Below are 44,068 nucleotides of genomic sequence, written 5' to 3' on the forward strand. Positions count from 1 at the left end.
AGGTCTCATCGTCATCGCGCTGGGCGCCGTCACCGAGCTCGGGGGCACGGAAGGGGGCGGCTACCGCCGCGCGCTCGCCTGCATCGTGGTCGCCGCGGTCCTCCAGATCGGCCTCGCGCTCGCGCGTGCCGGCAAGCTCGGCGACTTCTTCCCCTCGTCGGTGGTGCACGGGATGCTCGCGGCCATCGGCATCATCATCTTCTCCAAGCAGATCCACGTGCTCCTCGGCGTCTCGCCTGCCGCGAAGGAGCCCCTCCACCTGCTCGCCGAGATCCCCCACAGCGTCGCCGCGATGAATCCCGAGATCGCGCTCATCGGCGCGCTCTCCCTGGCGCTGCTCTTCGGGTGGCCCTTCGTCGCCAAACGGTTCGCGTGGGCGAAGCGCGTCCCGGCGCCGCTCCTCGTGCTCGCGGGCGCGATGCCGCTCGCGTACTTCTTCGACCTGGAGCACGAGCACACCTACTCGTTCGCCATCACCCACCACGACTACACGATCGGGCCCAAGTTCCTGGTGAACCTCCCGGGCAACCTGCTCAAGGCGGTGGCGTTCCCGGACTTCTCCCAGATCACCTCGTCGGTCTCCATCAAGTACGTGGTCATGTTCACGCTGGTCGGGAGCATCGAGTCGCTCCTGTCGGCCAAGGCCGTCGACACCCTGGATCCCGAGAAGCGCCGCTCCGACCTCGACCGTGACCTGCTCGCCACGGGCGTCGGCAACCTCGTCGCGGGGTTCATCGGCGGCCTGCCAATGATCTCGGAGATCGTCCGCAGCTCGGCCAACATCGGCTACGGCGCGAGGACGCGGCTCGCGAACTTCTTCCACGGCCTGTTCCTCCTGCTCTTCGTGGCCTTCGCTCCCGGCCTCATCCACCGCATTCCCCTCGCCGCGCTGGCGGCGATGCTCACCTTCACCGGCATCCGCCTCGCCTCGCCGAAGGAGTTCGTGCATACCTTCCGCATCGGCAAGGAGCAGCTCCTCATTCTCTCGACCACCACGCTCGTCACCATTGCCACCGACCTGCTGGTCGGCGTCGCGGCGGGCATCGCGATGAAGATGGTGATTCACCTCTTCAATGGCACGCCCGTCGGCAGCCTCTTCCGCCCGGAGATCGACGAGCAGGTGGTGGGCGACCGGGTGACGCTGCAGGTCAAGCACGCCGCGGTGTTCAGCAATTACCTCACCATCAAGCGCCGCATCGAACAGCACGCGAGCGCGAAGGCCATCGAGGTCGACCTCTCGAACGCGCGGCTCGTCGATCACACCGTGATGACCAACCTGCAAGACCTGAAGTCCCTCTTGGAGAGCCAGGGGCGCTCGCTCACCGTGAGCGGGCTCGACGCCCACAGCCAGCTCTCGGCGCACCCCCTCTCGGCGCGCAAGAAGATGGCCCTCGCCCCCGTCGCCTCCCGCTGAAGCCTCCTTCCCCCCGAGCAGCCATGAGTCACGATCACGGTCCAGAACGTCACGCCGAGGCCACCCCGGAAGCGCGTCTCCGCGCGCTCCTCGACCACGCCGCGCACCTCTTGCCGGCGCAGGGGCCCATCGGCGTGTTCATCCACCACAACACCCTGCACGCCTTCCAGCACCTGCCGTTCCACGAGGCCGTCGCGGCGGCGAGCGCCACCTTCGGCGCGGAGGGCTACCTCGCCGAGGCGGAGTACCGCGCCTTCCTCGGCACGGGGCGCATCACCGAGGAGGACCTCGCGGCGGCGCTCGATGACCACCACCGCCGCGAGAGCCCGGAGCGCCTTGCCGAGAGCCGGGGGCCCTTCACCCGCGCCTCCATCGAGCGCGTTGCGCTCCGTCACTCGCTCCGCACGGTGAGCGAGGCGGCCCTCGTCTGGCGCATGGCCGAGCAGGGGAAGCGGGGCTTTTCCGACGAGGCGCGCGCGCTCTGGGACGCCTGCCGTGCCCTGCCCCTGCCGCCTGCGCCTCCGACCGAGCTGTCGCTCGTCGATCGCGTGGGCCTCGACCGCACCCACCGCGATCTTCTCCTCGCGGTCACGGGCGAGGACGCGGCGGAGATGATCGGATCCTTCCTCGTGCGGCTCCTTTCCGCCTACCTCGATGAAGGCGTCGCGCACTGGGCCATGCCCGACCGCGACAAGGGCCTGTTCCAGGCCTTCGCGGCGATGACCCGCGAGGCGCCCCCGGCTGCCGCATTCCTGCGCGAGCTCCCCGCCGAGTTCGGACGCATCGCCCGCGCCAAGCTCACGCCCGCGAGCATCGTCCTCAGCGCCCTGGAGACGCTCGGCGTCTCGGAGGCGCACCGGGAGGCGTACCTGACGCAGATCCTCCTGGAGATGCCGGGCTGGGCCGGGATGATCCACCGGCTGGAGCACACCCCGGGGGACAGGGCGCCCACGGCGCCTCCCGCCTCGCTCACGGAGTACCTCGCGGTGCGCCTCACCCTCTGGCAGCTCGCGCTGCGCGACATCGCGCGCCAGCGGCTCGGCTACGAGGGGCCGCTCGCGGGCCTCGTCGATCACGTGCGGCGCAGCCAGCGGCCCTCGTCGCCGCCAGCCCAGGCGATGGACCGCTCCGCGGATCACGAGCGTCCCTACCTGCTCTTCCAGCTCGCCCAGGCGGCGGGCGTGGAGGCGGCGCAGGTGAAGCTCCTCTCCGAGAGCGATCGCCTCTGGGTGCTCGGTGTGCTCGAGGCGTTCGACGAGACCACCCGCCGCCGGGTGTGGCACGAGGCGTACGAGCGTCACCACCGCCATGAGGTCATGCACGCCCTCGCGGTCAACCTGCGCAGGCCGGTCGCGGCGCGGCGCGTCGCCGAGCCCGCCCTGCAGGTCATCTGCTGCATGGACGACCGGAGCTGCGGCCTCCGCCGTCACCTGGAGGAGCTGTCGCCCCGCAACGAGACCTTCGGCATCGCCGGCTTCTTCGGCGTGCCCATCCGTTACCGTGGCCTCGACGATCCCGGTTTCGCGGCCCTCTGCCCGCTCGGCGCCGAGCCCGCCTACGAGGTGGTGGAGCGCCCCGTCGAGGAGGCCCACGGCACCCAGCGGCGCGGCCGGAGGCGGCGGTGGGCGCGGCTGCTCCATGCGCTGCGCCACGGCACGAACACCATGACCCGGGGGATGCTGCTCACGCCCACCCTCGGGGTGTTCTCGCTGTTCCCGCTCGTGGGGCGCGTGCTCATGCCGCGCACCGCGGGCAAGCTCCGGGCGGCGGTCGGCCGGCGCCTCCTGCCGCTGCCGGCGACGCACCTGCACAGCCCGGGCGAGGGCGACCTCGGCGCGGGCCTGCGCGTGCTCACCGCGGCCGAGAAGGCGGGTCGGGTCGGGGCGGCGCTGGAGAACATGGGCCTCGTGAAGAGCTTCGCGCCGCTGGTGGTCGTGCTGGGGCATGGCTCGCGCAGCACGAACAACCCCCACCAGTCGGCTTACGACTGCGGCGCTTGCGGCGGCCGCCTCGGCGAGCCGAACGCGCGGCTCTTCGCGGAGATGGCGAACGACCCGGAGACCCGCGCCTTGCTCCGCCAGCGCGGCATCGACATCCCCGAGACTACCTGGTTCGTGGGCGGGCTCCACAACACGACGACCGACGGCATCACCCTGAGCGACACGCACCGGGCCCCGCCCTCCCACGCGAAGGTGCTGGCTGCGGCGCGGGCGACGCTCGACGAGGCGCGCAAGCTGCACGCCCACGAGCGCTGCCGCCGGTTCGCCTCGGCGCCGAAGTCGCTCACCCCCGAGGCGGCCCTGGCGCACGTCGAGACGCGCGCCGAGGACCTCAGCCAGGCCCGGCCCGAGCTCGGGCACGTCACCAATGCCGTCTGCGTGATCGGCCGCCGCGAGATGACCCGCGGGCTCTTCCTCGACCGGCGGGCCTTCCTGATCTCGTACGATCCGACCCTCGACGTGGAGGGCCGCATTCTCGAGCGCATCGTCGCGGCGGCGGGCCCCGTCGGCGCCGGCATCAACCTCGAGTACTACTTCTCCCGCGTCGACAACGCCCACTACGGCTGCGGCACCAAGCTCCCCCACAACCTGGTCTCGTTGCTCGGGGTGATGGAGGGCGGGGCAGGGGACCTGCGCACGGGCCTACCGAAGCAGATGATCGAGATCCACGAGCCGGTCCGCCTCCTGCTGGTGCTGGAGACCACGCCCGAGGTGGCGGTGGGCATCTGCGAGCGGCAGCCCGTGGTGCGCGAGCTGGTGGTGAACGGCTGGGTGCAGGTCGTGTGCGTCGACCCGGACACCGGCCGGATGATGCACTTCAAGGATGGTGGCTTCACGTCGCTCGTCCCCCCGGGGGGACCGCTGCCGGAGGTCGCGCGCTCCGTCGACTGGTACGCCGGGAAGTCCGATTTCGTCGCTCCTGCGCTCATCCGCGCTGCGTCCGCGGAGATCGTGCGCTTGGATGACCCGCCGCGCCCGCCGCGCCCGCCGCGTACGGCGCAGGAGGAGGTGGCCCATGTCGCTGCCTGAGATCCTCGCGAGGCTCGCCGCCCTGGCCGTCGTCGCTCCGGCCGTGGCGTTCGCTGCGCTCGGTGCCTTCACCCTGCTTCTGCGCGCCCCGAGCGAGCGTGTGGTGTCGCGGGTCGTCCTCGCCGCGCTCACCCTGTCGGCGCTCTCGTCGCTCGTGGTGTGGGGCTGCGCGGTCATCGCGCCCGACGCCTTTCTCGCGGTGGACGTGGGCCACTGGTTCAAGACGCGGGAGTACGAGTTCGACCTCGTGCTGCTCATCGATCGGCTCTCGTCGACGATGATGCTCCTGGTCTCGCTCATCGCCCTCGTGGTGGGCCGCTTCTCCATCGCCTACCTGCACCGGGAGGCGGGCTTCACCCGGTTCTTCCTGCTCCTCTCGCTCTTCGCGACGGGCATGCTGGCGCTGGTCTCGGCCGGCACGGTCGATGTCTTCTTTGCGGGCTGGGAGCTCGTCGGCGTGACCAGCGTGCTGCTCGTGGCGTTCTTCCACGAGCGCGCGGCGCCGGCGCGGGCGGCGGCGCGGGTCTACGTGACCTACCGCCTCTGCGACATCGGCCTGCTCGTGGGGGTGGTGCTGATGCACGAGCTGGCGCACTCCTCGCATTTCGAGGCGGTCCTCGGCGGCGAGGCGTGGCCGGGCACCGGCGCGGCGCTCGGGCAGGGTGGGGCGACGGCGCTCGCGCTGTGCTTCCTCGTGGCGGCCATGGGCAAGAGCGCCCAGTTCCCGGTGGGGAGCTGGCTGCCGCGCGCCATGGAGGGACCCACGCCGTCGAGCGCGCTGTTCTACGGGGCGATCTCCGTGCACGCCGGGGTCTACCTCCTGCTGCGCCTGGCGCCGCTCCTCCAGAGCGCGCCCGCGGCGAGCGCGGTGGTCGCGGTGGTCGGTGCCCTCACGGCCGTCTATGCGACCCTGGTCGGCCGCGCCCAGTCCGACGTGAAGAGCGCCCTCGCGCACGCGACCATGTCCCAGGTGGGGATCATGTTCATCGAGATCGGCCTGGGCTTCTACCAGCTCGCGCTGGTGCACCTCTTCGCCCACGCCTGCCTGCGCTGCCTGCAGCTCCTCCGCGCCCCCTCGGCGCTGCGCGATGCGCAGGACATCCGCTCGGCCCACGAGGGCGCGCCGCTGCCGCAGCTCGGGCTCGCGGCCAGGCTCCTGCCCGCACGGCTCGTGCGGCGCGTGTACTGGCTGGCTCTCGAGCGCTTCCACCTGGAGGCGCTCCAGGAGCGGTTCGTCGCGGCGCCCGTGATGCGGCTCGGGCAGCGGCTCGACCGGGTCGAGCGCCGTCTGGTGGCGACGCTGGCGGGCGTCGGGGATCGCTCGGGTGAGGGTGGCGGCGGAGGTGTCGCCCGCGGCGCGCTTCCGGCTGGAGAGGGCGGAGAGGGCGTCGCGCGGCCCAGCTCGGGGGGCGCCATGGCCCTCTCTTCCCGTTCCGTGCTGAGCGATTCCCGCGACGCGGGGGAGGTCCGATCATGAGCGCACTCGTCCTGCTCTCGGCGTTGATCCTGGTCCCCTGGGTCACTGCTCTCCTGGTCCGACGCGCGCCGAGCGACGAGCGGGGCAGCGAGATCGCGATTGCCGGCGCTGCGGTGACGCTCCTCCTCGCCGTGGCCCCGCTCGCGCTGATGCACGGCGGGAGCTTCGATGGGGTGGGCCCGACCTTGCCCCTGGTGGGCGCCCGGCTGCACCTGGGGCTCGACGGCTACAGCGTGGTCATGCCGCTGCTCGTGGCCGGCATGCAGCTCTGCCTTCTCATCGCCGGGCGGCGGGCGGTGCTCGACCGCCCGAACCTCGCGGCGGTGCTCTCCACCGCGAGCGCCACGATCGCCATCCTGTGCGCCCGTGACCTCGCCCTGTTCGGGGTGGCGTGGGTCGCCACGCTCATCCCTGGCGAACGGCTCATTGCCCGCAAGGAAGTGAACGATCCCCTCCTCCGGCGCACCTACCGGCTCTTCCTGCTCGGCGGGACGCTGCCCATCGTGGCCGGCATCGCGGGCATCGCCTGGCTCGCCGCCCAGCGGGGCGCGGTGGCGCCCTTCGACATCGACGAGATCCACCGCGTCGGCCTGCCTGCCGCCTCCCAGCCGGTGCTCTTCGCCCTGCTCGGGCTCGCGGTGCTGATCCGGAGGGCGGCGGTGCCCTTCCACGGCTGGCTGCCCGTCCTGCTCGAGCGGGGGCCCTTCGGGGTGGCGCTCCTGCTCGGGCAGGCGCAGGTGGGCATCCACCTCTTGCTGACGGTGGTGGTGCCTCTCCTGCCCGAGGGCAGCGCGGCGGGGATGCCCATCATCGCCGGCGTCGGGCTGCTGAGCACCGTGCACGGCGCGGTGCTGGCGCTGGTGCAGACCGACCTGCGCCGGATGATCGGCTACCTGATGTCCAGCCAGAAGGGCGTGATGCTCCTCGGCATCGCTTCCATGAACATCCAGAGCGTGAGCGGCGCGCTGCTCCAGGGCGTGGCGTCGACCATCTCGCTCACCGGCCTCGCCATCGTGATCTGGGCCATCGAGGCGCGCACCGGCGCGGCCGACACCCGCAAGCTCGGCGGCCTCGTCGCGAGCATGCCCCGCGCGGCGGCGTTCTTCTTCCTGCTGGCCTGCGCGAGCATCGGCTTCCCGGGCGCGCTGACCTTCGTGAGCGAGGACCTGCTCATCCACGGCGTGCTGCACGTCCACCCGGTGCTCGCGGTGATCATGCTGGTGGCAACCGCGATCAACGGCATCACCGTCTTCCGCGCGTTCCAGCGCACCTTCCTCGGCCCCGCGCCGCGCGCACGCTACGCGGCCGTGGAGTCCATGCTCCTCAGGGAGCGGGTGGTGCTCCTGTCGCTCGTGGCGCTCACCGTGGTCCTCGGTGTGGCTCCTACGAGGCTCCTCGTGCTCCGCGAGGGGGTGGTCGATCGGGTGGTCGAGCAGATCCACCCGTGACGTGCGGCATGGGTCCTGCTCCAATCGCGGCGCATGGCCCAGACCACCCCCCCTCCGTCCACGCCCGCGCGCGCGTCCACGCGCCCGCCTCCGCGCCTGCTCGACGGCCCCTACGACATCGCGCCCCTCGACGAGCGCGGCCTGCCCCTCGTCATCGCGGCCCGGGCCCAGCGGGCGCTGCCACCCCTCATCGCGTGGCTCGAGGCCCACCAGGAGGAGCTCGCGGCGCGCCTCCGCGTCCACGGCGCGCTCCTCTTGCGCGGCTTCGACGTCCAGGAGCCGCACGACTTCGAGCGGGTGGCGCGCGCCGTCGATCCGGAGCTGTCGCGGGAGTACATGGGGACCTCGCCGCGCAAGGCGCTGACCGACTACGTGTTCTCCGCGAGCGAGCTGCCCGGCTACTACCCGATCCCGCAGCACTGCGAGATGAGCTTCACGGCGCGCCCTCCGCGCCGGCTCTTCTTCTGCTGCCTGACCGCGCCCGCCTCCGGGGGTGAGACGCCGCTCTGCGACTTCCGCAAGGTCTATGCGGGCCTCCGGCCCGAGGTGCGCGACCGCTTCGCGGAGCGGGGGATCCGGATCGTGCGCAACTACGGAGCACCGGACGGGTCGTCCGCACGCGGCGCCAACGGCGCGGGCGATGCGGGCGGTGAGGAGGGCGCGGGCGGCGCGGGCGATGCCCTGGCCAGGGTGAAGGCGTTCGGGCGCAAGTTCGATCCCTGGCAGCTCAAGCGCTGGGACGAGATCTTCGGCACCACGGATCGGGCCGAGGTCGAGGCCAAGTGCGCGGTCGAGGGCTTCAAGCCGACCTGGCTTCCGGACGGCGGTTTGCGGCTCACGAGCGAGCAGGAGGCGGCGCGGGCGCACCCGGAGACCGGCGACATGGCGTGGTTCAACCACGTGCAGGTCTTCCACCTCTCGACCGCCACCTCGGAGTACCGGCGGCTCTTCGCGCGGCGCCCGGAGCCGTGGCTCTTCGGGATGCTCCAGGCGAGCCGCGTCCTCACCGCGGCCCAGCGCAGGCTGCGCAGGTCGGACGAGCTGACCTTGCACTGCACGTACCGGGACGGCCGGGAGATCCCGGAGGCGGACCTGGAGCACGTGCGCGACGTGATCTGGCAGAACCTGGTGGTGTTTCCGTGGCGGCGCGGGGACGTGGTCGCGATCGACAACGCGATCGTGGCGCATGGGCGCATGCCCTACCAGGGCCCGCGCGAGGTGGTCGTCGCCTGGGCGTGAGGCGGCCAGTCCCTCGCGCGCTCCTCTACGCGGGGGGGCCGCCGCGAGGAGGCCGCCACCTCGCGCTCATTTGCGCGAAGGGGCCTGCATGGAGGTCTGGAACACCCGCAGGAGCAGGAGCAGCGAGGGGAGGATCAGCGCTGCGCCCGCGGCCAGGGCCCAGAGCAACGCCCGCTGGGTGGCGCTGCCCGCCGCCGCGCTTTGCACGGTGACGTCGGGGACCACGAGGTAGGGGTACTGCGACACGGCCCAGCCCACCACGATGAAGGCCACCTGCGCGGCCGCCGCGATCCGGGCCGGCCAGTAGCGCCGCGCGACGAGGAGGGCGAGCGCCGTGATGGACGTGGCAGCCGTCACTCCATGGAGTACGAGTGCGAAGGGGGAGCTCGTCAGCCCCGACCACACCCTCGGCGCGCCGCTCCGCGCGAGGAGCAGCACGCCGAAGGCTGCCCCGAAGACCGCGACACCCGACCCGAGCGCGCGACGGCGGAAGTCCTCCTGGAGCGCGCGCTCCCGGGTCTCCGCGGTCAGGTAGACCGCCGCCAGGAAGGCAAACAGGCAAAGCGCCAGCGCGCCCACCGACAGCGCGAAGGGGGAGAGCCAGGGCGCGAAGAACCCGCTCACCACCACCCGCCCCTCGACCCGGATGGCGCCGCTCACCACCGCCCCCACGCAGGCGCCGAGGAGGGCCGGCGACAGCACGCTCGCCACGCTGAACACGCGCCCCCAGCGCCGCTGCACGGCGTCGCCGCGCGCGTCGTAGGTGCGGAAGGTGAACGCCGTGCCCCGGAAGATGACGCCGAGGAGGAACAGCGACAGCGGCACGTGCAGCGCCACCGACAGCGCAGCGAACGCGGGCGGGAAAGCGCCGAAGAGGATGACGACGCCGATGATCAGCCAGACGTGGTTGACCTCCCACACCGGTCCGAGCGCCTTGGCGATGAGCGCCCGCTGCGCGTCGCGCCGGGGGCCGCGGGCGAAGAGGTCCCACACGCCGCCGCCGAAGTCGGCCCCCCCGAAGAGGGCGTAGAGCACGAAGGCGCCGAGGAGCGCGCCGCCGAGCCACAGCTCAGTGGGCATGGGAGGGCTCCGGATCGTCGTGCGCGTCGTGTCCCCCGGCGCCCTCGTGACCCGGCAAGGTCCCGGCCACCTGCCGCACGAGGAGGAAGACCACCATCACGCCGAGGAAAGCGTAGACCAGGGTGAAGGTCCAGAAGGGCGCGGCGAGGTGCGGCACCGGGGTCACGGCGTCGGCGGTGCGCATCACCCCGTGGATGATCCAGGGCTGCCGTCCCCACTCGGTGGTCAGCCACCCGGCCTCCATGGCCACGACGCCGAGCGGCCCGCAGAGGAGCCAGGCCCAGAGCATGCGGCGGCCGTCGGGCCAGGCCTTGCGTCGGAAGCGCAGGAACAGGGTGAGCGCCGCGAGCAGGGCCATGGTCGTCCCGGTCCCGACCATGAGCTGGAAGGCGAAGTGCACCTTCGCGATGGGGGGCCACTCGTCGCGCGGGAACTCCTTCAGGCCCTTCACCTCGGCGTCGGGGTCGTTGAAGGCCAGGATGGAGAGGGCCTTCGGGATCTCCAGCGCATAGCGGGTCGTGGCGGTCTCCACGTCGGGCAGCCCGCCCAGGCTGATGGGCGCCCCGCGCGCAGTCTCGAAGTGAGCCTCCAGCGCCGCGAACTTCACGGGCTGCGCGGTGGCGACGTGCTTCGCCGAGAGGTCCCCGATGAGGGGCTGGAGGAGCGCCGTCGCGCACGCGAGCGGCAGGGCGATGGAGAGCGCCTTGCGGTGGAAGGTCGAGCCAGGGTGCCGGAGCAGGACGAGCGCGTGGATGCCCGCCATCGCGAAGGCGCTCGCCTGGTAGCAGGCGACGAGGGTGTGCGAGGTCTGGTGCAGCCAGCTCGGGCCGAACATCGCCGCCACAGGATCGACGTCCACCGGCCCGTGCGGGGTGGGGGTGAAGCCCGCCGGGTGGTTCATGAAGGCGTTCACGAGGGTGACGAAGAACGCGCTCGCCGCGCCGCTGAGCGCGACCATCACTCCGGAGAAGAGGTGGAGCGACGGGGAGATCCGGTCGCGGCCGTAGAGGTAGATGCCGAGGAAGACGGCCTCCGTGAAGAAGGCGGTGCCTTCGAGCGCGAAGGGCAGCCCGATCACCTCGCCGTAGGTGCCCATCAGCTCGGGCCAGAGCAGGCCGAGCTCGAAGGAGAGGACGGTGCCGCTCACCGCGCCCACAGCGAAGAGGATGGCCGTGCCCTTCGCCAGCTTGCGGCTGAGGGTCACGTAGTGGGCGTCGCCCGTCCTCCGCGCCTTGAGGTCGCTCAGGACCATCAGGAGGGGCAGCGCGATGCCTGCCGCCGCGAACACGATGTGGAAGGCGAGGGAGAGCCCCATCTGGGCGCGCGCGTAGAGGAGGTCCATGGCGGGATGAATGTCCTTTAGGGGCGGCTCCCAGGCAATCAACAGGTGAGGGCCGTACATGTGAAATGTGTCCGGGGCTGCGCAGGCCGACAGCGCCACTTGGGCATGGCGGTCCTCTGCCTTCCTGGTGAAGGATGGCGCATTCAGGAGAAGCGCGTTGATCGTCAGCAAAACCCTCTCGGGTCGTATCGTCCTTCGCTACACCGGCCTGCCGGTGCTCTTTCACGTGCTGTTCGCCGTGGGCGTGGTCGCTGCCTACACGACGCTCGACTTCGGGTGGCTATCGGTGCCATCGCTGCCGCTCACGGTGATCGCCACGGCGCTCGGCGTGCTGCTCGCCTTCCGGAACAACAACGCCTACGAGCGCTGGTGGGAGGCGCGCACGCTCTGGGGGTCGCTGGTGAACATGTCACGCTCGTTCGCGCGCCAGGTGCTCACCTTCCTTCCCACGACTCCGGACGGCACCCCCGACACCCAGCGCGAGTCGGTGCCTGCCTCGCGCCTCCTGCAGACCGCGGTGTTCGTGGACAAGGACGGCAAGCTCGACGTGGACGAGCTGCTCGCGCAGTCGAGCGACGGGGCGGTGCGGGATCCGCTCGGCCATGCCCGCGACCTCCACACGCCCGGCAGCCGCAAGGAGGTCCGGACCTCCCTGGAGGTGGCGCAAGCGACGAACAACGAGCAGGCCGCGGGATCCATGGAGAAGGTGGTCGAGAACGGCAGGGAGCTGGTCTACGCGCAGATCGGGTTCGTGCACGCGCTGCGCTGCCACCTGCGGCGACAGGACTCGTTGTCGGAGATCGATGGCTTCTTCAGGCCGGTGGTGCTGAACGCGCTGCGCAGTGAGCAGAACGTCCCTGCCGCGATCCTGGTGTGGATGGGAGCGCGTCTCCGCCGTATCTACGGGCGGGAGGCGGGCCCCCAGGACATCTTCCGGCTGGTGGCCATGGACCGCTCGCTGACCGACCTGGCCAACATCCTGGGCGCGTGCGAGCGCATCAAGAACACGCCCATCCCCAGGCAGTACGACATCCTGCCGCGGGTGATGGTGCACGTGTACCTGGGGCTGATGCCGCTCGGGGTGGTGAACGAGCTCGGGTGGCTCACGCCGATCGTGAACGCCATCGTCTCCTTCCTGTTCATCGCCATGGACGCGATCGGGCGCGATGTGGAGACGCCCTTCGAGGACGACGTGAGCGACGTGCCGATGACGTCGCTGAGCCGGACCATCGAGATCAACCTGCGGCAGATGCTGGGTGAGACAGACCTGCCGGCGCCGCTGCAGCCGGACAACGGGATGCTGTACTGAGCCATGCAGGGTGGTTCGTCTCCTGACCAGCTCGGTCCGCCTACCGGCAGGAGCGGTAAGCGGTATGATTCGCCTCGATGTCCGGAAAGCCCCTGTACGTAGGCATCGATCTCGGCACCACCAACTCCACTGCCGCGGTCTTCGACGGTGATCAGGTGTCGCTGGTGCGCAATGCGCAGGGGTCGTCACTGACCCCGAGTGTGGTGCGGATCGACGGCAAGGGTACGGTCTCGGTGGGGGGGAGGGCGCGTCGGTTCCTGGAGACCGATCCCCAGAATACGCGCAGCGAGTTCAAGCGGCTGATGGGTACGGCGCAGGAGATCCCGTTCGCGGCGGCGAAGCTGACCCGCAAGCCCGAGGCGCTGGCCGCCGAGGTGCTGAAGTCCCTGCGCGCCGACGTGGCCGAGCAGTTCGGGGTCGCGCCGAGCCGGGCCGTGATCTCGGTGCCCGCGCTGTTCGAGGTGCCGCAGAGCGCGGCGACGTCGGAGGCGGCGCGGCTCGCGGGGTTCGAGCGGGTGGAGCTGATCCAGGAGCCGGTGGCGTCGGCGCTCGCGACGGGGTGGTCCGCCGAGGAGCAGGTGGGGAGCTGGCTCGTGTACGATCTCGGAGGCGGGACGTTCGACGCGTCGCTCCTGGAGACGCGCGACGGGCTGCTCCGGGTGGTGGGGCACGACGGGGACAACTTCCTCGGCGGGCGCGACTTCGACTGGGCCGTGGTGGACTGGGCGCTCGCCGAGGTGGGCCGCGCGCACGGGGTGTCGCTGAGCCGCGCGGAGGCGGCGCACGCGGCCGGGGTGCGCAAGCTCAAGCTGGCGGTGGAGGAGGCGAAGATCGAGCTGACGCGGGGGCGGGAGGCGCTTCTCTCTCTCGCCGGCGTGTTCGAGGTGGGGGGGCGGTCCATCGACGTGGACCTGTCGCTCGACCGGGTGACGCTGGAGGCGCTGTGCGCGCCCATCGTGGATCGCTCGATCGAGGTGTGCCGGCGTCTGCTCACGGCGCACGGGCTCTCGCCGGCGCAGCTCGCGCGGGTGGTGCTGGTGGGGGGGCCGACGGTGATGCCGGTGGTGCGGGCGCGCGTGAAGGAGGCGCTCGGGGCGCCCTTCGGCGAGGGGCTGGATCCGATGACGCTGGTCGCGCAGGGCGCGGCACTCTACGCGGCGACGGCAGGGCTCGACGCGCGCGCGCAGGCCGAGAGCGGAGGCGCCGGGGGTGCCGGGAGCGGGGCGGTCCAGAAGCTCTGGTTGCAGTACCCGGCGATGACCTCGGATCTCCTCCCGCACGTGATCGGGCGCAGGGTGGACGATGGCGCAAAGGGCGGCAGGGCCGGGGGCAAGGACGCGCTCGCGGCCGTGAAGCTCGTGCGCGGCGATGGGCAGTGGGAGAGCGTGGAGGGACCCCTCGACGAGGAGGGAGCATTCGTGGTGTCGGCAGAGCTGTTGCCGCGGCGGCCCAACGTGTTCCGGCTGGAGGGGCGGAGCGCGGAGGGGACGAAGGTCGAGGTGCAGCCGGCGGCGATCACCATCGTGCAGGGGCTGACCATCAGCGATCCGCCGCTGTCGCGGACCATTGGCGTCGCGCTCGCCGACAACGCGGTCCGGGTGTACTTCGAGCGCGGGGCGCCCTTGCCGGCGAAGCGGACGTTCGTGCACCAGACGGTGGAGAGCGTGGCGCGGGGGAGCGGGGGGCACCTGCTCAAGATCCCGGTGGTGCAGGGGGAGATGGAGCAGGCGCACCTCTGCCGGGTGGTGGGCACCCTGGAGATCAAGGGCGACGGGCTCAAGGCGAGCTTGCCGGCGGGGTCGTCGGTGGAGCTCACCCTGGAGCTCGACAGGGGAGGCCACCTGTCGGCGCGGGCGTTGATCCCTGCGCAGGGGCTGGTGTTCGAGCAGGTGGCCCACCTGCTCGTGCCCGACGCGGCCGTGGAGGTGCTCACGGCGTCGCTCGGGGCGATGCGGACGCGGCTCGCGGCGCTCAAGATCGATGCGGTGAAGCGAGACGATCCCCATGCGGTCGGCAAGCTGACGTACGTGGAGTGCACGCTGCCCGAGGTGGAGCGTGACATCGCCGCGGCGAAGGGGGGAGACGCGGACGCGGGGCAGAAGGCGCGGCGGTCGCTGCTCGACCTGGACGCGATGCTGGAGCAGGCCGAGGGCGACAAGCGCTGGCCGGAGCTGTCGAAGGAGGCGCAGGTCGCGGTGGCGGCGGCGTCGCGCTGGGTGGGAGAGCTGGGCTCGAAGACGGAGAAGCAGCTCCTCGGCGAGGCGGCCGAGGCGGTGGCGCGGGCGCGGGCGGAGCGCAATCTCCTCGAGCTGCAGCGGCAGCTCCGGCTGGTGCACAGCCTGAGCAACGCCGCGTTCTACCGGCACCCGGACGCCTGGACGTGGATGTTCGATGAGGCGGCGTCGGAGGTCGATCAGTCGTCGGACCTGGTGAAGGCGCAGCGGCTCGTGCGCGAGGGGCGACAGGCCCAGGAGAAGGGCGACAAGGCGGCGCTGCGCGCGGTGACGGAGCAGCTCTGGAAGCTGATGCCCGTCGACGTGCAGAAGCGGCGGCTCGGCCACGACTCGGGGGTGCGCTGAGATGGGCCGCGGAGACGAGGCGCTCGGGCGCATCCGCGACAACCCCTTCTACGTGCTCGGCCTCCGGCCCGCGGCGACCCGGATGGAGGTGGAGCGCGAGGGGCAAAAGCTCCTCGGGATGCTGGAGCTGAAGCTCAAGAGCGCGGGGACCTACGCGACACCCGTGGGCCCCGGAGAGCGGACGCCGGACAAGGTGCGCCGGGCCATGGCGGAGCTGCGCGATCCGGAGAAGCGGCTCGGGCACGAGCTGTGGGCGCGGCTCACGCCGGATTCAGGAGAGGAACCGGAGCGATCCGGGACAAGGCGGGTGACCGCTCTGGAGGCCGCGGAGCTGGCCGAGGAGGCGGAGCTGGAGGCGATGGCCGCGGAGGCCGCCGCAGAGGCGCGCGCGCGCGAGGGAGAGAATCCGCTCGCGCCGTGGCCGGAGGCGCTGCAGGCGCTCGGGTGGGCTGCAGGGCGGAGCGCCCGGTGATGCTGCTCCTCGTGGTGCTCGCGGTACTCCTGGTGGTGTTCGCGCCGTGGCTGATCACGCGCTGGGTGTTGATCCCGCTGGGGTTGCCGCGGTTCGCGTACTACATGGCCACGCTCGCCGACTGGACGTTCCTCGCCGACCGGCGTGGCGGGGCGGTGCTTGCCGGCGCGTGGGCCCTCTGCCGGAGGCCTGCGGGGGACGAGGCGCTCGCGGGGTGGCTGGAGCGGAAGCTCCTCGGGGTCGAGAAGCCGGGTCCGGAGGGCGAGGCGCTGCAGGTGGCATGGCTCGTGGCGAGGGCCTTGATGGCCCTCCGCCGAGGTGACCTCAGGCGGCTACGGATGCTGTTCGAGGTCCAGGAGCTGAGCACGGGGTTCGAGACGCTGCGGGGAGCCGGGATCGGAGCCATGGGCTTGCTCGCGGCTTACCGCGGGGACCTCGCAGGGGCGCGGGCGCTGCTCGAGAGCCTGGAGCACGTCGACGCACGCGCCTGCCCGCGCCTCGCCGGCGAGGTCGCCCTGCGCTGGCTTGCGGCCGATGCTGCTGCGCGTGGGGCCTGGAGCGAGGTGTCGGCGCTCTGCGCCGTCGGATGGCGAGGGGGGCGCGACGTGGCGCTGCTCGGCGCGGTGGCGGCGCGGCTGCTCGACGCGGAGGGCGCGCCAGGTGACGTCGGCCTGTGGGCGCGCTGGCTCCTCGCGCCCCGGCGGAGAGCAACGCTTGCGCTGGTGCAGCGGGCGCTCCGGCCCCGGCTGGAGCGGGGGCCGCAGGTGGAGGCGCCGAAGGTCAGGGGGGTGGTACGCGAAGGAGATCGGTGGGGGCACGCGGTGGCGCTGCATGCAGCGCTGCTCCTCCGGGGAGAGGGCGGGGTGAACGGCGAAGACCTGCGCCGGCTCGGCGGGGCCTGGGACGCGGTGTTCGAGGACGAGGCGGCGCGCGCGGAGGTCGAGGAGCGCGCCCGGGCCATCGGGGCATCGGGCGCACAGGCGGCGATCGAGGGATTGCGGTCCTCGGCCGTGGAGGACCTGGTGGCACTCGTGCAGGCGGCACGGATTCCCCATGAGCAGTGGGACGATCTCGGCGAAATGCTGCGTCGCGCAAACCGGCAGCTCCGGAGCGACCTGCTGGCAGAGCTGGAGTTGACCGTGGAGAGGCTGCGTCGGCGCGTGGACGAGGCCCGGGCGCTGCCGGCCATCGACGAGTGGCGGGAGTGGATCGCGCTCAAGGGCCGCTACGAGCAGGCCGCGGCGCTGGTGGGGATGGAGCTGCGGCGCCTGTCGTTCCCCAGGATGAACGTCGAGGTGTGTCACCTCGCCGTGTGGCTGTTCAACGTGCGCGGGCAGCGGGCCCTGGCGAACGCGATGTTCCGCTGGCTCCTCGCCGAGGCGGAGGCGGTGGGGGACGAGAGGGCCGCCGCGCGGGCGCGGGACAACCTCGCCTGCGGGGTCTGAGGGGCTTCAGGCGACGGTGGCGGCGGTGTTAAGCTCGCCTCCGCCATGGCGCTCCTCCCGTCCCGCCGCTCGTTCCTCTCGTTTGCCCTGATGGCTCCTGCACTCGCCGTGACGGGGTGCGAGCCGATCATGGAAGTGTACATGTCGACCGACGGGAGCATCGGGGTGAGCAGTTTCACCCGCTTCGACGAGATCCACTGCATCATCTACCTGAGGGGCGGTGACACCAACTCGCGCCTGAACTTCAAGCTGAGCGGTGGCGCCGCGCCGCCGGGCGAGAACGAGGTGAAGCTCATCATCCTGGAGCGGAACATCTTCCCGCGCCCGAGCACCGCGCAGCTCGGCGACACCGTGACGGTCGACGTGCAGCTCCTGGGTCCGGCGCTCGATCCTACGAAGCCAAGTGTGCCGAGCACGGGTGGTCCCTGGGTGCCGGACAACTACTCCATCACGGTGATCCTGGACGATGCCAGCACCGGTCAGGTGATCCAGGAAGAGACCGTGGATTTCTCGATCAGGTGAGCGCCCCGCGGAGAGAGGGCGAGCCACGCCGCCTGGTGAGGAGTCCCGTGGAGGCAGGGTGAGCCACCCCGCTGCCCCGGAGGCCGCGGTCCTCAGGCAATGCTGGAAGGGTCGTCGAGCTCGGCGCCAGGTGGTGGGAGATAACAGGAACGGCCCGCGCGGCAGCCGTGCGGGTGCGCGTACGAGTCGTCAGGGCCAGCGGTCTCCATGGTGGAGAGGCACCAGTACACGGCGGTGCTGGAGTGGCCATGACGCCAGTCGAGAAGGCCGGGATGCGGCGAGCCGAAGGCCTGCTTGGTGCGGAGCTTGCGGCACACCACCGGCGGCGCTCCAACGGTTGCCTCCCGGACACGGACCTGCGCCTCGGGCTGCGTGATGTCGGCTGCGAGCGCGACCGCGCCCTCTGCAGGGACGAGGGGCAAGTGATGAGGACGAGCGCCCTGGGAGGCCTTGCTGTCGTCGTGGCTCATGCGGTGTTCCCTCGTGCGGCAAGGATCGTCCGCCGGACGATGGCCTCGAAGATGGTCACCTTGTAGGCGTTCTGTTCGAGCGGGGTCGCCCCCTGCACGGCTGCCTTCGCCGCGGCACGCGCCGTGGCGTCGTCGATCACCTTGTCCGCGAGGGCAGCCTCCGCGGTCCTGGCCCGGACCGGCACGGGCCCCGCCGCGCCGAGCACGATGATGGCGCGCTTGCAGCGGTTTCCGTCGCGTTCGAGGAGCACCGCCACCTCGGCGAGGGGCCAGTCGAAGGACTCCTTCTCGCCCTGTTTGAGGTACGCCGAGCCGGCCTCGGAGGGGGGGTACGGGATCACGATCTCGGTGATGATCTCCCCCGCCCCCAGCGCGTTCTCGCGCATGACGTCCACCTCGGGGGCGACGAAGAAGGTCTCGAGCGGCACCTCGCGGGCGTCGGTCGGACCTGCGATCCTGAGCTTCGCGCCGAGGGCGAGGAGCGCCGTTGCGGTGGCCGAGGGGTGCACCGCCGCGCACGTCTTGTTGTTCATGATGGCGTGGTAGGCGTTCTCGCCGCCGTGCGCGTAGCACCGGCCGCCGCCCTTCTTCTTGCAGACGAAGGCTTCGCTCCGGAAGTACCAGCAGCGGGGCCGCTGGAGGAGGTTGCCGCCCACGGTGGCGACGTTGCGGATCTGAGGCGTCGCTGCATGGCCGGCTGCGTCGGCGAGCGCGCGGTAGCGTCCCTGCACGATCGGGTTGGCGGCGAGGCGCGCCAGGGTCACCAGCGGCCCGACGTGGAGCCCCTCGTCCTTCTCCTCGATCCGGTCGAGCCCCTCGACAGCGCGCAGGTTCACGAGGCGCTGGGGGGCGATGAGACCCTCCTTGAGGAGGTCCATCAGATCGATCCCTCCGGCCTTGACCAGAGCGCCCGGCTCGAGCGCACCCACAGCTTCCTCGATGGTGCTGGGGGTCACCCAGGCGAAGCGGTTCATTGCGCACCTTTCCTTGCCGCGGCCAGTGCCGTGAGCACGCGAGCGGGGGTCATCGGCAGCTCCGTCATCCTCACGCCGGTCGCGTTGTACACGGCGTTCGCCAGGGCAGCCGCCGTGGGTACGGTCGCTGGCTCGCCGATGCCGCCGGCGTCGGTGGAGCTGCGGCCCTGGTACTCCTCGAGGAGCAGGACCTCGATGGCCGGCACCTCGCGGGCGCCGAGCACCTTGTATTGCTCGAAGTTCGGGTTGAGCTGCACGCCGGCCCGTCGATCGAGCACGCGGTTCTCGTAGAGCGCGTACGAGATGCCCTGGAGGATGCCGCCGTTGATCTGGCTCTCCAGCGCGAGCGGGTTGATGGGGCGTCCACAGTCGTGCACGGCCACCACGCGCTCGACCTTGATGATGCCGGTCTCCGTGTCGACGGTGACCTCGGCGAACTGCACGCCGCCGAAGCCGCCGATACCCATGTTCATGCCGGGCCGCCCGGGGGCGAAGCCGCCGTAGTCGTGGGCGCGGCTCCTGGAGGCGGTGATCTGCTCGGTCTTGAGCTTGGCCGCGGCGCTCCTGAAGGGAATCCCCCGGCCGCCGTCGTCCCCGAGGAGCACCTTGCCGCCTTTCAGGCTGAGCGCCTCGGGCCTCGCGCCCATGGAGGCCGCCACGTCGGCGAGGAAGCGGCGGCGCACCTCGTGGGCTGCGTTGCGCGCCGCCGGTGTGATCGACCCGGTGGTCCTGCTGCCGCCCGAGGGGACGCCTGCGGGGAAGGCGGTGTCGCCGACGCGCACGGTGATGTCCTTCGGCTGGAGCCCGAGCTCCTCGGCGACCACCTGGGCCAGCGCCGTGCGGATGCCGGTGCCGATGTCCTGCACGGCGCTGAGCACCTCGACCGTGCCGTCCCGCAGCAGGCGCACCTCGCAGCTCGCGTCGAGGTCGATGAAGCGGTACCAGATGGACTGCGCGACGCCGAGGCCGCGCTTCACCGGGCCCCTGTCCGACCCAGCCGGCTTGCGCCGCGCCCAGTCGAACTTCTGGCTGCCGATCTTCCGCTCCATGCGCCGCGCCGCGCTGTCCACGTTGCGTCCGCCGAGGTCCTCGTCGATGTCGATCTTGTCGCGCAGGGCGAGGGGATCCATGCCGAGCTTCTCGGCGAGTTCGTCGATCACCTGCTCCAGCGCGAAGGCACCCTGAGGGTGCCCCGGCGCGCGGAAGGCCGCCGCCGGCCCCGCGTTGGTGAAGACATCGCTCTCCTCGATGAGGATGTTGGGGCAGGCATACATGTTCTTGGCGACGTTGCCTGCACCCGCGCCGGTGGCGGTGCCCCCCGTGCCCCAGGAGGTGAGGTGGATGGCGGTGAGAGAGCCGTCCTTCTTCGCGCCGACGCGCAGCCGCTGCACGGAGCTCGGGCGGTTGCCGCCGTTCACGTGCTCCTCTTTGCGATCGAGCATCAGGCGCACCGGCGCGCTTGCCTTCTTCGACAGGTGCACGGCGAGGACGCCGAAGTTGCCGATCCCGAACTTGGAGCCGAAGCCGCCGCCCATGAACTCGGTGACGACCCGGATCTTCCCCTTGGGCAGGCCGAAAACCTCGGCGAGTTCGTCGCGCACCGTGCTCGTGCCCTGCGTCGAGGCGTAGACGGTGAGCACCTCGGGCTTCCAGTCCGCGACGACGCCGTGAGTCTCCAGGGCCGAGTGGGTCTGTACGGCCGTCCTGAAGGTGTTCTCCACGGTGATCTCGGCCTCTTCGAAGCCCTTCTCCACATCCCCGCGCGGTGGCCCGAGCGGGCCGGTCTTCGTGGGACCGCGGACGTTGCCCTGCTGCGGCACGTTGGGGACGGCGCCTCCTCCGCCGGCGGTGGCGGGCTGCTCCGTGGCACCGGGGAACACCCGAGGTGCGTCGGGCTTGCGTGCTTCCTCCAGGTCCACCACGAAGGGCAGCACCTCGTAGTCGACCTTGACGAGGCGCATCACCTCCTCGGCGTCCGCGGGGGTCGCGGCGGCGATCGCCGCGATGGGCTGGCCGACGTACCGGACGATGGGGAACTTCGAGGGGGTTTCCTGCTTGGGGTCGCGGAGCTTGGCGCCTCCGCGCATGTGCTCGAGCACGTGCACCGCCCGCGCGGCCGGGTGGCGCTCGGCCGCCGTCACGTCGATGTTCTTGACCCGCGCGTGCGGGTGCGGCGAGCGAATCACGCGTGCGTGGAGCATGCCCGGGAGGCGCACGTCGGCAGTGTAGGTGGCGGCGCCGGTCACCTTGAGGGGGCCGTCGAGACGCGGGAACGGCTTGCCGACCACCGAGAGTTCGGCATTGAGCGGCCAGGGCGGCGGTTCGTCGGACGGCACCGCACGCTCCACCTCGCTGAGCGAGGATCCCCCGGGGAACACCAGGCCCGTCTGGACGGCGACCTTGCCATTCTCGTCGGCCATGCTCAGCTCCCCTTCGCTCCGCTCGACCCGCCCGACCCGCGCCGCGCGGCAGCGAGGGTGGCCTCGAAGACCTTGGGGTAGGTGCCGCAGCGGCAGAGATTGCCGCTCGTCGCCGTGCGCACGTCGTCGAGCGTCGGCCTCGGGTTGCGCTGGAGAAGCGCGGCGCAGCTCATCACCATCCCCGGGGTGCAGAAGCCGCACTGCGCTGCGTCGTGCTCGACGAAGGCCTGCTGGACAGGGTGGAGCGCGCCGCCGCTGGAGAGGCCCTCGACGGTGGTGATGGCCCGGCCCACCGCGTCCATTGCGAAGGTCATGCAGGAGCACACGGGGGTGCCGTCGAGCCACACCGTACAGGCAGAGCAGGCGCCGCGGTCGCACACCACCTTGGTACCGGTCATGCCGAGGTCGGTGCGGAGCACCTCGGCGAGGGTGGCGCGGGGCTCCAGAGAGACGGTGCGCTCCTTGCCGTTCACCTGCAGCGTGACCGGGACCTGCCCCGGGCCCGCGACCTCTGCGCCCTTGCCTCCTGCTCCGCCCACCGCGGCGGGCTTGCAAGCTTCAAGCACGGCCGTCGTGGCCGCAGTCAGGCCCGTGCCCGCCAGGAACCGGCGTCGGCTGAGCCGGAGTGAGGCGCCGGGTAGCGCGACGTCACTCCCATCCTCATCATCGTCTTTCTCGCGGAGAGAGCGCCGATCTGCGTGGTTCTGGCCGTCGTTCGACACGGCTGGAGGGTATGCTGGACTGCCCCACCCGTCCACGAATCGCGCGCCGTTCAGGGCTCTCCCGGAGGCGCATCCTGCGCGCGGTGGACGGTCTGCAGGTCAGCTCCCGATCATGTTGGCCCTCGTCGCAGCCTCACCAGGCCCTCGGGCCGCGTGGCCTCGGGCTGCACCGTGCAGTGACTGAGCCCGTGCACCTCGCGCATGCGCCGGTTCACCGCCGCCGCCACCTCGGTGCCGTGGTGATCGGGGGCGATGACCACGTGCACGGTGAGCACGTCGTAGCCTTCGGAGATCGACCACACGTGCAGATCGTGGAGATCCTTCACCCCTTGCACGGAGCGGATCGTCTCCTCCACGGCCGCGAGATCCATGGCCGCGGGGCTGCCCTCCATGAGCACGTGCGAGGTGTCGCGCACGAGGCGCCAGCCTCCCCAGAGGATCAGCCCGCCGATGGCCATGCTGATGGTGGGGTCGGCGCGGTACCAGCCAAACAACAGGATCAGCAGCGCGGAGACAAGCGCACCCACCGAGCCGAGCGCGTCGGAGAGCACGTGCGCGAGCGCCGCACGGGTGTTGACGTTGTGGCCCGCCTGGCCGGCCGAGAGGATGGCCGCCGAGATCAGGTTCACCAGCAGCCCCGTGCCCGCGGTGATCGCCACCGCCTCGCCCTGGATCTCGGGCGGGGAAGACCAGCGCGACACGGCCTCGACGAAGATCCAGATCGCCGTCAGGCCGAGGGCGATGCCGTTGGCGAAGGCGGCGAGCACCTCGGCCCGGCGGTGGCCGAAGGTACGGTCGCGCGTCCGCTCCCGCGCCGCGATGCGCTGGGCGATCATGGCCAGCCCGAGCGCCGCGGTGTCGGCCAGCATGTGCCCGGCATCCGCGACGAGCGCCAGGCTCCCCGACCAGAAGCCCACGCCGGCCTCGACCACCATGAAGGTCGCGGTGAGCGCGAACGCCCACCCCAGCCGGCTCAGGGGCGTAGCACCGTGGTGGTGATGGTGGTGGTCGTGCCCACCTGGGCCGTGATCGTGCCCATCATGGCCGTGAGCTTCGGGGCCGTGGTCATGAGGGTCAGGCCCATGGTCGTGAGGGTCAGGCCCATGGTCGCGAGCGCTGGCTTCGTGATCATGGAGCAGACCGTGGTCATGGGCGCCAGAGCCGTGGTGATGAGGGCTAGGCTCATGGTCGTGGTCACGGCTACCATCGTGGTCGTGACCACCGAGGGGGAACCGCCGGTCGCCCTGGGCGTCTCGCATGGACGTCCACCATCCTCATGCCATCACGCATCCGCTGCAACCCCCCCGGCCCGATCCGGACTATGCTCCGTACGATGCCCGACCGTTCGCAGCGCATGGTGTGGGTCGATCTGGAGATGACGGGGCTCGACGAAGACAGATGCTCCATCGTTGAGATCGCCACGATCGTCACGGAGAGCGACCTCTCTATCGTCGCGGAGGGCCCCTGCCTGGTCATCCACCAGCCCGAGGAGGCCCTCGCGACCATGACTGAGTTCGTCCGCGATCTGCACACCCGGTCGGGGCTCCTGGACCGCATCCGCGCTTCTACCGTGAGCCTCTCCTCGGCGCGTGACGAGACGCTCGCCTTCCTTGCGAAGCACTGCGAACCGGGCAAATCTCCCCTCTGCGGCAACTCGGTCTGGAAGGATCGGGCCTTCCTCCAGAAGGGAATGCCGGAGATCCTCTCGTTTCTGCACTACCGGATCATCGACGTGTCCACCATCAAGGAGCTGGTCCGCAGGTGGTGCCCGGCCAAGGAGGCTCCCAAGAAGCGCGAGGTGCACCGCGCCCTCGAGGACATTCGCGAGTCCATTGCCGAGCTGCGCTGGTACCGCGACCGCATCTTCCCCATGCCCGACATGTCGGCCATGGCCACACCGATCCCCGGGACCACCCGATGAACCGCACTCTCGACGTTGCGACATCCTTTGCCGGCACGCTCGTCAGCCTGGGGGGCGGGCTGGGCATCGGTAGCCTCTCCGTCGGCCCCCTCGGAGCGCGTCCCGAGAAGCCGCTCGAACTCTACGAATTCGAGGCCTGCCCCTTCTGCCGCAAGGTCCGCGAGGCGCTCACGGCCCTCGACCTCGACGCGGTGATCTACCCCTGCCCCAAGGACGGCCCCCGCTACCGCGAGGAGATCAGGCGCCGCGGTGGCAAGGCCCAGTTCCCCTATCTCGTGGATCCCAATACCGGCAAGGAGATGTACGAGTCCGACGCCATCGTCCGCTACCTCGCGGAGCAGTACGGCACGGGGCGGGTCCCGTTCGGGCTCTCTCTCGGTCCCATCACCAACCTGGTCTCGACCTCGACCTCGCTGTGGCGCCTGTCCCATGGGCGCCTCTACCGGGCGGCGCGGGCACCGGAGAAGCCGCTGGAGCTCTACAGCTTCGAGCTCTCCCCTTACTGCCGCATCGTCCGCGAGGCGCTCTGCGAGCTGGAGATTCCCTACCTGCTGCACAACGTGGGCAAGGGGAGTCCGAGGCGTGATGCCTTCGTCGCGCGCGCGGGCAAGATGCAGGTGCCCTGGCTTCATGACCCCAATACCGACCGTAGCTTGTACGAGTCGGCAGACATCGTCGCGTACCTCAACGCGACTTACGCGGCCTGAACGAGGGCGAGGGAGCGGCACCGAATGCAGGCGGGGCAGCAACTGACGCAGGCCATCCGGCTTGTGCGACCCCTCTCGGGAGGAGCGATGGGATCCTCCGTCTGGGTCGCGGACCATACCGGGCTCCGCTCCCAGGTGGCGGTGAAGTTCCTCGACGGGTCCCAGGCCAAGGATCCGGATCTGCTCATGCGCTTCCGGCAGGAGGCGCGCGCGGCAGCGCAGCTCAAGAACCCGCACGTGGCGCAGGTTCTCGGCCACGGGGTCACCGACGACAACGAAGCCTACCTGGTGCTCGAGCTGCTCGAAGGCGAGACGCTCCAGAGCCGGCTGCAGCGCCTCGGCCCGCGGCCCCTGAACGAGGTGGCCCGCATCGTGTCCCAGGCCGCCAAGGCGCTCGGCCAGGCCCACAGGTTCGGTGTGTTCCACCGCGACATCCGGCCCGAAACCATCCTCCTCGTCGACGGCGAGGGAGAGCCCTTCGTCAAGGTGATCGATTTCGGCTTCGTCAGGAGCGCAGGCGCCGACAGCACGCGCGTGCCCCCTTCGGGACAGCCAGCGACGCCGTACATGAGCCCCGAGCAGCTCGACGGCGTCAAGCAGGTGGACCACCACGCCGACCTCTGGTCGCTCGCGGTGGTGGCCTACGAGGCGCTCACGGGCCGTCCGCCTTTCCGCGCAGACTCGCTGAGCGGGCTCGTGATCGCGGTGGAGACGGGGGCGTTCGCGCGCCCGAGCACACTGCGGCGCGGGCTGCCGGAAGCGGTGGACGCATGGGTGGCCCGCGCGCTCCAGCGCGACCCGGAGGCGCGCTTCGGCTCGGCGCGCGACCTCGCGGAGGCCTTCGAGAGCGCGACGGGCGCGCCGACGCGGGCCTCGTCCTCCGACGTGGACAGCGGCCCCGTCCCTTCCGTCTCGTCCGTCTCCTCCTCCTCCCGCCCCACGGCCCGCCCCATTCCCCCGACGCCGGATTCCCGCCCGGGCCTCGGACCCCCCTCGAGCTGGTCGGGCTCGGGGCTCGTGGGCAGCGCCGGCCTGTCCAGCGCCATGGAACGGGGGCCGGAGTCCCGCCGGATCCCCGTCGCGGTCGCCGTCACCAGCGCCGAGGAGACCTCGCGCGCGAGGCTCGGCACCGTCCCGCGCGAGGCACAGGAGCTCCAGGTCAAGGAAGGTCGCGTCTCGCTGGTGCGTGGCCACATCGTCAAGCTCGGCACCGAGGCCATCGTCTGCCCGGCGGACGAGAAACTCACCCCCGGCTTCGACGGCGTGAGCCAGGCGATTCACCGCGCGGCAGGCCCCGAGCTTGCCGAGATGGCGACGCGCATCGGCCGCTGTGCTCAGGGCAACGCCGAGATCACTGGCGCCGGACGTCTACCGTCGCCCATCCGGAACGTCATCCACGCCGCGGGCCCCCTGTTCCAGGCCTCCCGCGAGCCGGAATGCGCAGCCCTCCTCAAGCGCGTGGTGGAGGTCAGCCTCCAGCGCGCCGAGCAGTACAACATCCGCAGCGTCGCATTCCCCGCGATGAGCACGAGCTACGGCTACCCCATCGAGAAGGCTGCCCCCATCCTCCTGGAGGCGGCGGTCGAGCACCTGCAGCGGGCGACTTCCGTTCGCCTCATCGTGTTCGCCCTGCTCACTGACGTGAGCTTCACGGTCTTCAGCCAGTCTCTCGGCGCCCTCTCCCGCAAGAAGTCGTGATCCGGCGCTGCGCCTTCCGGGCCCTGTAAGGTCCCCCGGGCGTCATCGTTCTTTCGCGCGTCCCCACGACGACGAAGGAACCGCCGCCATGAACGCCTCCCGCTCGCGCCTCGCCAAAGCCCTCGCCCTCATCACCGCCGCGACCTCGCTCCTCACCGGCTGCGGCGCTGCCGGCCCGATGCAGGCCCCCGGGGGCATGGTGGCGGCCGCGCCCGCTCCGGCTCCGGTGATGACCCACTCCCTGTACGCCAAGGATGCCTCTGGGTCCCTCTCCGAGGGCGATCTGCAGCGCGTGCTCGAGTCTCCGATCGATCTGCAGTTTCCCGCGCGGGTCGGGGTGGTCCCCCTGGCGAGCGCGTTCGAGCCGGGAGGCGACGTCTCGCTCTCGGTCCGCAGCGTCGCCTCGCGCGACCTCGCGCGCGCGCTCACGGGCCACCCCCACTTCTCGCACGTGAGCGACATCTCGACCGAGCTGCCCCACGGCGGCGGCCTCGAAGGGCTGCGGGTCATCGCCGCGCGCTACCGGCTTCGCTACCTCCTCCTCTACTCGGAGCGCTTCGAGGACGCGACCCACCTCAATGGCTGGGCCTTTCTCTACCCCACCATCCTCGGCATGTTCGTCGCCCCTGGCGTCACCGTGAAGAGCCGCGGCCTCGCCCAGGTCGACCTGCTCGACGTGCGCACGGGGACCATCCTCTTCTCCGTCGTCGAGCCGATGCAGGTGGAGGGGCACTCCCTGATGATCGGGGCCGAGCGCTCCCACCGTGATCTCGAGCGCGAGGCGGCTGCAGGAGCGGCGAGAGCCCTCGCCAAGAGGGTCGCGGCCCAGACCAACGAGCTCGTGGCCTTCGCCGACACCTCTGCCCTCGGCGGGACTGCGGTGCGGACCCGCATCCTCCCCGCGCCCATCCAGGTCGGCGCTTCCAGCAGCGCGATCGGCCCCTCCGCAGCGCTCCGCTGAGCGAGACCGGCGGGGGACCGTCCCGACGAGGCATTCGCACGGGTGCCAACCCGTCCCGCGAATGCATCACGGGCCTGCACCCTGGAATGCATTCACCAGATTCCCGCTGCCTGCATGCATTCGACGAAGGCGCACGCCCGCGGTGGAGTGCCTCCACGCTGGCTCACCTCGCGTGATTCTCTCGTCATTCGCCGACGACGCCGAAGGCGCAGGGTGGAGCCCAGAGGATTCAGGAGACGCGGAGGGCCGGCAGGGGCCTTCCACCTGCACATCATAATAGCGAAAAAACAGCCAAATTCAAGGCTTGAGCGCGCTCGCCCCAAGCGTAGGTTTCAGCTCACCAGCGACCGCTTCCGGATCGCGGGGCAGGAGGGGTGTATGCTCGCGCCGAGAGGCCGGCCCGTCACGGCCGGGGAGTCCGCGCTCATTGCAGAACAGGAGCGCCTGGCGGTCGCGGCGCGCGATGCCGCCCGGGCCGCGCAGCGACGCCTGGAAGGCGCCGGATGTGGAAAGAGCGTCCGGGCCGCGCTCGCCTCGCTGCGGGACGACTACGAAGCCGCTGGCGAGGAGGACAGGCCGGGAGTGCTGGCGCAGATGCACGAGGTTGCCGCGCGCGAGGACATCCGCCGTGAGGCGCCGCCGGGAGACCTCGACGCTCCCTACTTTGCCCACATGCGCGTGCGCACCGGCGGACGGGTGCGCGACGTGCTCCTCGGGACGCGCCCGCTCCTCGATGCGGGCCGCGGCGTCACCGTCGTCGATCACCGCCGCGCGCCCATCGCCGAGGTCTTCTTCACCTGCGCGCCGGGGGACGAGTACGAGATCGAGGTTGACGGCCGCAGCGTGGAGGGCGTGCTGGAGCGGCGACACATCGTCACGTTCGCGCGGGGCGCGCTCGCGGCGGTGAGCGTGCCCGGAGGCGCGCTCGAACGGTCCGACGATGGCTGGCGCTTCGAGCCAGGTGCGCTGGTCCCGACGCTCACCCGCGCGTCCGGTCAACCCCTCGCGGCCGAGCTGCCGAGCCGCGGCGAGGGGGGACCCCGGCTCGCGTCCCTGCTCGACGCCGCCCAGACCGCCCTCCTCCGCCGCGCGCCCGACGAGCCGCTGCTCGTCCTCGGTGCGGCCGGGTGCGGCAAGACCACGGTCGCTCTTCACCGCGTCGCCGCCATCTGCCGCGCCGCTCCCGACCGTTTCGATCCGGCCCGCGTGCTCGTCGTGGTTCCCGAGCCCGGCCTGCTCCACCTCGCCCGGAGAATGCTCGCCGACCTCTCCATGGAGCAGGTCCTCGTGCAGACCTTCGACGACTGGATCCGGGGGGAGGCACGGAGGCTCTTCCCCTGGTTGCCCCCGCGCGAGGCCGAGGAGGCTCCCTTCGGCATCCGCCGCGTCAAGCGCCACCCCGCGCTCACCGTCGCCATCGACGCGCTCATCGAGGAGAGCACCCGCGAGATCGCCTCGCGCCTCGACCGCCTGCTCGCGGGTCATGGCCGGATCCGCGCGGCCATCGAGGCGCGCACGGAGACCATCCTCGACGAGCGCCTCCGCCTCGCGGGCGAGGTCCTCCTCGCGGAGGCTGCACCGAAGCGCAAGCGCCTTCTCGAAGGCGCCCTCCGCGAGGAGCGCAGGAAGCTCGAACGGGTGCGCGGCGATCTACGCCGCCTCGTCGGCGACCGCGCCCTGCTCGATCAGGCGGCGCGCGTCGCGGGCGGCGACCTGCCTCCGCTCGTCCTCCAGCAGCTCACCGATCACACCCGCAGGCAGCTCGACGATCCCAGCGAGGTCCGCTACGCGCACGTGGACGCCGATCGCCTGATCACGCTCGACGGACGCAGCCTGGACGACGGCACCCCCGACGCCACCGCCGGCACCGTGGACGTCGAGGATTACGCGATCCTCCTCGAACTGCTCTACCGCAAGACGGGCCGCACCTCGACCCGCGCGGGCGCGCTCTCGCGCTATGCCCACCTCGTCCTCGACGAGGCCCAGGAGTTCGCCCCCATCGAGCTGCGTGCCCTCGGCCGCGCCCTCGCCGGCGGGAGCGCGACCGTCGCCGGCGACGCCGCTCAGCGTATCGACCGGACCAGCCACTTCGCCTCCTGGGACGCGGTGGTCGGCGAGCTGGGCGTGGAGGTCGCCCCTGCCCATCTCGAGACCTCGTACCGCTGCCCGCGCCCCCTCGTGGAGATGGCCCACCTCGTCCTCGGTCCCGACGCCCCGCCCAGCATGCCCCGCGCTGCCCGCGAAGGTCCCCCGGTGCTCCTCTCGATGCTGCCGGACGAAGGGCATGCCGCGGTGGTCATCACCGAGGCACTCCGTGACCTCGCCGCGCGAGAGCCGCGCGCCTCCGTCGCCGTGATCGCCCACGACGCTGCTACCGCGCGCGCCGTCCACGAGGTCATCATCCGCGCCCTCCCGGCGCGCCTCGTGCTCGATGGCAGCTTCACCTTCGCGCCGGGTGTCGAGGTCACCGAGATCACCCAGGTGAAGGGCCTGGAGTTCGATCTGGTCATCGTCCCCGACGCCGACGCCGCGAGCTACCCGGACACCCCGGCGCACCGGCGCATGCTCCACGTCGCCCTGACCCGCGCCTCACACCAGGCGTGGATCGTGGCACCCGGTGCGCCTTCCCCGCTCGTCCCCTGGGCTCCGCCAGGTACCAGCCCCACGCCGCCGCAGCGCATGAAAGCTGCGCCCGCGGAGCCATGAGCCGCCTGAGCCCGTGAGCGCCGACGAGCCCCCACCGCCCTCGGACGCGTCACCTGCTGCTCGCGCCGGAGCTGGTTCCGCGCCTCTCCTGCGTGCTGTGGCCTCGGTGAGGCCGCACCCAGCCGTGCGCCGATCGCTCGAACGCCTGACGCGCGTTCGTCTCGAACTTCCTCGTCTCCGGATCCCATACCCGCTGCTCGACCTCCGCGCGTTGCCGCGAGATGCGCACCACGTTGAACGAGTTCATCTCGCCTCGCCCCCGGGTGGAGGTCGCCGTGCCTGCCTGCACGATGAGCGTCGAATGCCCTCCCACGTTGAGGCGCTCCGCCGAGTGCCCCGTGTGGGTCACGTGCAGGTGCCCGGAGAGGATCATGTCGATGCCGCACCCGTCGAGGGCCACCAGTGCCTCGCGCGCTCGCCCCACGAGCTTCTTGTGGTGCGAGCCCTCCGGCAGGTCGAAGGGATGGTGGGTCACGAGGACCTTGATCACCTCGTCTCCGAGCCCGCACATGCGCGCCTTGATCCCTTCGATCTGACTCCAGCTCACCCGCCCATCCTTGATGGTGAGCGCCCGCGCGGTGTTGACCCCGAGCACGGCGATCCCGTCGCCCGTCCAGAAGGGCGCGAGGTCTGCGGTGATGTACTTCCGGTAGCGCCCGAGCCCCCGGAAGAAGCGCGCGAGGACGTCGTAGAGCGGCACATCGTGGTTGCCGGGGACCACGATCTGCGGAAAGGGCAGCGAGTCCAGGAAGGCGCGCGCCGCCACGAACTCGTGGCATTTCGCCCGCTGCGTCAGGTCACCCGAGACCACCACCAGGTCGGGAGCGATCTCCTGCGCGGTGTCGCGGAGCGGGTCCAGCAGGTCCGCGTCGACGCGGCCGAAGTGCAAGTCGGACAGGTGGAGGAGCGTGCGCATGGCGGCGCCTACCCGCCCACCATGACCAGGGGCTCTCGCGTCGGTGTCGGTCGCATGGGCGTCGCCCGGGCCCCCACGGTCGGCGGCGTGATCACCCGCAGCGCTCCAGGCAGCGCGCGGTAGTGGAGCGGCGTCGAGAACTCCCGGACCTCACCGTCGAGCGCGATGAGGATCCGATCGGCTTCGATCTCGGCCACCATCTCGGGCGTGCGCGCGTGCTCGATGTCACGCGCCAGGTGGAGCTGCCGCATGGCCGCCGCCCCGAGCAGCCGCACCATGGCCAGCCGATCCTCGGTCGTGACCACACTCACCCCGAGCTCCCCGTGACCTGGTGCAGGCCGACCCCCGAGGTCGAGGTCTCCCAGCAAGTAGTCGTTGTTCCCCACGAACACGAAGGGCGTCCGCAGCCACCGCTCGCCGCTCGCGGTGATCATCCTCACCGCGGTGAGCGCGTGGTTCGGTACGAGCGCTGCGGTGGCCATGGCGTAGGCCACCCACTTGTTCATTCCCCGCGTCGCCCGGAGCTCGTCCCGGTACCGGATGATGCTCGGGTGGATGCCGAAGGTGGAGTTGTTGACGAAGAGCCGCCCGTTCACCTCTCCCGCGTCGACCTGCACCGTGTGCCCCGTGGCGAGGGCCTTCACCGCGTCCTCGAGCTTCCAGGGGATGCCCACGGATTTCGCGAAGTGGTTGATGGTCCCGAAAGGCAGCACCCCGAGGGTGACCCCCGTCCCGACTACCGCCCCCGCCACCGAGCTGATGGTGCCATCTCCCCCCGCCGCGACGAGGACCGGATACCCCGCATCGACGGCGCGCCGCGCGGCCGCATCGACGTCGTCCCCTGGCTCCACGCAGACCAGATCCGCGTCGAGCCCCACGGCGTGGAGTTGCTCGGACAGCCTGAGCTTGAGCCCAGCAGCGCTCTGATCTCGCGCGGCGGTGTTGAGCACGATGGCCAGCGGTCGCGGCATACAGAGGATCTCTCCGAGGGAGGATCTTTGGCCGCGCCCGCCCTCTGTCCATCGGGCGCACCCTGATCCAGCCGCGTCAGGCACGGGCGTACATGACGTCGGACCGCAGCACGTACTTGGTCCCCGCGAGCACGGGCGCCCCGCGGTGAGAGAGCTGGTGCATGAACAGGAGTGCACCCCCGCGCTGGGGCGGCACGCAGAGATCACCGTCGCCATCCATGAAGTCGGTGGTGCCGCCCGCGAACCCGTCGTTCAGGTAGAAGAGCACGGTGAGCATGCTCTGCTCGTCGCGCGACCGCATGAAGGAGCCATCGCGGTGCCAGTCGAAGAACTGCCCGGCCTGGTAGCGGTAGTAACGGAGCCGCTCGTTCAGTCCCACGGCGTAGAAATCTCCGAACGAGGCGGGGACGAAGGGCTCGATGCGCGCCCAGAGCCAGGCCGCGTCCTCCGGAGCGTCGACCATGACCCGCAGGTTGTTGCGGATGTCGGGCGCCATGCGGAACTTGTTCACCCCCACGGTGACGGGCGCGTCGGCGAAGCCCACCCCCTCGGCGCGCTGGATGAGGTGCTCGCACTCCTCGGCGGAGAGGACGGACGAGAGGGTGAAGAGGCGGTCGCCGTGGAGAGCTGTCTTCTCGATGAGGTTCATGCCTGGAAGATGGGGGACGAGGGGCCGGATCCTCCAGGACAGGGACCGGGCAACACCGGGCACTACCGGACAACACCACGCACAACCACGGGCGCCGCCATGGTAGGCCGGGCCCATGCCGCTGCCCGATCGTCCCCGAGTCGTGATCACCGGCGCCGCTTCCGGCCTCGGACATGCCTTCGCCCTGGAGCTGGCCCGCAGCAAGAGCGCGCGGGTCCTCGTTGCCGACGTGAACCTGGAGGGCGCCGAGGAGACGGCGCGCCTCGTGCGCGAAGCCGGCGGCGAGGCGTCCACCGTGAAGTGCGACGTGAGCCGGCGCGAGGAGGTGCTCGCCCTGCCCGACGAGGCAGACCGCGCCCTCGGCGGCACGGACTTCCTGATCAACAACGCTGGCGTCGCCGTGGGTGGGATGATGGGCGACGTCCCGCTCGAAGACTGGGACTGGGTGATGGGCATCAACCTCTGGGGCGTCATCTACGGGTGCCACGCCTTCGCGCCCCGGCTCCGCGCCCAGCGGCACGGCGCCATCCTCAACGTGGCCTCTGCGGCGGGGCTGCTCTGCGCGCCGCCGCTCATGCCCTACAACGTGACCAAGGCCGGCGTCGTGGCCCTGTCCGAGACCCTGCGGGCCGAGCTTGGGCCGTCCGGGGTCACCGTGACCGTCCTCTGCCCGACCTTCTTCAAGACAGGCATCGCTGCGAGCGGCCGCACCCACGTGCCGGGCGCTGGCCCCGAGGCCGTTGAGCGCATGATGGCCCGGTCCAAGGTGCAGGCCGACGGCGTGGCTCAGTTCGCGATCAAGGCGGTGGACCGGGGCGACCTGTACGCGCTGCCGCACGCGGACGGCCGTGTCGCCTGGCACCTGAAGCGGAGCGCGCCGCAGGCGTTCTACGACTGGATCGTGCCGCGGGTCATGCGCCGGATGAAGTGAAGGGCAGCCGTGACGCGGGCAGCGGCTTCACGGCCCTCGGTTCACGTCCAGGCTGGAGGCATTCCCTCGTGGGGATGCCTGCGCGAATGCTCACGCCATGGGTGGGGCAGGGCGGATAAGCTCCCACCATGGGGGCTCTACGTGAACGCAACTCTGCCGCAGAGATCTCGACCATCGCTCTCGGAATAGGGGTGCTCTTCCTGGTGACGCCGGTGCGCCTCGTGTGGGCCCGCGCCGAGGTGGGATGGGGGGTGGCGTTCGGCGTGTGGCTCGGCCTCGTCGGCCTCGCGGTGTGGTGCGCCCGCGCGACGAGGCGCGAGATGCGTGAGAGGCCGGAGCGGTGACCTCCGACGCCCCCCTGCTCGCGGCAGCGCTCGGTTACATGGCGACGCTCTTCCTCCTCGCCCACGCGGCGGAGCGGGGACGCTTGCCCACGGCGCTCTCGCGGCACCCGGTGACGTACGTGTTCTCGCTCGGCATCTATGCCAGCTCCTGGACGTACTTCGGGAGCGTGGGTGTCGCCGAGCAGTACGGCCTCACGTTCATCGCCGTGGCGCTCGGACCGACGCTCGCGTGCCTCGCCATCCCCGTGGTCTGGCTGCCCCTCCTGCGCCTCGTGCGCCAGTACCAGCTCGGCACCCTCGCCGACCTGTTCGCGTTCCGTTACCCGGGACGCCTCACTGGCGCTGCGGTCGCGGTGTTCGCGCTGGTGGCCTCGGTCCCTTACCTCGCCCAGCAGATCCGGGGCGTCGTCAGCTCGGCGCGCACGCTCGCGTCGGAGCAATCGATCCCCACCCTCGCCCTGCAGGTGACGGGGCTGCTCGCGCTGTTCGCCGTGCTGTTCGGCGCCCGCCATGTCTCGCCCCGCGAGCGGCACGCAGGGCTCGCCGTGGCGATGGCGTTCGCCTCGCTGGTGAAGGTCGTGGCCCTGCTCGCGGTGGGGGCCTTCGCGCTGTGGGGCGTGTTCGGGGGCGTGTCCGGGCTCGTGCAGTGGCAGGAGGCGCACCCCGAGGCGATGCGCGCGGTGTTCACGCCCCTGGAGGAGGGGACGAGCTGGGGCTCTCTCATCCTGCTCTCCTTCGGGGCCGCGTTCCTCTTGCCGCGGCAGTACCACGTGGCCTTCGCCGAGGGGCCGCCGGACCGGTGGCTTCTGTCCGCGGGGTGGGGATTCCCGCTGTACCTCCTGCTGATCAACCTGCCGATCCTTCCCATCCTGTGGGCCGGTCAGCAGGTCGCGCCGGGGGTCTCTGCCGACGTGCTGGTCCTCGCGCTCCCGCACGCCATGGGCGCCGCGTGGCTGTCGCTGCTCGGCTTCGTGGGCGGCATCGCCGCGGCGAGCGCGATGGTGATCGTGACGACCATCGCCCTCGCGTCGATGACCCTCAACTCCCTCGTGCTGCCCGCGCGGATCGAGGTGCTCCGGCACGACGCCTACGCGCGGCTCCTCTGGCTGCGGCGGGCGCTCATCGCAGCGATCGTGGTCGCCGGCTACGGCCTCTACCTCCTGGAGGCGCAGACCGGCCCGCTCGTGCAGCCAGGGCTCGTGTCGTTCGTGGCCTTCGGCCAGTTCCTGCCCGGCCTCTTCGGGCTCCTGTTCTGGCAGCGCGCGACCCGCGCAGGGTTCCTCGCCGGCCTCGGCGCAGGGGTGCTCGTGTGGATGGCGACCGCGATGCTCCCGCTGTTCGCGCTCTCCGAGGGCACCCCGATCGACATGGCTGTCCTCGCGGCGGGCCTGGGCATGCGCTCGCCGGATCTGTGGACGGTCCCCACCGTGGTGTCGCTGTCCATCAACGGCCTCCTGTTCGCGGTCGTCTCGCTCTTCACCCGCCAGAGCGCGGCGGAGGTGGAGGCGGCGCGTCGGTGTGCGGACAGGGGCTCCGCGCCGGTCGAGGTCGCACCCGCGACGTCGGCGGAAGCCCTCACCGGGCGCCTCGCCTGGGCACTCGGCCAGGAAGCTGCGCAGAAGGAGGTGGAGCGCGCGGTGGAGGCGCTCGGCGTCGACCGGGGAGACCTGAGGCCCGCCGAGCAGCGGCAGCTCCGGGAGCTGGTGGAGCGGAACCTGTCGGGCCTCATCGGACCCGTGCTCGCGCGGATGGTGATCAACCACGGCGCCTCCGCCGGGTCGGACGAGGACGCGGCGCTCGCGGACCAGATCCGGTTCCTGGAGGAGCGGCTGGGTCAGCGCAGCGGCGTGCTCCAGGGAACGGCGGCGCAGCTCGACGTCCTGCGGCGCTACCTGCGCTCCGTGCTGGAGGGGCTCCCACTCGGGGTCTGCGCGCTGGGCCCCGACCGGAGCGTGATCCTGTGGAACCGGGCCCTCGCGGTCGTCACGGGCGTGCCTGGTGAGGACGCCGTGGGGCTGTCCATCGGAGAGGTGCCGGCGCCCTGGGGCGAGGCGCTCGGGAAGCTCGCGCAGGAAGAGCAGCAGGGCGTCGACCAGATCACGGTGCGCGCGCGCGAGGGACAGCGGTCGCTGCGGGTGCACCGCGCCGAGCTGGAGCGATCGGCCCTCCCGGGAGGCGCGGGCACGGAGACCGCCGGCACACCGAACGTCACGGGCGCCGGGGGCATCGCGAGCACCGCGGGCACTGCGGGTCCCGCGGGTACTGCGGGTACTGCGGGTACTGCGGGTACTGCGGGTACTGCGGGTCCCGCGGGCGGGTCCGGAGGCATGGTGCTCCTCGTCGAGGACCTCACCGAGCGCGAAGCCCTGCAAGCGCAGCTCATCCACCACGATCGCCTCGCCTCCATGGGGCGCCTCGCGGCCGGGATGGCCCACGAGATTGGCAACCCCCTCACGGGCATCACCTGCCTCGCCCAGAACCTGGAAGAGGAGACCGACACCCCCGACGTCCGCGATCGGGCGCGGATGATCGTGGAGCAGGCGCTGCGCATCAGCGCCATCGTCGGCTCGCTCAAGACGTTCAGTCAGGCGGGGAGCGCGGGCTCGGGGGGACGCGCGCGGCAAGCTGGCGTTGCGGACGAGCAGCGCGTGGCGGCGCGGGTGGGAAGGGTGCCGCTCGGCGCGGTCGTGGACGACGCGATGCGCTTCGTCGCCCTCGACCGCATGGCGCGGAAGGTGACCATGGAGAACCTGTGCCCGGAGGATCTGGTCGTCCTCGGAGAGCGCCGGCAGTTGACGCAGGTGTTCGTGAACCTGCTCCTCAATGCACGCGACGCGTCAAGCGTCAGGGGGCAGGTGATCGTCACCGCGCAGGCGAGCGGCGAGACCGCTACCGCGAGCGTCATCGATCACGGCGCCGGCATCCCCCCGGACCTCGTCGGGAGGGTCTTCGAGCCGTTCTTCACCACCAAGGCTCCAGCCGAGGGGACGGGGCTCGGGCTCTCGCTCGTCTACAGCATCGTGCGCGAGCACGGAGGCGAGGTGGAGATCGAGAGCCAGGAAGGAATTGGCACCACCGTGAGTGTGCGGCTTCCCCTGGCGCCGCCTTCGAAGGAAGATCCAGGCCCGTCGGCATGGCCCGCATCCTCATCGTCGAAGACGAGCTCGTGATCCGAACCGAGCTGCGCCGCCTCCTGGCGCGGCAGGGCTACCAGATCGCCGAGGCCGGGTCGGTGCGCGAGGCAGAGAGCGACCACGACCCGGGCGCGTTCGACCTGGTGATCGCCGACGTGCGCCTCCCGGGCGCGCCGGGGACCGACCTCGTGGCGCGCTACCCGGGCATACCGGTCCTGGTGATGACCAGCTACGCCACCGTGCGCTCCGCCGTCGACACCATGAAGCTCGGGGCGACCGAGTACCTGCCCAAGCCCTTCGACCACGACGAGATGCTCCGGATCGTGGAAGCGATCCTCGCCCGCCCCCGCCCCGCGGGCCTGGACGCGGCACAGGCCTCCGCAGCGACCCGCAGTGGCGCCCTGGCGCGGGAGGAAGGAGGCCGCGAGCTCGGCATGATCGGCAGCTCGCCGGTCATCCGTGAGGTCTTCGAGCGCATCCGCAAGGTGGCGCCGAGTGACGCGACGGTGCTGGTCCTCGGAGAGAGCGGGACGGGCAAGGAGCTGGTGGCCGTGGCCATCCACCGCCACAGCCGCCGGCGCGACCGGGCGTTCGTGCCGGTGAACTGCGCCGCGATCCCGGAAGGTCTGATCGAATCCGAGCTGTTCGGGCACGAGCGCGGCGCCTTCACGGGAGCGACGCATGCCCACGCGGGCCTCGTCGAGGCGGCCGACGGAGGGACGCTGTTCCTCGACGAGATCGGGGAGCTTCCGGCCTCGGCGCAGGCGCGGCTCTTGCGCTTCCTGCAGACCGGCGAGGTACGCCACGTGGGCGCCACGCGGGCCCGCCGGGTGAGCGTACGGCTCGTGGCGGCGACGCACCGCGACCTGCAAGCCATGGTGCGCGAGGGGACGTTCCGGAGCGATCTCTACTTCCGGTTGCGGGTGATCGAGGTGCGCCTGCCCCCGCTGCGCGAGCGCGCTGGCGACGCCGTGACGCTCGCCCGCAGCTTCGTCGCCCGCGCGGCGGCAGGAGGCGTCGTGCGGGCGGTGGACGGCGCCCCAGGGGTCGGCACCGCCGAGGAGGCGAGGTTCGTGCTGAGCCCCGAGGCCGAGCGCGCCATCATGGCGCACCCGTGGCCCGGGAACGTGCGCGAGCTGGAGAATGCGATCGAGCGGGCCGTGGTCCTCTGCGAAGGAGGCTCGATCACCCCGGAGCTGCTCGGGCTGGAGGAGGGCGAGACGTCGCCGGACGCGTCTGCCATGGCCGCCGCCCTCCCCGCAGGCGCCGCCGAGTCGTCGCTCTCGCTGGAGGACTACTTCCGCAAATTCGTCCTCGACCACCAGGAGCACCTGACGGAGACGGAGATCGCCAGGCGCCTGGGCATCAGCCGCAAGACCCTCTGGGAGCGTCGTCAGCGGCTCGGATTGCCGCGCCACCGAGGGGGCTGACGTCGGCAGAGGCCGGCGTTACGAGAGCCCCAGAGACGGATAGGGTGAGCGCAGGAGAGGGACGCGGATTGCGGCGTGGGCGCGGTGGGCGACGTGGGGTCGCGTTACCGAACGTAGCGTCACCTTGTTACGAAAGGCCCCAGTATGGGGCGGGCGCCAGGCACGGCGCAGAGCGTCGCGATGACGTGACGCGCGCGCCTCGTGCTGGCTGGGTCGTGCAGGTCGGCTTCTCGGGTGCTGGCCCTGTGCTTGCAACGAATACATGCAGCCAAACGTGCAGCCAAACGTGCAGCCAAACGTGCAACGAAACGAACGGCAACGAACGGCAACGAACGAGGGGGATGCGCGGCGACCGATGCGATCTCCAGACGACGTCGCAACCCTTCGCTCGCCATCTTCCATGCTTCGACAACGCAGGGCACTCACCCGTGTCCCGCCCAGGGAGTCCTCATGAAGCGCGCGCTCGCCGCCGCGCTCGCCGCCGCCGCGCTCAGCGTGGGCACCGCGGCGCGCGCTCAGGTCATCAGCCCTCCGCCGGGATTCCCGCCGGTGCAGCCGTCGCCTGCGAACAAGTTCCCGGCGCTGAGCCAGGGCGCCACCATCCCCCTCAGTGAGGACGGCTCCCGCTTCGTCAGGATCATGGCCTGGAGCCAGGTGTGGCTGCGCTACGGAGAGCTGAACCCCGGCTCGGTGTTGCGCGGACAGCCTGCGGACTCGGCCTTCGACTTCGCCATCCGGCGGGCGCGCCTCCTCGTGCAAGCGCAGGCGTCGAAGGACGTGATGATGGTCCTCCACCTCGGCATGAACAACCAGAGCGCGGTCTCCGGCGGCTTCGGCCTGGGCGCCGACACCCCGAAGCGCCCGCAGCTCTACCTGCACGACGCCTTCGGCCAGTACCAGATCCTCGAGAATGTGCTCTCCGTGGGCGCGGGGCTTCACTACTGGGGAGGGCCGACGCGCCTCGCGAACAGCACCACCATCTCGATGATGACCATCGACGTGCCCATCTCCAACTGGCCGCTCATCGACAAGACCGACCAGTTCGCGAGGCAGCTCGGCGTGTACGTGAAGGGCAAGATCGAGAAGTTCGACTACCGCCTCGCCGTCAACGAGCCCTTCTCGACGCCTGGCGACCCGGGAGAGCGCCGGGCCGACTACAACCCGGAGACGCGCAAGAAAGCCGTCACCGGGTACTTCAAGTACGACTTCCTGGAGCCGGAGGCCAACGTGCTCCCCTACGCCGTCGGCACGTACCTCGGCAAGAAGACCGTCTGGAACGTGGGGGCTGGCTTCTACCACCATGGTGACGCCATGGCGTACCTCGAAGGCGGCGAGAGGCGTCTCGCCGACCAGCTCTTCCTCGGCGTCGACACCTTCCTCGACCTGCCCACGAAGAGCGCCGGCGCGTTCACCGGCTACCTGAGCGCGCAGTACGAGGACTCCGGGCCTGGCTACGTGCGCAACGTGGGGATCATCAACCCCTCGTCGGGCATCGCCGAGGGCGCGGCGGGGTCCTTCAACGGCGCTGGCAACGCGCTGCCGACCATGGGCACCGGCGTCACCTACTACGGCACCTTCGGGTGGCTCGCCCCCTGGACCTTCGGGCGCGCCGGGCAGCTCCAGCCCTACGCCGCCCTGCGGGTCTCGAACTTCACCGCGCTCGCGGATCCGGTGATCGTGCCCGACCTCGGGCTCAACTGGCTCATCCTCGGCCACAACGCGAAGATCACCGTGAACTACCGGAGCCGGCCGGTGTTCCAGCCGGCCCCTGCGGGCTCGGGCGGCAAGCCCGCGGAAGACACCCGCAAATCCGAGGTGACCCTGCAGACGCAGGTCTACCTCTGAACCGCGGGAGCGCTGAACAGCGAGAGCAGCGAGGGGTGCGCGGCGCCCCGGAAGCAAGGATGGTGGGAACCATGATGGATCTGGAATCGAGCCCGCTCGAGCGGGGCAACCCCCGCGCGCGCAGCATGGAGGAGTACCGCGCGCTCTACCGGCAGAGCCTCGCCGAACCCGAGCGCTTCTGGTCCGAGCAAGCGCGCACGCTGTCGTGGTTCCACCCTCCGTACAGCATCCTCGACGTGGACCTCGAGGAGGTGGATTTCTCTTGGTACATGGGCGGCCGGCTCAACGCGAGCTTCAACTGCGTCGACCGCCACGCCGCGGTGAAGCCCGGCAAGCCTGCACTGGTGTGGGCCAAGAACGAGCCCGGCGAGTACAAGGTCTACACCTTCCGCGAGCTCAAGCACCACGTCGGCCGCGTGGCCAACGTGCTCAAGGCCCACGGCGTCCGCAAGGGCGACCGGGTGTGCCTGTACATGCCCATGATCCCCGAGACCGTCTTCGCGATGCTCGCCTGTGCCCGCATCGGCGCCGTGCATTCGGTGGTCTTCGCTGGCTTCTCCGCCGAGGCGCTGCGCGAGCGCATCCTCGACGCGGGCTCGGAGGTCCTGGTGACCGCCAACGAGGCGCCCCGCGGCCCCAAGAAGGTGGCGCTAAAGGCCATCGCCGACGCGGCCATCGAGGGCCTCTCCCAGGTCCGCTCGGTCCTCGTCGCGCGCCGCACCGACGCCGAGGTGCCCATGCGCCCGGGCCGCGACCACTGGCTCGACGAGGAGATGGGCAAGCACAGGTCCACCTGCCCGATCACGTGGGTCGCCTCCGAGGACCCGCTCTTCGTGCTCTACACCTCTGGCTCCACCGGCAAACCCAAGGGCGTCATGCACACCACCGCCGGCTACCTGGTCTATGCCGCGATGACCCACGCCCACGTCTTCGACGCCCAGCCAGACGACGTCCATTTCTGCACCGCGGACATCGGCTGGATCACCGGCCACAGCTACGTGGTCTACGGCCCCCTCGCCAACGGCGTCACCACCGTGCTCCTCGAGTCCACGCCGAACTACCCGGACGCCGGCAGGCTCTGGGAAATCGTCGACGACCTCAAGGCGGCGACCGTCTACACCGCCCCCACTGCGCTTCGCGCCCTCATCGCGGCGGGCGACGAGGTCCTCTCCCGCTCCATCCGCGCGAGCCTGCGCGTCCTCGGCTCCGCGGGCGAGCCGATCAGCCCCGAGGTGTGGCAGTGGTTCAACGACAAGGTGGGGAGCGGCCGCGCCGCTGTCGTCGACACCTGGTGGCAGACCGAGACTGGCGGGGTGATGATCACCCCCCTGCCCGGCGTCACCCCCTGCAAGCCAGGCTCCGCGACCCTGCCCTTCTACGGCGTGGACCTCGCCCTGCTCGACGACGAGGGCCGCGTCATCGACGGTGGCGACGTGAACGGCAACCTGTGCGTGACCCGCCCCTGGCCTGGCCAGACGCGGACCCTCTACGGCAACCACCGCCGCTTCCGCGAGACCTACTTCAACCGCTTCCCGAGCTTCTACTTCACCGGCGACGGCTGCCGGCGCGACGAGGACGGCTACTACTGGATCACCGGCCGCGTCGACGACGTGCTCAACGTGTCCGGCCACCGCCTCGGCACCGCCGAAGTGGAGAGCGCCCTCAGCCGGCACGACGTCGTCGCCGAGTCGGCCGTGGTGGGCTTCCCCCACCCCATCAAGGGCACCGGCATCTTCGCCTACGTCGTGCTGCGCCCCGACGTCCACGTTGAGAGCAAGGAGCAGCTCATCGGCGCCCTCAAGGAGCAGGTGCGGCACATGATCGGCCCCATCGCCACCCCGGATCGCATCCACATGGTCCCTGGCCTCCCCAAGACCCGATCGGGCAAGATCATGCGCCGCATCCTGCGCGGCATCGCCGCGGGCGAGCGCGAAGGCTTCGGCGATACCAGCACCCTCGCCGAGCCGACCATCGTGGAAGCGATCATCGACAGGGTGGCCAGCCAGGAAGGAGTGCCATGAGCGATCTCGAAGAACCGACCCCGGCGCACGGACGCGACGACCAGAAGGGCGCGCTCGAAGCGCTCGCCTCCCGGCGGGGCCGCATCGCGTTCGTGCTCACGGTCGCCATCATGTTCGTCTACTTCGGCTTCGTGCTCCTCGTCGCCTTCGACAAGCCCCTGCTCGGGCGCGTGGTGCAGCCGGGGCTCAGCATCGGTATCGCGCTCGGCGCCGCCGTGATCCTCGCGGCCTGGGTGCTCACGGGCATCTACGTGGTCTGGGCGAACCGCGTTTACGACCCCGCCCTCAAGGCCATCCGCGCCGCCCGGAGGGAGCCATGAGGCCGGAGACATCCCTCGGCCAGTCGAGCCCCCTCGCCATCGCCTTCTTCTTCGGCTTCGTCGCGCTCACCATGGGCATCACCTACTGGGCGGCGCGCCGGACCAAGACCACGAGCGAGTTCTTCGCCGCGGGCCGCAGCGTCACCGGCTTCCAGAACGGCCTCGCGCTCGCCGGCGACTTCATGAGTGCCGCGAGCTTCCTCGGCATCGCCGGCCTCGTCGCCTCCTCCGGCTTCGATGGCCTCATCTACTCCGTCGGCTGGCTCGTCGGCTGGCCGGTGATGACCTTCCTCATCGCCGAGCCCCTGCGCAACCTCGGCAAGTACACCTTCGCCGACGTCGTCGCCTACCGCCTCCGCCAGACCCCGGTGCGCATCGCCGCGGCCGCCGGGGGCCTCACCGTCGTCGCCTTCTACCTCATCGCCCAGATGGTCGGCGCGGGCAGCCTCGTGCAGCTCATGTTCGGCCTCCCTTACGAGACCGCGGTGCTCGTCGTGGGCCTGGTCATGCTCGCCTACGTCCTCTTCGGCGGCATGATCGCCACTACCTGGGTGCAGATCATCAAGGCCGTCCTCCTCCTCGGCGGCGCCACGCTCCTCGCCTTGCTCGTCCTCTCCCGCTTCGGCTGGAGCCCGCTCCGGCTCTTCGACAGCGCGGCGACCATGTACGGACCCGACGTGCTCGCCCCGGGCAAGCTCGTCTCGAACCCCCTCGAAGCCGTCTCCCTCGGCCTCGCCCTGATGTTCGGCACCTCGGGCCTGCCCCACGTGCTGATGCGCTTCTACACCGTCCCCGGCGCGCGCGAGGCGCGCACCTCGGTGTTCGTCGCCACCGGCTTCATCGGGTTCTTCTATCTCGTCACCTTCGTGCTCGGCTTCGGCTCGTCGGTCCTCGTCGGCCGCGACGCCATCAAGGCCGTGGACAAGGGCGGCAACATGGCCGCGCTCCTCCTCGCCGAGGTCGCCGGCGGCAAGGCCTTCCTCGGCTTCATCTCCGCCGTGGCGTTCGCCACCATCCTCGCCGTCGTCGCCGGCCTCACCCTGAGCGGCGCCGCGGCGCTCTCTCACGACATCTGGGTGAGCGTCGTCAAGAAGGGCCACGCCGACGAGCGCGAGCAGCTCAAGGTGGCCCGCATCGCCACCGTGGTCCTCGGCGTGTTCGCCATCGTCCTCGGGGTGGTCTTCAAGGGCCAGAACGTGGCCTTCATGGTGGGCCTCGCCTTCGCCGTGGCGGCCAGCGCCAACTTCCCCGCCCTCATCCTCTCCATGTTCTGGCGAAGGTTCACCACCCGCGGCGCGGTGATCAGCATGGTCACGGGCAACCTCTCGGCCATCGTGCTCATCGCCCTGTCGCCCACCATCCAGGTCGACATCCTGCACAACACCACGGCCCTCTTCCCCCTGAAGAACCCGGCCCTCGTCACCCTGCCCCTCGCGTTCCTGGTGGGCATCGTCGCCTCCCTCCTCTCGCCCGAGCCCACGGCCGAGGCGCGCTTCCCCGAGGTGGAGCGGCGCATGCACCTCGGCGCCCCCGACGACGAGTGAACCATACGGCCGGGGACATTGTCCGCTT

General features: G+C 71.1%; 34 protein-coding genes (1 of these 34 running past the window's edge). 23 read left to right on the top strand and 11 right to left on the bottom strand.

Annotated elements, in window-relative coordinates:
• The 5 genes in view from CAP_RS28925 to CAP_RS28945 are tightly spaced (at most 33 nt apart) and all read left to right on the top strand, a layout consistent with a single transcriptional unit that may run on beyond the window.
• Nucleotides 1–1,414, top strand: partial view of a SulP family inorganic anion transporter gene (locus CAP_RS28925; RefSeq protein WP_044246886.1) — the 3' portion only. It extends 227 nt beyond the left edge of the window; the window shows 1,414 of its 1,641 coding nt (coding positions 228–1,641); its start codon lies off the left edge, out of view; its stop codon occupies nt 1,412–1,414.
• 23 nt (nt 1,415–1,437) lie between these two features.
• Nucleotides 1,438–4,443 (top strand): YbcC family protein, encoded by a 3,006-nt coding sequence (locus CAP_RS28930; RefSeq protein WP_063748769.1) that lies wholly within the window; start codon nt 1,438–1,440, stop codon nt 4,441–4,443.
• A complete protein-coding gene (locus CAP_RS28935; RefSeq protein WP_081865366.1) occupies nt 4,430–5,920 on the top strand; it encodes a proton-conducting transporter transmembrane domain-containing protein in 1,491 nt (496 codons plus the stop codon). Before CAP_RS28930 ends, CAP_RS28935 begins: the two co-directional genes overlap by 14 nt.
• Nucleotides 5,917–7,368, top strand: a complete 1,452-nt coding sequence (locus CAP_RS28940) for a complex I subunit 4 family protein (RefSeq protein ID WP_044246887.1) — start codon at nt 5,917–5,919, stop codon at nt 7,366–7,368. Before CAP_RS28935 ends, CAP_RS28940 begins: the two co-directional genes overlap by 4 nt.
• Nucleotides 7,369–7,401: 33 nt before the next feature.
• A complete protein-coding gene (locus CAP_RS28945) occupies nt 7,402–8,607 on the top strand; it encodes a TauD/TfdA family dioxygenase (protein WP_052376242.1) in 1,206 nt (401 codons plus the stop codon).
• 66 nt (nt 8,608–8,673) lie between these two features.
• Here the strand turns inward: CAP_RS28945 and CAP_RS28950 are convergent, their stop codons facing one another.
• Together CAP_RS28950 and CAP_RS28955 are read right to left on the bottom strand one after the other, a co-directional pair.
• Nucleotides 8,674–9,687 carry a cytochrome d ubiquinol oxidase subunit II gene (locus CAP_RS28950; RefSeq protein ID WP_044246888.1) on the bottom strand — a complete coding sequence of 338 codons (1,014 nt, stop codon included), beginning with the start codon at nt 9,685–9,687 and terminating at the stop codon, nt 8,674–8,676.
• A complete protein-coding gene (locus CAP_RS28955) occupies nt 9,677–11,029 on the bottom strand; it encodes a cytochrome ubiquinol oxidase subunit I (protein WP_044246889.1) in 1,353 nt (450 codons plus the stop codon). Before CAP_RS28955 ends, CAP_RS28950 begins: the two co-directional genes overlap by 11 nt.
• Before the next feature lie 157 nt (nt 11,030–11,186).
• Here CAP_RS28955 and CAP_RS28960 point away from each other — a divergent pair, with 157 nt between their 5' ends.
• From CAP_RS28960 to CAP_RS28980, 5 genes are all read left to right on the top strand, one after another.
• Nucleotides 11,187–12,338 carry a bestrophin family protein gene (locus CAP_RS28960; RefSeq protein ID WP_044246890.1) on the top strand — a complete coding sequence of 384 codons (1,152 nt, stop codon included), beginning with the start codon at nt 11,187–11,189 and terminating at the stop codon, nt 12,336–12,338.
• Nucleotides 12,339–12,415: 77 nt separating this feature from the next.
• Nucleotides 12,416–14,917 carry an Hsp70 family protein gene (locus CAP_RS28965; protein ID WP_044246891.1) on the top strand — a complete coding sequence of 834 codons (2,502 nt, stop codon included), beginning with the start codon at nt 12,416–12,418 and terminating at the stop codon, nt 14,915–14,917.
• A gap of 1 nt (nt 14,918) precedes the next feature.
• Nucleotides 14,919–15,389, top strand: a complete 471-nt coding sequence (locus CAP_RS28970) for a hypothetical protein (RefSeq protein ID WP_044246892.1) — start codon at nt 14,919–14,921, stop codon at nt 15,387–15,389.
• Nucleotides 15,386–16,834, top strand: a complete 1,449-nt coding sequence (locus CAP_RS28975; RefSeq protein WP_156041227.1) for a hypothetical protein — start codon at nt 15,386–15,388, stop codon at nt 16,832–16,834. Before CAP_RS28970 ends, CAP_RS28975 begins: the two co-directional genes overlap by 4 nt.
• A gap of 45 nt (nt 16,835–16,879) precedes the next feature.
• Nucleotides 16,880–17,356 (top strand): hypothetical protein, encoded by a 477-nt coding sequence (locus CAP_RS28980; RefSeq protein WP_044246894.1) that lies wholly within the window; start codon nt 16,880–16,882, stop codon nt 17,354–17,356.
• Nucleotides 17,357–17,448: 92 nt separating this feature from the next.
• Here CAP_RS28980 and CAP_RS28985 read toward each other — a convergent pair whose 3' ends face one another.
• The 6 genes from CAP_RS28985 to CAP_RS54135 all read right to left on the bottom strand — a co-directional run bounded on the left by CAP_RS28985 (nt 17,449) and on the right by CAP_RS54135 (nt 23,128).
• The gene (locus CAP_RS28985) at nt 17,449–17,826 is read right to left on the bottom strand and encodes a hypothetical protein (RefSeq protein ID WP_044246895.1); all 378 of its coding nucleotides are present in this window, start codon (nt 17,824–17,826) and stop codon (nt 17,449–17,451) included.
• Entirely contained in the window at nt 17,823–18,800 is a 978-nt protein-coding gene (locus tag CAP_RS28990) for an FAD binding domain-containing protein (protein WP_052376244.1), read from the bottom strand. The genes CAP_RS28985 and CAP_RS28990 overlap by 4 nt, the downstream gene beginning before the upstream one ends.
• The gene (locus CAP_RS28995; RefSeq protein ID WP_044246896.1) at nt 18,797–21,220 is read right to left on the bottom strand and encodes a xanthine dehydrogenase family protein molybdopterin-binding subunit; all 2,424 of its coding nucleotides are present in this window, start codon (nt 21,218–21,220) and stop codon (nt 18,797–18,799) included. The genes CAP_RS28990 and CAP_RS28995 overlap by 4 nt, the downstream gene beginning before the upstream one ends.
• A 2-nt stretch (nt 21,221–21,222) precedes the next feature.
• On the bottom strand, nt 21,223–21,942 hold the full coding sequence (locus CAP_RS29000) for a (2Fe-2S)-binding protein (protein ID WP_231511750.1): 720 nt from the start codon (nt 21,940–21,942) through the stop codon (nt 21,223–21,225).
• Between the two features lie 110 nt (nt 21,943–22,052).
• Nucleotides 22,053–22,919, bottom strand: a complete 867-nt coding sequence (locus CAP_RS29005; RefSeq protein ID WP_044246925.1) for a cation diffusion facilitator family transporter — start codon at nt 22,917–22,919, stop codon at nt 22,053–22,055.
• A complete protein-coding gene (locus CAP_RS54135; protein WP_231511752.1) occupies nt 22,916–23,128 on the bottom strand; it encodes a hypothetical protein in 213 nt (70 codons plus the stop codon). Before CAP_RS54135 ends, CAP_RS29005 begins: the two co-directional genes overlap by 4 nt.
• 147 nt (nt 23,129–23,275) lie before the next feature.
• Between CAP_RS54135 and orn the strand changes: the two genes are divergently transcribed.
• The 5 genes from orn to CAP_RS29030 all read left to right on the top strand — a co-directional run bounded on the left by orn (nt 23,276) and on the right by CAP_RS29030 (nt 29,935).
• Nucleotides 23,276–23,863, top strand: a complete 588-nt coding sequence (gene orn / locus CAP_RS29010) for an oligoribonuclease (RefSeq protein ID WP_044246926.1) — start codon at nt 23,276–23,278, stop codon at nt 23,861–23,863.
• On the top strand, nt 23,860–24,570 hold the full coding sequence (locus tag CAP_RS29015; protein WP_044246897.1) for a glutathione S-transferase N-terminal domain-containing protein: 711 nt from the start codon (nt 23,860–23,862) through the stop codon (nt 24,568–24,570). The genes orn and CAP_RS29015 overlap by 4 nt, the downstream gene beginning before the upstream one ends.
• 87 nt (nt 24,571–24,657) lie before the next feature.
• Nucleotides 24,658–26,268 carry a serine/threonine-protein kinase gene (locus CAP_RS45775; protein WP_052376247.1) on the top strand — a complete coding sequence of 537 codons (1,611 nt, stop codon included), beginning with the start codon at nt 24,658–24,660 and terminating at the stop codon, nt 26,266–26,268.
• A gap of 88 nt (nt 26,269–26,356) precedes the next feature.
• Nucleotides 26,357–27,229, top strand: a complete 873-nt coding sequence (locus CAP_RS29025; RefSeq protein WP_044246898.1) for a hypothetical protein — start codon at nt 26,357–26,359, stop codon at nt 27,227–27,229.
• A gap of 378 nt (nt 27,230–27,607) precedes the next feature.
• Nucleotides 27,608–29,935: an ATP-binding domain-containing protein gene (locus tag CAP_RS29030; RefSeq protein ID WP_052376249.1), complete on the top strand. Its 2,328-nt coding sequence runs from the start codon at nt 27,608–27,610 to the stop codon at nt 29,933–29,935.
• Nucleotides 29,936–29,984: 49 nt separating this feature from the next.
• On the opposite strand, the gene CAP_RS29035 is transcribed toward CAP_RS29030, so the two are convergent.
• From CAP_RS29035 to CAP_RS29045, 3 genes are all read right to left on the bottom strand, one after another.
• Complete coding sequence (locus tag CAP_RS29035) at nt 29,985–30,851, bottom strand: metallophosphoesterase family protein (protein WP_044246899.1); 867 nt, start codon at nt 30,849–30,851, stop codon at nt 29,985–29,987.
• A gap of 8 nt (nt 30,852–30,859) precedes the next feature.
• Nucleotides 30,860–31,822: a diacylglycerol/lipid kinase family protein gene (locus tag CAP_RS29040; RefSeq protein ID WP_044246900.1), complete on the bottom strand. Its 963-nt coding sequence runs from the start codon at nt 31,820–31,822 to the stop codon at nt 30,860–30,862.
• Nucleotides 31,823–31,898: 76 nt separating this feature from the next.
• Nucleotides 31,899–32,471: a prolyl hydroxylase family protein gene (locus CAP_RS29045; protein ID WP_044246901.1), complete on the bottom strand. Its 573-nt coding sequence runs from the start codon at nt 32,469–32,471 to the stop codon at nt 31,899–31,901.
• A gap of 115 nt (nt 32,472–32,586) precedes the next feature.
• On the opposite strand from CAP_RS29045, the gene CAP_RS29050 reads away from it, so the two are divergent.
• The 8 genes from CAP_RS29050 (at nt 32,587) to CAP_RS29080 (ending at nt 44,040) form a co-directional block, all read left to right on the top strand.
• A complete protein-coding gene (locus CAP_RS29050; RefSeq protein ID WP_044246902.1) occupies nt 32,587–33,402 on the top strand; it encodes an SDR family NAD(P)-dependent oxidoreductase in 816 nt (271 codons plus the stop codon).
• Nucleotides 33,403–33,530: 128 nt separating this feature from the next.
• Entirely contained in the window at nt 33,531–33,746 is a 216-nt protein-coding gene (locus CAP_RS51065) for a hypothetical protein (RefSeq protein ID WP_156041229.1), read from the top strand.
• A complete protein-coding gene (locus CAP_RS29055) occupies nt 33,743–36,916 on the top strand; it encodes an ATP-binding protein (protein WP_044246903.1) in 3,174 nt (1,057 codons plus the stop codon). The genes CAP_RS51065 and CAP_RS29055 overlap by 4 nt, the downstream gene beginning before the upstream one ends.
• Nucleotides 36,880–38,310 carry a sigma-54-dependent transcriptional regulator gene (locus tag CAP_RS29060; RefSeq protein ID WP_044246904.1) on the top strand — a complete coding sequence of 477 codons (1,431 nt, stop codon included), beginning with the start codon at nt 36,880–36,882 and terminating at the stop codon, nt 38,308–38,310. Before CAP_RS29055 ends, CAP_RS29060 begins: the two co-directional genes overlap by 37 nt.
• 450 nt (nt 38,311–38,760) lie before the next feature.
• Nucleotides 38,761–40,155, top strand: coding sequence for a hypothetical protein (locus CAP_RS29065; protein ID WP_052376251.1), 1,395 nt, complete (start codon nt 38,761–38,763; stop codon nt 40,153–40,155).
• 71 nt (nt 40,156–40,226) lie between these two features.
• Complete coding sequence (gene acs, locus CAP_RS29070; protein ID WP_052376253.1) at nt 40,227–42,176, top strand: acetate--CoA ligase; 1,950 nt, start codon at nt 40,227–40,229, stop codon at nt 42,174–42,176.
• Nucleotides 42,173–42,496 (top strand): DUF485 domain-containing protein, encoded by a 324-nt coding sequence (locus tag CAP_RS29075; RefSeq protein WP_044246905.1) that lies wholly within the window; start codon nt 42,173–42,175, stop codon nt 42,494–42,496. Before acs ends, CAP_RS29075 begins: the two co-directional genes overlap by 4 nt.
• Nucleotides 42,493–44,040 (top strand): sodium:solute symporter family transporter, encoded by a 1,548-nt coding sequence (locus tag CAP_RS29080; RefSeq protein ID WP_044246906.1) that lies wholly within the window; start codon nt 42,493–42,495, stop codon nt 44,038–44,040. The genes CAP_RS29075 and CAP_RS29080 overlap by 4 nt, the downstream gene beginning before the upstream one ends.
• Nucleotides 44,041–44,068 lie beyond the last annotated feature (28 nt).

It is taken from the genome of Chondromyces apiculatus DSM 436, assembly GCF_000601485.1.
GTDB classification, from domain to species: Bacteria; Myxococcota_A; Polyangia; order Polyangiales; family Polyangiaceae; genus Chondromyces; species Chondromyces apiculatus.

What these genes read in the sequence shown, in the direction of transcription:
- CAP_RS28930 (WP_063748769.1), top strand. Translation starts at nt 1,438, where the DNA reads ATGAGTCACGATCACGGTCCAGAACGTCACGCCGAGGCCACCCCGGAA.
- CAP_RS28935 (WP_081865366.1), top strand. Translation starts at nt 4,430, where the DNA reads ATGTCGCTGCCTGAGATCCTCGCGAGGCTCGCCGCCCTGGCCGTCGTC.
- CAP_RS28940 (WP_044246887.1), top strand. Translation starts at nt 5,917, where the DNA reads ATGAGCGCACTCGTCCTGCTCTCGGCGTTGATCCTGGTCCCCTGGGTC.
- CAP_RS28945 (WP_052376242.1), top strand. Translation starts at nt 7,402, where the DNA reads ATGGCCCAGACCACCCCCCCTCCGTCCACGCCCGCGCGCGCGTCCACG.
- CAP_RS28950 (WP_044246888.1), bottom strand. Translation starts at nt 9,687, where the DNA reads ATGCCCACTGAGCTGTGGCTCGGCGGCGCGCTCCTCGGCGCCTTCGTG.
- CAP_RS28955 (WP_044246889.1), bottom strand. Translation starts at nt 11,029, where the DNA reads ATGGACCTCCTCTACGCGCGCGCCCAGATGGGGCTCTCCCTCGCCTTC.
- CAP_RS28965 (WP_044246891.1), top strand. Translation starts at nt 12,416, where the DNA reads ATGTCCGGAAAGCCCCTGTACGTAGGCATCGATCTCGGCACCACCAAC.
- CAP_RS28970 (WP_044246892.1), top strand. Translation starts at nt 14,919, where the DNA reads ATGGGCCGCGGAGACGAGGCGCTCGGGCGCATCCGCGACAACCCCTTC.
- CAP_RS28980 (WP_044246894.1), top strand. Translation starts at nt 16,880, where the DNA reads ATGGCGCTCCTCCCGTCCCGCCGCTCGTTCCTCTCGTTTGCCCTGATG.
- CAP_RS28985 (WP_044246895.1), bottom strand. Translation starts at nt 17,826, where the DNA reads ATGAGCCACGACGACAGCAAGGCCTCCCAGGGCGCTCGTCCTCATCAC.
- CAP_RS28990 (WP_052376244.1), bottom strand. Translation starts at nt 18,800, where the DNA reads ATGAACCGCTTCGCCTGGGTGACCCCCAGCACCATCGAGGAAGCTGTG.
- CAP_RS28995 (WP_044246896.1), bottom strand. Translation starts at nt 21,220, where the DNA reads ATGGCCGACGAGAATGGCAAGGTCGCCGTCCAGACGGGCCTGGTGTTC.
- CAP_RS54135 (WP_231511752.1), bottom strand. Translation starts at nt 23,128, where the DNA reads ATGAGCCTAGCCCTCATCACCACGGCTCTGGCGCCCATGACCACGGTC.
- orn (WP_044246926.1), top strand. Translation starts at nt 23,276, where the DNA reads ATGCCCGACCGTTCGCAGCGCATGGTGTGGGTCGATCTGGAGATGACG.
- CAP_RS29015 (WP_044246897.1), top strand. Translation starts at nt 23,860, where the DNA reads ATGAACCGCACTCTCGACGTTGCGACATCCTTTGCCGGCACGCTCGTC.
- CAP_RS45775 (WP_052376247.1), top strand. Translation starts at nt 24,658, where the DNA reads ATGGGATCCTCCGTCTGGGTCGCGGACCATACCGGGCTCCGCTCCCAG.
- CAP_RS29025 (WP_044246898.1), top strand. Translation starts at nt 26,357, where the DNA reads ATGAACGCCTCCCGCTCGCGCCTCGCCAAAGCCCTCGCCCTCATCACC.
- CAP_RS29030 (WP_052376249.1), top strand. Translation starts at nt 27,608, where the DNA reads ATGCTCGCGCCGAGAGGCCGGCCCGTCACGGCCGGGGAGTCCGCGCTC.
- CAP_RS29035 (WP_044246899.1), bottom strand. Translation starts at nt 30,851, where the DNA reads ATGCGCACGCTCCTCCACCTGTCCGACTTGCACTTCGGCCGCGTCGAC.
- CAP_RS29040 (WP_044246900.1), bottom strand. Translation starts at nt 31,822, where the DNA reads ATGCCGCGACCGCTGGCCATCGTGCTCAACACCGCCGCGCGAGATCAG.
- CAP_RS29045 (WP_044246901.1), bottom strand. Translation starts at nt 32,471, where the DNA reads ATGAACCTCATCGAGAAGACAGCTCTCCACGGCGACCGCCTCTTCACC.
- CAP_RS29050 (WP_044246902.1), top strand. Translation starts at nt 32,587, where the DNA reads ATGCCGCTGCCCGATCGTCCCCGAGTCGTGATCACCGGCGCCGCTTCC.
- CAP_RS51065 (WP_156041229.1), top strand. Translation starts at nt 33,531, where the DNA reads ATGGGGGCTCTACGTGAACGCAACTCTGCCGCAGAGATCTCGACCATC.
- CAP_RS29060 (WP_044246904.1), top strand. Translation starts at nt 36,880, where the DNA reads ATGGCCCGCATCCTCATCGTCGAAGACGAGCTCGTGATCCGAACCGAG.
- CAP_RS29065 (WP_052376251.1), top strand. Translation starts at nt 38,761, where the DNA reads ATGAAGCGCGCGCTCGCCGCCGCGCTCGCCGCCGCCGCGCTCAGCGTG.
- acs (WP_052376253.1), top strand. Translation starts at nt 40,227, where the DNA reads ATGATGGATCTGGAATCGAGCCCGCTCGAGCGGGGCAACCCCCGCGCG.
- CAP_RS29075 (WP_044246905.1), top strand. Translation starts at nt 42,173, where the DNA reads ATGAGCGATCTCGAAGAACCGACCCCGGCGCACGGACGCGACGACCAG.
- CAP_RS29080 (WP_044246906.1), top strand. Translation starts at nt 42,493, where the DNA reads ATGAGGCCGGAGACATCCCTCGGCCAGTCGAGCCCCCTCGCCATCGCC.